38 protein-coding genes are annotated in these 53649 nt (G+C 35.0%); 27 read left to right on the top strand and 11 right to left on the bottom strand.

What is annotated here, in order from left to right; translation table 11 throughout:
- Positions 1–2757 (top strand): T9SS sorting signal type C domain-containing protein (locus J7574_RS01400; RefSeq protein WP_290963159.1); only part of this gene is annotated, 2757 nt, incomplete at its 5' end.
- Positions 2758–2802: 45 nt separating this feature from the next.
- On the opposite strand, the gene J7574_RS01395 is transcribed toward J7574_RS01400, so the two are convergent.
- The 3 genes from J7574_RS01395 to J7574_RS01385 all read right to left on the bottom strand — a co-directional run bounded on the left by J7574_RS01395 (position 2803) and on the right by J7574_RS01385 (position 5299).
- On the bottom strand, positions 2803–3672 hold the full coding sequence (locus J7574_RS01395) for a cupin-like domain-containing protein (RefSeq protein ID WP_290963158.1): 870 nt from the start codon (positions 3670–3672) through the stop codon (positions 2803–2805).
- 143 nt (positions 3673–3815) lie between these two features.
- Positions 3816–4253, bottom strand: coding sequence for a hypothetical protein (locus J7574_RS01390; RefSeq protein ID WP_290963157.1), 438 nt, complete (start codon positions 4251–4253; stop codon positions 3816–3818).
- A gap of 98 nt (positions 4254–4351) precedes the next feature.
- A complete protein-coding gene (locus J7574_RS01385; RefSeq protein ID WP_290963156.1) occupies positions 4352–5299 on the bottom strand; it encodes a bifunctional riboflavin kinase/FAD synthetase in 948 nt (315 codons plus the stop codon).
- Positions 5300–5491: 192 nt separating this feature from the next.
- On the opposite strand from J7574_RS01385, the gene J7574_RS01380 reads away from it, so the two are divergent.
- A complete protein-coding gene (locus J7574_RS01380; protein ID WP_290963155.1) occupies positions 5492–8164 on the top strand; it encodes a reprolysin-like metallopeptidase in 2673 nt (890 codons plus the stop codon).
- Between the two features lie 18 nt (positions 8165–8182).
- Here the strand turns inward: J7574_RS01380 and J7574_RS01375 are convergent, their stop codons facing one another.
- The gene (locus J7574_RS01375) at positions 8183–8863 is read right to left on the bottom strand and encodes a ComF family protein (protein ID WP_290963154.1); all 681 of its coding nucleotides are present in this window, start codon (positions 8861–8863) and stop codon (positions 8183–8185) included.
- Positions 8864–8961: 98 nt separating this feature from the next.
- On the opposite strand from J7574_RS01375, the gene J7574_RS01370 reads away from it, so the two are divergent.
- The 5 genes from J7574_RS01370 to J7574_RS01350 all read left to right on the top strand — a co-directional run bounded on the left by J7574_RS01370 (position 8962) and on the right by J7574_RS01350 (position 14856).
- On the top strand, positions 8962–10503 hold the full coding sequence (locus J7574_RS01370; protein WP_201999387.1) for a glycine--tRNA ligase: 1542 nt from the start codon (positions 8962–8964) through the stop codon (positions 10501–10503).
- Between the two features lie 269 nt (positions 10504–10772).
- Positions 10773–11582 carry a LytTR family DNA-binding domain-containing protein gene (locus J7574_RS01365; protein WP_290963153.1) on the top strand — a complete coding sequence of 270 codons (810 nt, stop codon included), beginning with the start codon at positions 10773–10775 and terminating at the stop codon, positions 11580–11582.
- Between the two features lie 175 nt (positions 11583–11757).
- The gene (locus J7574_RS01360; RefSeq protein WP_290963152.1) at positions 11758–12018 is read left to right on the top strand and encodes a hypothetical protein; all 261 of its coding nucleotides are present in this window, start codon (positions 11758–11760) and stop codon (positions 12016–12018) included.
- Positions 12019–12197: 179 nt separating this feature from the next.
- Complete coding sequence (locus tag J7574_RS01355) at positions 12198–14168, top strand: ATP-binding protein (protein ID WP_290963151.1); 1971 nt, start codon at positions 12198–12200, stop codon at positions 14166–14168.
- Positions 14158–14856, top strand: coding sequence for a response regulator (locus tag J7574_RS01350; RefSeq protein WP_290963150.1), 699 nt, complete (start codon positions 14158–14160; stop codon positions 14854–14856). The genes J7574_RS01355 and J7574_RS01350 overlap by 11 nt, the downstream gene beginning before the upstream one ends.
- 100 nt (positions 14857–14956) lie before the next feature.
- Here the strand turns inward: J7574_RS01350 and thiL are convergent, their stop codons facing one another.
- Positions 14957–16003 (bottom strand): thiamine-phosphate kinase, encoded by a 1047-nt coding sequence (gene thiL / locus J7574_RS01345; protein WP_290963149.1) that lies wholly within the window; start codon positions 16001–16003, stop codon positions 14957–14959.
- A 370-nt stretch (positions 16004–16373) separates the two neighbouring features.
- On the opposite strand from thiL, the gene J7574_RS01340 reads away from it, so the two are divergent.
- Together J7574_RS01340 and J7574_RS01335 are read left to right on the top strand one after the other, a co-directional pair.
- A complete protein-coding gene (locus J7574_RS01340; protein ID WP_290963148.1) occupies positions 16374–16853 on the top strand; it encodes a DinB family protein in 480 nt (159 codons plus the stop codon).
- Positions 16854–16900: 47 nt separating this feature from the next.
- Complete coding sequence (locus J7574_RS01335; RefSeq protein ID WP_290963147.1) at positions 16901–17398, top strand: DinB family protein; 498 nt, start codon at positions 16901–16903, stop codon at positions 17396–17398.
- A gap of 40 nt (positions 17399–17438) precedes the next feature.
- On the opposite strand, the gene J7574_RS01330 is transcribed toward J7574_RS01335, so the two are convergent.
- The 5 genes from J7574_RS01330 to J7574_RS01310 form a co-directional block, all read right to left on the bottom strand.
- On the bottom strand, positions 17439–18398 hold the full coding sequence (locus J7574_RS01330; RefSeq protein WP_290963146.1) for a YafY family protein: 960 nt from the start codon (positions 18396–18398) through the stop codon (positions 17439–17441).
- 128 nt (positions 18399–18526) lie between these two features.
- The gene (locus J7574_RS01325) at positions 18527–19141 is read right to left on the bottom strand and encodes an outer membrane beta-barrel protein (protein WP_290963144.1); all 615 of its coding nucleotides are present in this window, start codon (positions 19139–19141) and stop codon (positions 18527–18529) included.
- 227 nt (positions 19142–19368) lie between these two features.
- On the bottom strand, positions 19369–21165 hold the full coding sequence (gene lepA, locus J7574_RS01320; protein ID WP_290963143.1) for a translation elongation factor 4: 1797 nt from the start codon (positions 21163–21165) through the stop codon (positions 19369–19371).
- 163 nt (positions 21166–21328) lie between these two features.
- Positions 21329–22030 (bottom strand): NUDIX domain-containing protein, encoded by a 702-nt coding sequence (locus tag J7574_RS01315; RefSeq protein ID WP_290963141.1) that lies wholly within the window; start codon positions 22028–22030, stop codon positions 21329–21331.
- A gap of 35 nt (positions 22031–22065) precedes the next feature.
- Complete coding sequence (locus tag J7574_RS01310) at positions 22066–22782, bottom strand: NUDIX domain-containing protein (protein WP_290963139.1); 717 nt, start codon at positions 22780–22782, stop codon at positions 22066–22068.
- 613 nt (positions 22783–23395) lie between these two features.
- Here J7574_RS01310 and J7574_RS01305 point away from each other — a divergent pair.
- The 12 genes from J7574_RS01305 (at position 23396) to J7574_RS01250 (ending at position 47594) form a co-directional block, all read left to right on the top strand.
- Positions 23396–26524 carry a TonB-dependent receptor gene (locus J7574_RS01305; protein WP_290963137.1) on the top strand — a complete coding sequence of 1043 codons (3129 nt, stop codon included), beginning with the start codon at positions 23396–23398 and terminating at the stop codon, positions 26522–26524.
- An 11-nt stretch (positions 26525–26535) separates the two neighbouring features.
- Positions 26536–28110, top strand: a complete 1575-nt coding sequence (locus J7574_RS01300) for a RagB/SusD family nutrient uptake outer membrane protein (protein WP_290963135.1) — start codon at positions 26536–26538, stop codon at positions 28108–28110.
- Positions 28111–28132: 22 nt separating this feature from the next.
- Positions 28133–29005 carry a hypothetical protein gene (locus tag J7574_RS01295; protein WP_290963133.1) on the top strand — a complete coding sequence of 291 codons (873 nt, stop codon included), beginning with the start codon at positions 28133–28135 and terminating at the stop codon, positions 29003–29005.
- 134 nt (positions 29006–29139) lie between these two features.
- Positions 29140–31626: a glycoside hydrolase family 2 TIM barrel-domain containing protein gene (locus J7574_RS01290; protein ID WP_290963131.1), complete on the top strand. Its 2487-nt coding sequence runs from the start codon at positions 29140–29142 to the stop codon at positions 31624–31626.
- A 228-nt stretch (positions 31627–31854) separates the two neighbouring features.
- Positions 31855–34254: a TIM-barrel domain-containing protein gene (locus J7574_RS01285; protein WP_290963130.1), complete on the top strand. Its 2400-nt coding sequence runs from the start codon at positions 31855–31857 to the stop codon at positions 34252–34254.
- A gap of 231 nt (positions 34255–34485) precedes the next feature.
- Positions 34486–36492, top strand: a complete 2007-nt coding sequence (locus J7574_RS01280) for a glycoside hydrolase family 97 protein (RefSeq protein ID WP_290963128.1) — start codon at positions 34486–34488, stop codon at positions 36490–36492.
- 80 nt (positions 36493–36572) lie between these two features.
- Positions 36573–38729 carry a glycoside hydrolase family 3 C-terminal domain-containing protein gene (locus tag J7574_RS01275; RefSeq protein WP_290963126.1) on the top strand — a complete coding sequence of 719 codons (2157 nt, stop codon included), beginning with the start codon at positions 36573–36575 and terminating at the stop codon, positions 38727–38729.
- A gap of 23 nt (positions 38730–38752) precedes the next feature.
- A complete protein-coding gene (locus J7574_RS01270; RefSeq protein ID WP_290963124.1) occupies positions 38753–39577 on the top strand; it encodes a hypothetical protein in 825 nt (274 codons plus the stop codon).
- On the top strand, positions 39510–40337 hold the full coding sequence (locus tag J7574_RS01265) for a hypothetical protein (RefSeq protein ID WP_290963123.1): 828 nt from the start codon (positions 39510–39512) through the stop codon (positions 40335–40337). Before J7574_RS01270 ends, J7574_RS01265 begins: the two co-directional genes overlap by 68 nt.
- A 100-nt stretch (positions 40338–40437) precedes the next feature.
- On the top strand, positions 40438–42681 hold the full coding sequence (locus tag J7574_RS01260) for a glycoside hydrolase family 3 C-terminal domain-containing protein (RefSeq protein ID WP_290963121.1): 2244 nt from the start codon (positions 40438–40440) through the stop codon (positions 42679–42681).
- 270 nt (positions 42682–42951) lie between these two features.
- Entirely contained in the window at positions 42952–44898 is a 1947-nt protein-coding gene (locus J7574_RS01255; RefSeq protein WP_290963119.1) for a sialate O-acetylesterase, read from the top strand.
- Between the two features lie 287 nt (positions 44899–45185).
- Positions 45186–47594: a glycoside hydrolase family 95 protein gene (locus J7574_RS01250; protein WP_290963117.1), complete on the top strand. Its 2409-nt coding sequence runs from the start codon at positions 45186–45188 to the stop codon at positions 47592–47594.
- Positions 47595–47934: 340 nt separating this feature from the next.
- Here J7574_RS01250 and J7574_RS01245 read toward each other — a convergent pair whose 3' ends face one another.
- A complete protein-coding gene (locus J7574_RS01245; RefSeq protein WP_290963115.1) occupies positions 47935–48477 on the bottom strand; it encodes a CvpA family protein in 543 nt (180 codons plus the stop codon).
- A 342-nt stretch (positions 48478–48819) separates the two neighbouring features.
- Here J7574_RS01245 and J7574_RS01240 point away from each other — a divergent pair, with 342 nt between their 5' ends.
- From J7574_RS01240 to J7574_RS23150, 6 genes are all read left to right on the top strand, one after another.
- Positions 48820–49176, top strand: coding sequence for a hypothetical protein (locus tag J7574_RS01240; RefSeq protein ID WP_144216869.1), 357 nt, complete (start codon positions 48820–48822; stop codon positions 49174–49176).
- Between the two features lie 184 nt (positions 49177–49360).
- Positions 49361–49810: a hypothetical protein gene (locus J7574_RS01235; RefSeq protein WP_290963111.1), complete on the top strand. Its 450-nt coding sequence runs from the start codon at positions 49361–49363 to the stop codon at positions 49808–49810.
- A gap of 155 nt (positions 49811–49965) precedes the next feature.
- Positions 49966–50985, top strand: a complete 1020-nt coding sequence (locus tag J7574_RS01230; RefSeq protein ID WP_198855280.1) for a phenylalanine--tRNA ligase subunit alpha — start codon at positions 49966–49968, stop codon at positions 50983–50985.
- A gap of 90 nt (positions 50986–51075) precedes the next feature.
- Entirely contained in the window at positions 51076–51483 is a 408-nt protein-coding gene (locus tag J7574_RS01225; protein ID WP_012022855.1) for a hypothetical protein, read from the top strand.
- A gap of 133 nt (positions 51484–51616) precedes the next feature.
- Entirely contained in the window at positions 51617–52393 is a 777-nt protein-coding gene (locus tag J7574_RS01220) for an isocitrate lyase/phosphoenolpyruvate mutase family protein (protein WP_290963106.1), read from the top strand.
- A 6-nt stretch (positions 52394–52399) separates the two neighbouring features.
- Complete coding sequence (locus J7574_RS23150) at positions 52400–53446, top strand: bifunctional transcriptional activator/DNA repair enzyme AdaA (RefSeq protein WP_367272527.1); 1047 nt, start codon at positions 52400–52402, stop codon at positions 53444–53446.
- Positions 53447–53649 lie beyond the last annotated feature (203 nt).

Raw genomic sequence — 53649 nt, 5'->3', positions numbered from 1 at the left:
CTGCCTTATAGTGCAACCACTAATTCGCCAACGACCTACAGCATCACTTGGAATGCAAGTCCAGCGAATAGTTTTCTGGCAGTCACAAATGCGGCTTTGCCTGCAAGTCCGATTACTATAGCCATACCTGCCAATACCGCAGCAGGAACATACACGGGAACTCTGACGGTAAGCAATGCGAACGGATGCACATCTGCGGCGAATAATTTTACGGTAACTGTTAATGCGGTTCCCACAATCACAACGACAGGGAATCTAACTCCAGTTTGTCAAAATTTATCTGTGCAAACAGCTTCTTTACCATATTCTGCAACAACTGGTTCGCCGATTAGTTATTCAATAGATTGGGCAGTATTAAATGATCAAGGAACTACTACTTTTTCTTTCAATTCAGGAGGAGGAAACATCAACAATATTACTATTCCTGCAAATGCACCAGCAGGAACTTATAGCGGAGTAATGACTATTTTTACAACAAACGGCTGCCAAACGACACAATTAATTTCTTTAACTATTAATAGTGTTCCAACTATAAGTACTGCAGGAGTTTTTGCTCCAGTTTGTCAAAGTTCATCGGCTCAAACTACTACTTTAAGCTATAATTCAACAACTGGTTCTCCAACTAGTTATGCTATTGATTGGATTGCTTTAACAGATCAAGCATCCACACCATTTCCTTTTAGTTCAGGATCGGGAGATATTATTAATGTGAATGTTCCGGCAAATGCTTCTTCAGGAACCTATAATGGTGTAATGACAATTACAACTTCAAGCGGTTGTTCGGTAAATCAGAGCGTTTCCTTAACTGTAAATCCAGTTTCGGCTGCTCCAACAGCTTCTGTGACACAACAGCCAAGCTGCGTTAATAATACAGGTGTAATTACAGTTACTTCACCAGCACCAGGATCGGGATATACTTATAGTATAGATGGAGTAGATTTTAGCAATACTTCAGGAATATTTGCAGGATTATCTTTTGGGGTTTATAATGTACAAGTAAAGAATGTTGCAACGGGTTGTGAATCACCATCGACATCACTTCCAATAAATCCTTCAATTACTAAAGTATGGAATGGAAATGTTGATGCCAATTGGGGGAATGCAGCAAATTGGACACCAGCAGGAGTACCTATTGCTTCTGATTGTATAGATATTCCTGACGTAGGTGTTGATCCTATTATTTCTGGAACTGATTCAAACGTTTTTGCCAGTAGATTAACGATTCAGAATAATGGATCTCTAACTGTAAAAGAAACAAATTCGATAACTGTGACTAACGAAGTAAGTGTTCTTGGTAGTGGAATTTTGATTTTTGAAAACAGTTCAAGTTTAGTTCAAATTGCTGATGTAGATAATGTCGGTAATATAACATATAGAAGAAAAACATCGGTACGACGATTTGATCTGACTTATTGGTCTTCTCCAGTGACAAGAAATCCAGTTTTTACCTTACACGATTTTTCACCAAATACATTGGGAGACAAGTATTTTAAATTTACTGCCGCAGGGGGCTGGGCAACCGTTTATAATGGAGCAGAAGAAATGGTTAAGGGTCATGGTTATAGTATTAGGGGACCCCAATCTTTTGATACCGTAACACCTAGTGTTTTCAATGGTGAATTTGTTGGAGTGCCAAATAATGGAACAATCCAAGGGCCACCAGCAATTGCTGAAAAATTTTGCTTATTTGGAAATCCATATCCTTCGGCAATTTATGCAGATCAATTTATCCATGATAATGCAGCTAATTTTTATGGTACATTATTTTTCTGGACTCATAACACATCTCCTAAAATAACTGACCCAGGAGGTAACACTTATAAATATACCAATGATGATTATGCCATTTACAATTTATCGGGCGATACGACAGTTGGTAATCTAAGCGGTATTGGTGCACCTTCACCTGGAAATCAGACACCGTTAGCTGGTTATATTGCTGCAGGACAAGCTTTTTTTGCTAAATCAAAAACAGGACAAAATGGGGTTTTCACAAATTCAATGCGAGTACCTAGTCGTAATAGTCAGTTTTATAAAACTTCGGTTACTCCGGTTGTAGAAAAACATCGTGTATGGTTAAATTTAACAAATACAGAAGGAGCTTTTAAACAACTGCTTATTGGATATGTAACTGGCGCGACAAACTCTTTTGATTTTAATTACGATGCTATTACTTTGAATGCAAATCCGTATGTTGATTTTTATAGTATTAATGAGGGACAAAAATTAGTTATCCAAGGAAGAGCAGTTCCTTTTGTTGCAACAGATACAATTCCGTTAGGATATAAATCTACTATTCCAACAGGCAAATTTACAATTGCGATAGACCATACTGATGGAGATTTGACCAATCAGGATATTTATTTGCAAGACAATGTAACCAAAACTATTCATAACCTTAAAACAGGAAGTTACACATTTACGTCAGCACCGGGAACTTTTTTAAATCGTTTTGTTTTGCGCTATAAAAACGCGAATGAAGGAAAACCATTAGCTAATGAAGATTTTGAAAATCAAGATCAGAAAATTTTCGTTTCAGTAAAAGATAAAAACATTAAGCTGCAATCTATTTCTGAACTGGAGAATCTCGAAGAAACAGCTATTTATGATACTGGAGGAAAATTGTTATATCGCAAAAAACAAATTGGAAATAGGGAATGGGTTATACCAAATTTTCAGTCTGGGCCTCAAGTTTTATTGGTAAAAATAACTTTAGAAAACGGAAAAACAGTAATTAGAAAAATAGTCTTCAGATAAAATAAAAAAGCGGTTGAGAATTTTGAGACTCAACCGCTTTTTTATTCAATTAATGGTACGCTGTAAATTTTGATGCGTATTGGTAATTGCCTTTTCATTTTTATAGTCAATCCATTTTTGACCTTGAATTTTTCGCATCATGATATCAAAGTGACGCATAATAAAAACATTGTATGCTGCTTTGGATAAATTGACAATATTTTTTGGAAATGATCTCAAGCTCATAGAAAATCCTGGCGTTAGATATTTCATATAATGCCAATAGCCTTCTGGCATATAAAGCATTTCACCATGTTTCAGATTGGTAATGTAACCTTCAACATTCTTGAGTGCAGGAAACTTTTCATAATCTGGATTGTCAAAATCAATGTCTTCTCTCGAAATTAAAGCATGAGGCACTTTGTACATAAATTTTGATTGGTTTGGAGGGAAAATCATACATTGTTTTTCTCCGTGGAAATGAAAATGAAGAATATTAGAATAATCAATATCATAATGCATAAACACTTTCGAATTTTCTCCTCCAAAAAATAACATTGGCATTTGCTTCACTAATTTTAACCCAATATCAGGCCATAAGAAGTCATTTTTTAATGAAGGAACCTCTTTCATTAGATTGTAAAGAAAAATGCGGTAATTGGTAGGTTTTTCTTCTAATAAGTCGATATAATCGCTCATTTTCATTGTGGTATGCGCTTCGTTGAATCCGTCTTCATGATTTACAGGTCTGTCGTCGTACAAAGGCACGATCGAATCTCCTGCGATTTCTTTTATATAAGATAATTTCCATTTGCTATAAGCTGGCCAATCTTCGGTCAATTCTTCGATAACAACAGGAACTTGCTTTTTTACATATTGGGAAACAAAATCGTCTCTTGAGATTTTTTTTACCCTTTCAATTTGTTTTAATTCCATTTTTATAAATAAAAAAATTGCTTATAAGTTATAAGCAATTTAAAAATATTTGTTGAGAATTAAGATCTCTTTTCGCTAAATTTTTGATCTGATCGATGCCCAAAAGGTGCATTTAAAAAGTATTTTCTTAAGATTTCTGCAGATTAATCGGCTGCATATTTGTTGCTCCAGATTAGCATCATCATTAAAGTAACAATTACAGAAGAAGCAATTCCTTCAAATAATAGACAGATGCAATAAGTTGGAACTGATGGATTTCCTCCGAACATGAAAGTTTGAGACAAAGTTTTTACATAAGCATCTCCGCCTCGAGCATAACTATAAACCAATAAGCCAAATACACTCATGCATACACCAACTACAGAAGTAGTCATTGCAGAAATGGCATTAGATAGAAAATCAGTTTCACCTTCACGAAGATTCATTTGCATGGTCCTGTTAACCCCCCAGAATATAAAGAAAACGTTGAGTGTTCTCAAATAAAACAAATCTGCTAAACCTAGTACATTCATTAATAAAAAATAAATGCCAATTCCGAGGAAAATCAAAAACCCATTGGTAATTTCTTTAGGTAATTTCATAGTGGTTATTTTTTAGAAGTTAATAGTAAATGTTTGAGAAACAATGCTCTATCAAATTTACTAAAAAATTAGCTACGAAGATTTAAAAACAGTAAAAACTATGCTGTCAGGTTTTTTAAAGAAGAGTTTATAAAAGCCAAAGAATCAATTTTATCTTGATCAAGTTGGACTTTTAAAGCATCTACAGAACTAAATTTTTGTTCTTCGCGAATGTAATGCAGTAAAGAAACTTGAATATTCTGATCGTAAATGTCTTTATTGAAATTAAACAGATGAACTTCAATAGTTTGTTTCTCGCCATTCACAGTTGGATTAAAACCAATATTCATCATACCAAAAATAGTTTCTTCGTTTACAGTTGCTTTTACCACATAAACACCAATTTTTGGTATGAGCTTGTAGTCTTCTTCGATGTGAATATTTGCTGTAGGAAAACCAATTGTTCTTCCAAGCTGTTTTCCTTTTACAACTGTTCCATTCAAGAAATAGTTGTATCCTAAATATTCATTGGCCAAAGCCATGTTTCCTTCATTTAAAGCTTTTCTAATTTTAGTCGAACTAACGGAAACATCTTGAATTTCTTCGGCTGAAATTTGTTCTACTTCAAATCCGTATTCAATTCCAAAAGCAATCAAATCATCAATATTAGCAGTTCTATTTCTTCCAAAACGATGATCGTGACCAATAATAATTTTTTGAATCTGAAATTTCTCCACCAAAATAGTGCGAACAAATTCTTCGGCCGTTAATCTTGAAAAACTTTCATTAAAAGGATGAACAACTAAGTTTTCTATTCCAGTTGCTTCCAAAAGCTTTATTTTTTCATTAATAGTATTCAGCAATCTTATTTCCGATTTTTCTTGAAGAACCATTCGCGGATGCGGGAAAAAGGTAAGTACTAAACTTTCATATTTTCCGTTTTCAGTATGTTGCGTAATTCGCTCCAGAATTTTTTTATGACCGATATGCACACCATCAAAGGTGCCAAGAGTTAAGATAGTTTTCTTGATTGACTGGAAATCGTTTATAGAATGAAAGAGCTTCAAAACAAATTATTTAAGATGCTGCAAATTTATACTATTCTCTTTTAAATTTAATGCTCTGCTAAATCGAATTTTAACGTATAATCTATCTTTTTATAAAAATAAGCCAACTCGTCGATTAAAAAGCAATAATTGTCTTATAGATAATTTGATTTCTAATTAATTCAAGTAATTTTGATGTTATATTTTAAGAGTATGAAAAAACAACTACTTTGTATATTTTTAATTTTTTGTTTTGCCAATGTTGAGGCACAGGATGTTTTGTGGCAAAAAGTGACTTCGTCATCTCTTTTGAGAAAAGCTAATGGAGAAAGTTCCAATAAATTATATTACAGGCTTAATGCCAATCTTCTTGGTTCAAAATTGGCTTCGGTAACAAGTAAAACTGCAAAAAGTGCAGCATCAGAAATTACAATTCCAAATACTGATGGAAATCTAGAGCGTTTTGCGGTTTGGGAAGCGTCTAATTTTGACCCAGAATTACAGGCAAAATATCCAGAAATAAGATCTTATGAAGGTCGCGGAATAGACGATAAAAATGCTCGAATACATTTTAGTGTTGCTCCAATGGGAATGCAGACAATGGTTTTTAGAACAGCAAAACCAACAGAATATATTGAGCAAAATCCTGAGAATAAATCGGAGTATGTTGTATTTAAATCGGCAGACAACGCAGACTCAAAAATGCTTTTGAATTGTAAAACAACCAATTTATTTCTTGAGAATAAAACTTCAATTACAGCAAAAACAGCTTCTAATGCTAAACAGTTTAAAACACTTCGATTGGCATTGTCTTGTACAGGAGAATATACCACTTATTTTGGCGGAACAAAAGCAGGGGCTTTGGCTGGAATGAATGCCACTTTAACTAGAGTAAATGGTATTTTTGAGAGAGATCTTGCAGTAAGATTGATTTTAATAGCCAATAATGATGCGGTTGTATATACAGATGCCGCTACAGATCCTTATTCTGTGGCATCAGTAGGTGCGGCAGATGGCGGACCTTGGGCAAAGGAAGTGCAAACTACGTTAACGAACGTTATAGGTGAAGCAAATTATGATATTGGTCATTTGTTTGGCGCTTCTGGCGGAGGAGGAAACGCAGGATGCATTGGTTGTGTTTGTGTGAGTCCAACATCTAGTCAGCCTATAGGAAAAGGAAGTGCTTTTACATCTCCAGCTGACGGAAAACCTCAAGGCGATAATTTTGACGTTGATTTTGTCGCTCATGAAATGGGACATCAGCTTGGTGGCTCACATATTTATTCATACACAAATGAGGGATTAGGAACTTGTTACGAACCTGGAAGTGGTTCTACTATTATGGGATATGCGGGAGTAACAAAGGGATATAATATTCAAGATCACTCCGATGCTTATTTTTCTTATGCGAGTATTAATCAAATACAGAATAATCTAGAGGGAAAAACTTGTCCAGTATCAACGCCTATTGTTGATAATAATCCTCCAGTTATAAATGCGGGTTCAGATTATACAATTCCAATTAGCACACCATTTATTCTAACAGGAACAGGTTCAGATCCTGAAGGAAATTCTATAACGTATACATGGGAACAATACGATAGCGCAACAACAGCTTTTGCAGGAAATAGTTTTACCTATGCCACAAAACCAGATGGGCCAATGTTTAGATCCTTCTTGCCAACAACTTCGCCTGTTCGTTATATGCCAGCCTTAAGCTCGGTGCTAAATAATCAGCTGACTACAAGTTGGGAATCTGTTTCTTCTATTGCAAAAACAATGAATTTTACGCTTACAGGAAGAGATAATGCTACACAAGGAATTCCGCAAACCAATACAGATGCAATGGTGGTAACTGTTACTGCCGCAGCAGGACCGTTTGCAGTAACTTCGCAAGCAGACGATAATTTAGGGTGGGCAAAAGGTTCTGCACAAACGATTAATTGGAGTGTAAATAATACTAATATACTTCCAGGGTCATCCAATGTGAATATTAAATTATCTCTTGATGGCGGCGCAACATTTCCAATTGTTTTAGCAAGTAATACACCAAACGATGGTACAGAAACCATATTGATTCCGTCAGAAATTGAGGCGTCTACAAACTGTAGGCTTCTGGTTGAACCTGTTGGCAATATTTACTATGCTATAAATAGTAAACCATTTGCTTTGGGTTATACGGTTTCAACATCTTGTTCTTCTTATGATTTTCCAGGTGGTTATTCAATAGGAACAAGCACTTCTTTTATTAATAAAACGGTAAACGTGTCTTCTACAGGAACTATTTCAGATGTAAATGTTTCTGTTAATGTTACCCATGAACGCTTTCAAGATCTTGAAATCCAAATTGTAAGTCCGAGCGGCACTGTTGTATCTTTATTTAATAAAAGTTGTGGCTCAACAAATTCAACACTTGCACTTCAGTTTGATGACAGTGGATCTGCATTAAATTGTGGCACAACGACCAGTCAGATTGTAATTCCTGCTAGTGCCTTAAGCGCGTTTAACGGAGAAAATCCTCAAGGCAACTGGGGTTTTAAAGTTCGTGATGCTGTTGTTGGAATGTTTGGAACTATAAATTCTGCTTCGGTAAATATTTGCAGTAAGACATTTACATTAGGAAATTCAGATTTTGATAACGCAAGCTTTGTTGCCTATCCAAACCCGAATAAAGGAAGTTTTACTGTACAATTTGATAGAGATTCAGTAAGCGAGATTAAAGTGTATGTGAATGATATTACAGGGAAATACGTTTACGAAAGAACTTTTCAAGGATCAGGTTATTTTATTCAAGATATTCAATTGCCAGATGTTCCATCAGGTCTTTATTTTGTAACAGTTACTGATGGAGATAGGAAAGAAGTCAAAAAGATTTTGGTAAATTAATTTTAAAGTGCTTAAACTTTAATGTGCCATAGCCATACAAATCATACTGATTTTTGCTCCAGGAATTTTTAATAAAGCTCTGGAGCAAGCTTCAATTGTGGCGCCAGTTGTAAGTACATCGTCAACAATTAAGAAATGTTTGTTATGATCGGATTCGGTAAATTGGGCATCAAAAATGTTTTCGATATTTTCAGATCTTCCTAAAAGATTCTTTTTAGATTGTGTTTTAGAATAAATTTTTCGAATTAAAATATTTTCCTCAAAAGGAATTTCAAAACCAGAGGCAATCGCTTTTCCAAAAGTAGTTACTTGATTATAGCCTCGTTCCTTAAATTTTCTTTTATGGAGAGGAACTGGAATTATGGCATCAAAAGGAATTTCAAATTGAAGTTCTTTTAAATCCTCGACATACCAGCTTCCTAAGACAGTACCAATTTCTTGATGACCTTTGTATTTTAAATTATGAATTAATTCCTGAACGATTCCTTTTTTATTAAAATACAAAAATGCCGAGGCGAATTGAATATCAATCTTGCCGTAAAATTTTTTAATAGCTTCGTTTTTTGGATCTAAATGATAGTAAGTTAGAGGCATTTCATGTCTACAGATAGTACAGAAAACAGTTTCGTTTTGAAGTAAAAGAGCTCTGCATCCGCTACAGACTTTCGGGAAAAACAGATTTATTAGATAATTAATCACAAAAAGAGAGATTTTATTTACAAAAGTAACAAAATCGGCACTTCAAACTTCATAATTTTTCTTTTTTATATAGGTACTTTTTATATTTTTGCATCACTATGGCAAAACAAGAAGATATATTTAAGAATGTGGTTTCGCACGCAAAAGAGTACGGATTTATTTTTCCGTCAAGCGAAGTTTATGATGGTTTAAGTGCAGTGTATGATTATGCACAAAACGGCGTTGAATTAAAAAAGAATATCCGTGAATATTGGTGGAAATCAATGGTTCAGATGAATGAAAATATCGTCGGCCTTGATGCTGCAATATTGATGCATCCAACAACTTGGAAAGCTTCTGGTCACGTTGATGCATTCAATGATCCATTAATTGATAATAAAGATTCTAAAAAAAGATATAGAGCAGATGTTTTGGTTGAAGATTTTGCTGAAAAAATTCACCAAAAAGCGCAAAAAGAAATTGAGAAAGCAAAAGCTCGTTTTGGAGATGCATTCAACGAACAAGAATTTGTAACTACAAACGCTCGTGTAATTGAATATTTAGCTAAAGAAAAAGAAATTAGAGAGCGTTTAGGACGTTCTTTAGGGGCTGGAGATTTAGCTGATGTTAAAGCTTTGATCGAAGAATTAGAAATTGCTGATCCTGAAACAGGCTCTAAAAACTGGACAGAAGTAAAACAATTCAACTTGATGTTCGGAACAAAATTAGGTGCATCTGCAGAAAATGCTATGGATTTATATTTGCGTCCAGAAACAGCTCAAGGTATTTTTGTTAACTTCTTAAATGTTCAGAAATCAGGTCGTATGAAAGTTCCTTTCGGAATTGCTCAAACGGGTAAAGCGTTCAGAAATGAGATTGTAGCAAGACAATTTATTTTCCGTATGCGTGAGTTCGAACAAATGGAAATGCAATTTTTTGTACGTCCAGGAGAAGAAATGAAATCATACGAATACTGGAAAGAAACGCGTTTAAAATGGCATTTATCTTTAGGATTAGGAAAAGAAAATTACCGTTTTCACGATCACGAGAAATTGGCTCACTATGCAAACGCAGCAGCTGATATCGAATTTAATTTCCCATTCGGATTTAAAGAATTGGAAGGAATTCACTCTCGTACAGATTTCGATTTAAAAGCACACGAAGAGTATTCTGGAAGAAAATTACAATATTTCGATCCTGAATTAAACGAAAACTATGTTCCTTACGTAGTAGAAACTTCTGTAGGTTTAGATCGTATGTTCTTGGCTGTTTTTGCAACTTCATTAAAAGAAGAAACATTAGAAGACGGTTCTACAAGAACAGTTTTAAAATTGCCAGCAGTTTTAGCGCCAACTAAAGCAGCAGTATTGCCATTGGTTAAAAAAGATGGCTTGCCAGAAGTTTCGAGAAAAATCATCGAAGATTTGAAATGGGATTTCAATGTGGCTTATGATGAAAAAGATGCTGTAGGACGTCGTTACAGAAGACAAGATGCTCTTGGAACGCCTTTCTGTATTACAGTAGATCATCAAACACTTGAAGATGAAACGGTAACAATTCGTCATAGAGATACAATGAAACAAGATCGCGTAAAAATTACTGAATTAAGAGGTATTATCGAAAACGAAGTTTCGATGAAAAACTGGTTAATGAAAATGTAATCTTTACAAGTTATACAATAGATCCCAAATTCCGTTAAGGAGTTTGGGATTTTTATTTTTTAAAATAGGTATTTTATCGGCTTTTTTTGCATTTCATCCTTATGTATTAACATTCGGCTCTAATGTGTTAACAATGAGTTTTTTGAGATATTTAAATCCGTAATTTTAAATTTATAATATCAACAAGAGTAATTTTTTCTTCATTACCGCAAATTAAATGTAATTTTTTGATTATGATTGTGTAGTGAGAAAACCAACAAAAACCAAAATTGAAAAAGTATTCGTATATTATAATTGATGATGACGCTGAGAGTATTTTGAGAACCCAAACAACCGCTTCAGGTTTTTCAGAATTATCTTTTATGGCATCGGCATCAAATTTTCAAGACGGTTTAGATTTGGTTTTAGAACATAAACCCGCTTTGATTTTTCTCGAAATCGAACCTAAAAACCTGTCAAGTCATTTATCACTGGCTTTTATAAGCGAGCTTCATCGCTTTTTTCAGCAGATTCCTAAGATTATCGTTACCACCAAACAAAAAGACAAAGCTTTTGAAGCCATTCAATACGGCGTTTTCGATTATCTATTAAAGCCTGTTGCACCAAACGATCTCTTAAAAACAGTTTTGAAACTCAATAGAGCCAATTTAGAGGCTCAAATGAGTTCGTTTAGAAAAGAACCGATTTCTGTTATGGTAGATGCAGAAACCATTCCGCAAAATATTCAGAAACCATTAACGATCTGTATAAAATCGTATGGCGATTACCGGTATTTGAATGCTGATGATATCTGCTATTTTCAGGCCGATAATAACTCGACGGATATTTATTTGAATACGGGTGAAATGATTACGGCATTTAAAACGTTAAAGCATTTTGAAGGAGTTTTGACCTATCCTTTTATTCGAATTCATAACAGTTATGTCATTAATCGAAATTACATTTCAAGGATTCATAGCGGAAACTCAATCTGTTACATAAAAAACTCTACCAAAAAGATTCCTTTTTCTAAAACCTACAAAGCAAATGTTGAGCAGATTATTGCCGATTTTGCAGCAGGAAATTATCTAGAAGTCTAAAAATTAGATATTTACATCAATTTGCTATCCATTGACTATCAATTGGGTATGATTGACTATAAACTCTATTTTTTGTATAAACTTTTTTTCATACTGGTGTTAGTTTTACACTCTGATTCGCACGCAAACAGCGAATCATCTCCAAAAATTAATACAAACATTAACACCTCAGGTCATGAAAAAAACAGCTTTAACAATCGGATTATTTTCTTTAATAGTAGTAGCAACTTCTTTTGTAGCTCCAGAAGTTTCTAATAAATTATCAGCTTCAATGACGGAGATTAATCCTCCTGTTTTAGGTGGCGGTGCTACAAATGGGGGAAGACAAAAAGTTGATTTTGCCTCATTAGAAAATAAAGCAAAAATAAATTCTAAGCATTTAAGTAGCTTTGCCGCAGATAGTCAATTTAAAAGAGTAACTGTAAAATTAGATTAAGAAAAATAGATATAGACAAAAAAAAGGCTGTCCAAAAAAGGGCAGCCTTTTTTTTGTGTCTATAGTTTTACTATTTTTGGTAAAACTCTTAAGCGATATTGAAAAAAAATTGCATAATATTATTCCTTTTTTGCTTTGTTTTGAGTTGTGTCAATAACAAAGATTCTAAAAATATAGACTTGCAAAAAGATAGTCTTGCTATTTACCTATCTAAGGCTAAGGATGTGAATCTGTCCTTGGAATATAAAAAAAACTACAATAAGAAAGCCCTTGAAATAATTTTAGATCAAAAAGATGATTCTATCAATAAAGTAAATCTTTTTAAAGTTGCTAACAGATATTATAACATGAGTGGCTGGAAGGAATATTTTCTGACTACCAAACTAATTTTGGAAAGATCTATAAATTCTAAGGACTCTGTTAATATGGCAAAAGCTTATAGTTATTTGGGAGACTACTATGTTTCTAAATCAATATCTGACAGTGCTTTTTTGAACTATTTCAAAGCAGAAAAAATATATTTAAAAATAAACGATAAAATTAATTTAGCGAAGATATTTTTGAATAAAGGAAATCTTCAGTTTAACGGGGGAGATTATTTTGAAAGTGAAATTAGTGTTTTTAAAGCATTACGAATTTTAAAACAGGAGAAAAATGTAAATGATTTGCTTTACGATTGTTATAATTTATTAGGACTTCTATATAACGAACGTGAAGAATACCAAAAGGCGTTTGAGTTTCATTATAATGCTTTAAATATATTAGATGATAAATCCATTCCTACAGAATTTCAATTGAAAGCAACATCTCTAAATAATATTGGTTATGTTAACTTAAAAAAAGGGAATTACAGGAATGCAAAAATTTATTTTCAAAAAGCATTAGATGAAGAGAATTTATATAGAGAGAATAAGGAGTTGTATGCCATTATTTTAGATAATTTGGCCTATTCTAAATTTAGATTAAGAGAAACGGGAAATCTATTTGTTGAGTTTGATAATGCACTAAAAATACGAGATACACTTGGGCTTAAATCGGGAGTCGTGTTAAGTAAATTACATTTGTCTGAATATTTTGCTTACAAAAAAGATACTCTCGTTGCCATTGAATATTGTAATCAGGCTTTGATTTTGTCAAGAAAATCTAACCAAATAGCTAACACATTAGATGTACTTAAACAAATAGCGCTTATTGATCCAGAAAATGCATCAAAATATTCTCGAGAATATATTAAGCTTAATGACCAAATGCTAAAGGCCGAACGCAAAATGGGAGAAAAATTCTCTCGCATCGAGTACGAAACCAACGAAATAAAGGATCAAAATTCCAGTCTTGAGGAAAAGAATAAAACCTTGATTTATGTATTTAGCATTTGTACATTGATCGGACTGTTCTTTTATGTTTACAAAACACAGCAAGCCAAAAACCGCGAACTTATTTTTAAGCAGCAGCAGCAGATTGCCAATGAAGATATTTACAATTTGATGATTTCGCAACAGAATGAAATTGAGCTAACACGAATAAAAGAAAAGAAAAGAGTAGCACAAGAATTGCATGATGGCGTTTTGGGCCGCATGTTTGGTATTAGAATAAGTTTGGACAGTTTGGAAAAATTAGACGAAGACGAAGCGATTTCTAAAAGAAAAAAGTATTTGACCGAACTGAAAAATGTTGAGCAGGATATTCGAGAAATTTCACATGACCTAAATAGAGAAAAATCAGAATTAATTAATAATTTTGTTTCGATTTTGAATAAACTGTTTGAAGATCAGAGAAATACGTATAGCTCGAAATTAATTACGTCTTTCGATCCTGAGATTAAATGGGATTTGATAAGTAATATTGAAAAAATCAATTTGTATAGAATTGTTCAAGAAGGACTCCAAAATTGTAATAAATATGCGAATGCTGATATTATTAAAGTAGAGTTTAAAAACGAAGGCAATAATTTGGTTTTAATCATCGAAGATGACGGAATTGGATTTAATACCAAAAGAACCAAAAACGGAATTGGTCTGCAAAACATAGAATATAGAGCAAAAGAATGTAAGGGTACAGTTACTATAAAATCTGCCAAGGGAGAAGGAACCACTCTCACAATAAACATCCCAATAGACCCAAACTCTAACCTGCATAATAATGACATTTGATTTAAAAGCCTCAGTTCCACAATTAATTAAGAAGAATGTTTTAATAGTAGACGACCATCCGTTTATTATTGAAGGATACAAAAATGCCATAACTCGATATAATCCAAAAAAATATGAGTTTTTAATTTCGCAGGCACACGATTGCAGATCGGGCTACGATATCATAGAAAACGAAAATACACCAGATTTTGATATTGCTTTTTTAGACATCAGTATGCCTGCTTACGAAGAAAAAGAGATTTTTTCTGGAGAAGACCTTGCTAAATTGCTTTTGAAAAAAATGCCTTCATGCAAGATTGTTCTTCTTACCATGTATACAGAATTGCTAAAAATAAAAACCATTATAAGAACAATTCAACCCAACGGATTGATTATCAAAAATGATCTTACTTTTGATGAATTGCTTTTGGCTTTTGACATGGTAATGAAAAATGAAAAATATTACAGCCAGTCGGTTCTAAAAATGCTGAATCAATCAACGCACAATGCAATAGAGATTGACCAGTACGATAAACAGCTATTGGTTCATCTGGCAAAAGGAACTTCAATTCATGAAATGCTGCAAAACATTCCGATTTCCTTAAATGCGATCGAAAAACGAAAAAAACATTTAAAAGAATTACTGAAAATAAGAAGCGGTTCTGATTTAGATTTGGTAAAAGAAGCAAAAAGCAAGGGACTCTTTTAGTATAAAATTCCAAAAAATAAAAACCAATAAAAAATTCCAAATTCCAAAGCTTTAATAGCGTTCTTGGAATTTGGAATTTTTTATTTGGAATTTCTTTCCCTTATTCAGTCAAAGCATCCCATCCGCGTGCTTTTAAAGCAATTTTTGTGTTGGCGCGGGTTACAAGGTGTATTCCTTCATTTTCTTCCGTCATATGTCCGATAATAGAGAAATTCGGATTTCCTTTTATCTTGTCAAAATCATTGATGTCAATTGTAAATAAAAGTTCGTAATCTTCGCCGCCATTTATAGCAACGGTTGTACTGTCGATATTAAATTCTTCGCAAGTAGAAATAAACTGCGGATCTAGCGGCAATTTATCTTCATACAAATTGCATCCTACTTTAGATTGTTTGCAGATATGAATAATTTCAGAAGACAATCCGTCTGAAATATCAATCATAGCCGTTGGTTTAATTTCTAAAGCATGAAGCAAAGTTCGAACATCTTTTCGCGCTTCAGGTTTTAGTTGGCGTTCTACCAAATAAGTATAAGGATCTAAATCGGGCTGATTGTTTGGGTTAACTTGGAAAACTTGTTTTTCGCGTTCCAAAACCTGCAATCCCATATAAGCCGCACCAAGATCTCCAGTTACCACTAGTAAATCGGTTTGTTTGGCCCCGTTTCTGTAAACCAACTCATTTTCATCAGCTTCTCCAATTGCGGTAATGCTAATAATCAAGCCTTTTTGAGATGAGGTTGTGTCTCCGCCAATAACATCAACTTTGTATTCTTTTGCAGCAAGCGTAATTCCTGCAAACAATTCTTCTAAAGCCTCAAGCGGAAAACGATTTGAAACGGCAACCGAAACTGTAATTTGTGTCGGTTTTGCATTCATGGCACAAATGTCAGAAACATTTACTACAACTGCTTTGTAGCCTAAATGCTTCAATGGCATGTAGGCCAAATCAAAATGAACACCTTCAATTAATAAATCGGTCGAAACTACTGCTTTTTTGTCTTTAAAATCAAGAACAGCAGCATCGTCGCCAATACTTTTTAAAGTAGACTCTTGAGTAACATCAAAGTTTTTGGTTAAATGATCAATTAAACCGAATTCGCCTAATTGCGCTATACTAGTTCTCTGCTGATTTTTATCTTCAATCATTTCTGTAAAGTTCCAAAGTTATTAAGGTGCAAAGGTACAAAGGATTTTTTTAAAGATGCTAAGATTCTGAGATGCTAAGGTTCTAAGTTTTTTTATGCCATGTTTATTCTGTACGGACGCACTGCAATAGGCATAAAAAATATTTGAATAAAATTGTGTGTATTATAAATTGTAGAGGGGCACTGCAGTGCGTCTAACGCCCTGTATATCCTCATTGTTTTGTACATGCTTTGTGTAGACGCACAGCAGTGCGTCTCTACGTTTGTCAGCAGCAAAAAATAATTTAAAAATTATTTTTTTGCTGCTGACAAACTGTTGTCACCGGCCCATTCTACTTTTGAAGTATTAAAAATATTTAAACTTTAAAACCATGAAAACATTAGAAGCACAAGTTATTACTTCAGAAGATTTATTGAAACATTGGCAAGGGCACAGAGCACTTACGCGTCGTTTAATTGAACTTTTTCCAGAGAAAGATTTTTTTGAGTTTTCAATTGGCGGTATGAGGCCTTTCTCAAAATTAGTGGATGAGCTTTTGGCAATTGCAGTTCCAGGTTTAAAAGGAATTGTAACAAAAGAAACGGCACCATTTTCAGAAGGAGCAGAGAAACTGATTTTTAAAGCACAATATCTTGAAAAATGGGATGAAGCTACAGAAGAAATCAATAAATATTGGGAACAATTATCTGTAGAGGATTTTGGTGAGACTTTTAACCTTTTTGGGCAATATGAATTTCCTGTAATTCAGAATATCTTGTATTTTATTGATAATGAAGTGCATCACCGTGGACAAGCTTATGTGTATTTAAGAGCTTTAAATATCCAACCGCCATTTTTCTGGGAAAGATAATTGATAATTTTTTACTATCTTAATATCACATTCTAAAAACCAAGACTATGAGTTTAAAAAGAATAATGTCCAATTATGCAGATTATAATTTATGGGTAAATCAGCAATTTGTAAATTGGCTTTCGCCGAAATCAGATGAATTGCTTTATGCAGAAATGCCTTCGAGTTTTTCTACTATTATGAAAACACTCGATCATATCTGGTCTACTGAAGAATATTGGTTTTCTGTCATTTCCGAATCTTCATTGTCTGAAAAGAAGGAGGAAAGCGAATTATCAAAAGAAGAAATATTTGCTGGATTATTAAATTCGTCTACAAAATTGAAACATCTTATAAACTCCTTATCGGAAGAAGATTTGATGAAAGAAGTTAAAATCGTTAATTCATGGTTTGAGTGCGAATTGCCAATTTCTGAATATTTAATTCAGGTTATCAATCATGGTACCTATCATCGTGGTCAAATTGTAACGATGGGAAGAAATATCGGAATTACAGATGCTTCAAACACCGATTATAATTTTTATAATGTTATAAAACAGAAATAAATAAAGAACTCCTGAGGATAATTTTTCTCAGGAGTTTTTTTTATAAAAGCCTTTTTCGATTGATTTCTAATAATTCTAAAACTCTCGTTTTTAAAGATTCGGGTTCGAGAATTTCAGCATAATCGCCAAACATTAAAAACCAACGAGGAAAACCATTTTCTATATCTCGGCATAGAAAAGTCATTTCTAATTTATCACCGATTTCTTTTTCAGAAACAAAACCATGATATTTTCTATCGAAAGCTAGATATCGGGCTATTTTCTTTTCTACCAAAAGACGGACTTTTACAGTCGGAATTGTTTCTGTTTTGGTCAAATAAGTTTCCAGAGAATCATGTTCGATTGTAAAATCTAAATCTGTTTTTTTTAGGTTTTGAATTCTGTCGGCCCTAAACTGTCTGTAATCTTTTCTCAAGTGACAGAAACCAAGAAAATACCAATTGTTATTATCATGAAAAACGCCAACTGGCTCCAAATTACGCTCAGTTAATTCATCTTTTCCAAAGGTTTTATAAGAAAGTAAAATCTGTTTCTTCTCTGCAATTCCTTCAAAAAGAACAGCCAAAGTATTGGGCGAATTTTCATTAAACATGGGTTCTGCTTCCTGCATGACAATTCTCGATTCGATGTTCGAAAGGTAATCTTTATCATTGCTTCTTAAAACCGATTTCAGTTTGTACATCGCCGATGCATAATGTGTTCCCAAAGAAGGATCGGTAAATTTCTGCATCAGTTTTTCTGCGGCAATAAAACTGCTCACTTCTTCGCGCGTAAACATAACTGGTGGAAGACGATATCCGTCCATTAAAGCATAACCAACTCCAGCTTCACTATAAATAGGAACACCAGAAGCTTCCAAAGTTCTAATGTCTCGATAGATAGTTCTTAAACTGCACTCAAAACGATCGGCTAATTCTTGTGCCTTTACAATCTTTTTAGATTGCAATTGAATAAGAATGGCAACAATACGGTCAAATCGTTTTGGAGTTTCGTCAAGCATTTTTTTAAGATTCTAAAGTTCTGAGTTACTAAGAGAGTCAAAGATACAAATGTAAAGACTAAGAGAAATAAAAAAAGCTGTTCCAAATTGAAACAGCTTTTCGATTATTAAATCGCAAAAAAAAAAAATTAAAATCTATACAGAAGTCCGAATTGTGGCTGGTCGAAGATATTTTCAAACAAGTTAATGTTTAACTGGAAAGTATCAGATGACGGGCCATTCTCTGGCGAAACGCTGTTGTAAGCCAACACATTTGCTAGAACAAAAGTCACAGCAATATTTTTGGTTACAAAATAATTCAATCCAACATTAAGATCGGCGGTTATACTATTGCTAGTGTCACTTACCGTTGGACTTTCGTATTTATTTCTTCCATAACCTAAACCAACTTCAGCGTAAGTTTTAAAACGTTTTTTGTCTAATTCTAAAAAATAATAGCGAGCAAATGCACCAACTCCAAACACATTTGTTTTTTCATCGGTTGCTTCTATTTTATTGCTTGAATAATTTAGTTTAGCTCCAACTGCAAATTTATCATTTAACAAATAGCCAAACTTTGGGCTAAAGCCATAATAGTCTGCGTCGCCACCTGTACTAATTTTGATTGAACCTTCAAGAAACATATCGCCTTTCTCAAAAGTTACGCCTTTTGCAGAGTTCATTTCAGAGTCAACTTGGTCTTGCTGAGCATTTGCGAAACAAAATGCGAAAAGGGCTAAAATAACAGAAAATTTGGTTTTCATAGTCTTATAATGTTAAAGTTGTAAGATTAAAAATACATTTTCTGCTATAAAAAGACGCGTAGTTTATTTGATTGAGTTAAAAAACGATTTTTTGGGTTAACAATTCAGTGTTTTTGTAAGTTTTAACGTTGTAATTTATGAACTCGAAACAAACAAAAAACCCGACAACATAAGTCATCGGGTTTAGTCTATATTCTTTGTTCTTTCTTCTATTCTCTAAAAAAAAACTAGTCGTTCAATTTCAAAACGGCCATAAATGCTTCTTGCGGAATCTCAACGTTTCCTACTTGACGCATACGTTTTTTACCTTTTTTCTGTTTTTCAAGCAATTTACGCTTACGCGAAATATCTCCACCATAACATTTTGCGGTAACGTCTTTACGAAGTGCTTTAATTGTTTCACGAGCGATAATCTTAGCTCCAATTGCAGCCTGAATCGGAATATCAAATTGCTGTCTTGGAATAAGTTCACGTAATTTTTCGGTCATTTTTTTACCGATATTATACGCATTGTCTTCGTGGATCAATGCAGAAAGCGCATCAACAGTTTGAGCATTCAAAAGAACGTCCAACTTAACTAATTTTGAAGTTCTCATTCCGATTGGAGAGTAATCGAAAGAAGCGTAACCTTTAGAAACGGTTTTTAAACGATCATAAAAATCGAATACAATTTCAGCCAAAGGCATATCAAAATTCAACTCAACTCTTTCTGTTGTCAAGTAGGTTTGGTTGGTAATCAAACCACGTTTTTCGATACACAAACTCATAACGTTTCCAACGAAATCAGATTTTGTAATGATGGTAGCTTTAATAAAAGGCTCTTCAACTCTGTCTAGTTTTGAAGGCTCTGGTAAATCTGAAGGGTTATTTACAACGATTGCCGTTTCTGGGTGTTTCTTAGTGTAAGCTAAGTAAGAAACGTTAGGAACCGTAGTAATTACAGTCATATCAAACTCACGCTCTAAACGTTCCTGAATAATCTCCATGTGAAGCATTCCTAAGAATCCGCAACGGAAACCAAAACCTAATGCCGCAGAACTTTCAGGAGTAAAAACTAATGAAGCGTCGTTCAATTGTAATTTTTCCATTGACGAACGTAAGTCTTCGTAATCTTCTGTGTCAACAGGATAAATACCGGCGAATACCATTGGTTTTACATCCTCAAAACCAGTAATCATATTGGTTGTTGGTACTTTTGCATCTGTAATAGTATCACCAACTTTTACTTCACGCGCTTCTTTAATTCCAGAAATCAAATAACCAACGTCTCCTGCAGAAACGACATTTTTAGGAACTTGATTTAATTTTAAAGTTCCGATTTCGTCTGCAAAATATTCGTTGTCTGTAGCCATGAATTTAATTTTCTGGCCTTTTTTGATTTCACCGTTTACAACTCTAAAGATTACCTCGATTCCACGGAATGGATTGTAAACTGAGTCAAAAATCAAAGCTTGCAATGGTTCTTCTGGATTTCCTTTTGGAGCAGGGATTTTTTCGATAATGGCAGCCAAAATATTTTCAACACCAAAACCAGTTTTTCCAGAGGCATGAATAATATCTTCTAATTTACAACCTAATAAATCGATAATATCATCACTTACTTCTTCTGGATTAGCACTTGGTAAATCGACTTTGTTTAAAACAGGAATAATTTCCAAGTCATTTTCAAGAGCTAAATATAAGTTTGAAATCGTTTGTGCTTGAATACTTTGAGCAGCATCAACAATCAAAAGCGCACCTTCGCAGGCAGCGATCGATCTTGAAACCTCGTATGAAAAGTCAACGTGCCCAGGAGTATCAATCAAGTTTAAGATATATTCTTCGCCTTTGTATGTGTATTCCATCTGGATGGCATGACTCTTAATGGTAATTCCACGCTCGCGCTCCAAGTCCATGTTGTCAAGCAACTGTGCTTTTTCTTCACGGGCTGTAACGGTTTGTGTCGCACTTAGTAATCGGTCTGCTAATGTACTTTTACCGTGGTCAATGTGTGCAATAATGCAAAAATTACGTATCTTCTTCATTTGTATATATCAGTTCTCTAAAACGAGTTTAAGTATTTTTGGGTGTAAAAACAAGCTAAAGCAATTGCTTTAAAGCATGTTATTAAGGCGCAAAGATAGCGCAAAGTTTTGGATTCTGGAATCTAGATGTAGGATAGTTGAGCGGAAAGAATTAAAAATAGCATTAAAATTCGAAATTAAACCCTTTTTGTGTTAATTTCTTATACATTTCGGGGTCAAATTTGTAAAGTTTGGCCGCTCTGTGCGATACATCTTTTTGCTTTTCGTCTAATGCGGTAAGCAGTTTCATGTGCAGAAATTTTCTTCTAAAATTCGATTTGTCCAATTCGATTCCTAAAATTTCTTCGTACAAATGCATTAATTGCAATAAAGTGAATTTTTCTGGAAGAAGGTTAAAACCAATTGGCGCTTGGCGAACGCGGTTTCTTAATTGCAATAAGCTGAAATCAAGAATTTCGTTATGGTCAAAAATCAGTTCAGGGATGTCTTTTATTTTATACCATTTTGCTTCTATAACCCGTAAACTGGCTTTAATGTTGTAATCTTCTCTATTTACTAAAGTATAATAACCAATTGTAACCACACGTCTTTCCAGCACACGCTGCGGATTTGTAAATGCTTTCAGCTGTTCGAGATAAATATCTTCTAGTCCGGTAAGTTCTTGCAAAATACGCTGTGCGGCATCATCGGCACTTTCATCGACTTGAAGCCATCCGCCAAGTAATCCCCATTTGCCTTTACTTTCGCCTTGAGCGTGCTGAACCAAGAGAACTTCGAGGCTCTCTTTGTTAAATCCGAAGAAAACACAGTCAATCGTTATTCCGTCAACGGCTGGTTTGTGATGGTTAGAAGTAATTTCAGTCAATTTAGTATTATCGTGTATTTAATTTATTATCGAGATCAGAATTCAAAATTAAATCCTTTTTCAGTTAATTTCTCATAAATTTCAGGATCAAACTTATACAATTGGGCGGCGCGATGAGAAACGTCTTGCTGTTTTTCGTTTAAGGCAACCAAAAGTTTCATGTGCAAAATTTTTCGTCTGAAATTGGGCTTGTCCATTTCGATTCCTAAAATTTCTTCGTACAGCTGCATCAATTGCAGTAAAGTGAATTTTTCTGGAAGCAGATTAAATCCAATTGGTGTTTGGCGAACTCTACTTCTTAGGTGTTTTAGGCTGTAATCTAAAATTTCATTATGATCATAAATCAAATCTGGAATGTTATTGATTTTATACCATTGTGCATCAGAGGCTGTAAAACCTGCTTTAATATTATAATCTTCTCTTTTTACGAGGGCATAATATCCAATTGTAATAACACGTCGCAGCGGAAAACGATCTGGATCTCCAAATGCTTTCAGCTGTTCTAGATAAATATTGTCAAGTCCCGTAAGTTCGTTCAATAAACGATGGGCGGCATTATCAGTACTCTCTTTTTTATAAATCCATCCACCTGGAAGTCCCCATTTTCCTTTACTGATTCCTTCAGCATGCTGTATCAAAAGCACTTCAAGACTGCCTTTGTCAAAACCAAAAATGACACAGTCAATCGTGATGGCATTCATCGGGCTGTTTTCATTTTTTAGAGCAGTTTTGTCTTCTACATTTTCAACCATACGTGAGATAAATTTTGACAAATTAAATAAATAAAATCATTATTAACCTTTTTAAAGCCCTTATATTTTTTTTAGCAAAACAAAATTTTGGCAATCAGTCGTTTAAAAGTCCATAAAAAAAGTGTGCCTATTAGACGAAATCTTAAACGACTGATTGTCAATTTTATAAAACGCTGGTTTTATTTCAATTTTTGTTTCGATTCTTGTTTAAATTTTATGGCATTAATAAAAAGAAGTTAGGATTAATCAGAATCGAAAAAAAATAACCCTAATATTTTGTTAATATAGAAAATTTGTTTTACACTTGTAGTCAAATTTACCATAAGATAGATTCAAATTGACTATAAGTAAAAAAAGAACAAAACTACACTTGACTTAAACTACCACAAATGTTTTTTTTTGAAATTGATTTTAATCGCTTTTTTGATGAGATTATCATCATCAGATTTTGCCCAAAGAATCGATTTTGATGTTGCTTATAGTCTGCAAGCACTAAATGTTAGGAATGAGATTCAGGCCCTCATTTCTGGCATGACCTGCTTGGGAAGTTTTTCCGGAGTTTTCTTAGGGTAAAAAAACACTAACTATAACTTAAACTTAATCAATTCTTATTATGAAAAGCAAAAATTGTATTAAAACAACAAAGCTTCCATATTTTATGGCGGTGCTGCTTAGCGTATTTATGATGCAGTTTGGATTTGCTCAAGAGTCCAAAACTGTAAGTGGGACCATTACCTCTTCTGAAGACGGATTTGGGGTTCCGGGAGCAACTGTACTTGTACAGGGAACAAAATCGAGTACGGTTACCGATTTTGATGGAAAATATAAAGTAGAGGCTAAAACAGGCGATGTTTTAGTGATCACTTTTGTGGGTTTTAAAACAGAGAAAATTACGGTTGGAAATCAAAAAACAGTAAATGTAGCTTTACAGCCAGAAGCTGCAGAACTTAAAGAAATCGTAGTAATTGGATATGGCTCACAAAAGAAAACTCTTGTAACTAATGCTGTTACGCAGGTTAGCGGAGAGAGCCTTGCTAAAACAAATACGACAAATGCTCTACAAGCACTTCAAGGACAGGCAGCTGGTCTTCAGGTTACATCAACTTCAGGACAGCCTGGGGAAGGTTTAAATGTGGTGATCAGAGGAGCTGGTTCTACAGGGGGAACTTCTCCTTTGTATGTTGTAGATGGAATATTGACAGGTGATATTTCTTATTTAAGCAACTCTGATATTGAATCTATTTCTGTTTTAAAAGATGCTGCTTCGGCTGCAATATATGGATCTCAGGCTTCAAACGGGGTTATTTTGGTAACAACAAAAAAAGGAAAACGTGGAGCGAGTGGTCAAATTACATTTGATCAATATTATGGTGTGCAATCTGTAGCAAGAAAAATGGATATGCTAAATGCAACAGAATATGCTACGATATTAAACGAAGCAGCTGTAAATTCTGGGAAAGCTCCTTATTTTACAAGTGCTCAAATTTCTCAGTTAGGCGCAGGAACAAACTGGATAGATAAAGTGATCACTGATAATGCCGCTACTAAAAATTTCGCTTTTGGTGCATCAGGAGGTTCTGAAACGTCGGTTTACTCCACTTCATTATCTTATTTAGGGCAAGAAGGAGTTGTAGGAGGAGCAGATTTGTCTAACTATGAGCGTTATAATTTTAGATTTAATTCAGAACATAAGCTTTACAAAGATGTTGTAACATTGGGAGAAAACTTAAGTTTTGCATACATTAATAAAAACGGAATTGGTGTTGGAAATCAATACAACAATTCCCTGAGAGGTGCTTTTCAGGCTTCTCCATTAATGCCAATGTATGATGCCAATGGGAATTATTACGATACTACAAGTAATGCAGAACCTTGGTTGGCAGGTCAGGCAAATCCATACGCATTGATGGTTTACAATAATCAAAATGAAAGCAACAACCAAAAATTGCTTGGAAATGTGTATTTGCAAATTGAACCAATTAAGAACTTAACGTTCAAAACAACATTAGGCCTTGACTATTATGCAGGAGAAGGACACTCTTATTCTCCTATATATCATTTGTCAATTTATGCAAATAATACGACTAACTCAGTTAACCAGAGTATGAACAAAGGAAAAACACTTACTTGGGATAACTTATTGACATATAAATTTAATGTGGCCAGTAATCATCATTTCGAAGCCATGGCGGGTACATCATCTATTAATTATGACGGAACTTCAATTGGTGCAACTAATGCAGATATCATTTTTAATGATTTGCAGCATGCCTGGTTAGATAATGCTACCAATAAAGACGGAGCCAAAATGTCAATGAATGGTCAAAGAAGTGAGACCAAAAGAATGTCTTATTATGGAAGGTTAAACTACAATTACAAAGAAAAGTATTTGATAAATGCCACTTATAGAATAGACGGATCTTCTGTTTTTTCTCCAGAAAACCAATGGGGTTATTTCCCATCAATATCTGGAGGTTGGGTAGTGTCAAATGAAGAATTCTTGAAAGATAAATCAGCACTTAGCTTTTTAAAATTAAGAGCAAGCTGGGGACAAGTTGGAAATCAAAATGCAAGGCCTTTCCAATATTTGTCAACTATAAAATCAAATAATACCAATTATACTTTTGGTGACAAAGAAGGTGTTCTTACTCCTGGAGCTTATCCTGACAGATTATCTAATTTGGATTTAAAATGGGAAACATCAGAACAGATCGATCTTGGTTTTGATGCCAGATTTTTAGACAACGCGCTTAGTGTAACTTTTGATGCGTACAAAAAAACAAATAAAGACTGGTTGATTTTGGCTCCAGTATTAGCAACAGCGGGTGCCGATGCTCCATATATTAATGGTGGTGATGTAGTTAACCGAGGATTAGAGCTTTCATTGCAATATCAAAATAAAATAGGCGACTTTAATTATAGCATTAGTGCAAACGGTGCCTATAATGAAAATAAAGTGGGACAAATACCTACTTCAGATGGTATTATCCATGGTTTAACTAATGAACTTTATGCTAATGCTGGTGAATTTTATAGAGCAGAAAACGGACAGCCATTAGGTTATTTCTGGGGGTATAAAACAGCGGGTGTTTTTCAAAACCAAGCTCAAATTGACAATTATAAGTCAGCAAGCGGTGTTGTATTGCAACCTAATGCAACTCCAGGAGATGTTATCTATGTGAATACTAACGGAGATGATAAAATAAACGCCGATGATAAAACCAAAATAGGGAAACCAAATCCTGACTTTACTTATGGATTCTCCTTATCTGCAAATTATAAAGCTTTTGATTTCTATCTTAATGCAAATGGTGTAGCAGGAAATGAAATTGTACAATCTTATAGAGATCAATCTGGAGCTTATGGCAATTATAATTCTTCAATCTTAGATCGTTGGCACGGAGAAGGAACTTCAAACACTACTCCAAAAGTAACAGAGGACAACAGAAACTTTACGCAATTTTCAGATTTATACCTACAGAATGGAGATTTCTTAAGAATTAGCACGGTTACATTAGGATTTGATTTGGCAAAAATGAAACAATCAAAACCATTCTTTGCAAGCCAGTTTAGACTTTACTTCTCAGTATTGAATCTTTACACTTTTACTAAATATAATGGTATGGATCCCGAAATTGGATTTGGTTCTTCAAATAATGATCAGAAATTTTCTTCAGGTGTGGATATAGGATACTACCCAAGACCAAGAACATTTATGATGGGATTGAATATTAAACTTTAATAATTAAAAAAATGAAAAATATCTATTTATATATTTTCTGTTTGAGTTTATTATCTCTTGGTTCTTGCAGTTTAGATACAGAACCATTGACTCAAAAGACAGACACGAATTTTTATAAAACTACAGATGATGCTTTTTCAGCATTGGTAGGTTGTTATGACGGTTTACAAGTTGCAACTGGCGCTGGCGGTAGAGGAATTCCTGTAATGAGTGAAGTAATGTCTGATGACTGTTTTGGCGGAGGTGGTGCTTCTGATGGTTACGATTTGGCAGCTGTAGATGAGTTTGATATTGCCCGTTCTCCTGCAGATGTAGATTTATATAACAGCAACTGGATTGCTTATTATAAAGCGATTTATCGTTGTAATGTTTTCTTGTCTAAGATGGATCAGATTGATTGGAAAGGTGATACAGTTCTAAGAAATACTTATGAATCGGAGACTAAATTTATCAGAGCATATATTTATTTTGAAATGGTGCGTTTATGGGGCAACATCCCATTATTAACGGCACCGTCTTCTGCAAATATTCCGCAGGCAAATCCAGATGAGGTTTATAAAGTTATAGCAGAAGATTTAGTATTTGCTGCAAACAATTTGCCTGCAGTTGGGTATAGTGCTACAACAAGTGGACATGTTACTAAATGGGCAGCAAAATCTTTATTGGGCCGTGTGTTTTTATATTATACAGGATACTACGGAAAAACTGATTTGGTAGGAGTGGTTACAAAAGCCCAAGCTTTAGCACATTTAGAAGATGTTATTGCTGGAAGCGGGCATGGTTTAGTGGATGATTTTTCTGCTTTATGGCCAGCAGCATCAGTTGATAAATATGCAGGAGAAGATAATAGAGAAACAGTATTTGGTATAAAATACACCTATACTAGTGATTACAATGGAAATACTGATGGTAATGCTTGGTTAGTAATGTTCGGAATGAGAGAGTTCTCCTCTTACCCTTACGGACATGGATGGGGAGTTACTGTAAATTCAAAATTATGGAATATTTACGATGCTAATGATACAAGACGAGATGCAAGTATAATTGGAATCGCTGAAGAAAATATTCCATTTGACAAATTGAACAGTCAAAGAGAGTATACTGGATATTATAATAAAAAATATACTCCGATGGTTGATGAAAACGGATTAGAACTTCCTATTAAATTGGGTAGTAAATTCTGGGATATAAGTCAATTTCAAGATTATGTGGTTATAAGATATGCAGACGTATTATTAATGGCTGCCGAATTAGAAAGCGGAAATGCTCAGGCTTATTTCGATCAAGTGAGACAAAGAGCTTACAAAGCCAATTTTACACCATTACCAGTAAGTAAAGAAAACATATTGAAAGAAAGACATTTAGAATTTGCTCTAGAAGGTGTTAGATATTGGGACTTATTGCGTCAAGGAATTGGAACAGCTTCTTCAACTATCGCAGAAACTACAACTTTGCTAAGCGGCGGTGTGGCTGGAACAAAAACAATCTCGGCGGCTAAAATTCAAGCTACAAAAGGATTGCAGCAAATTCCTAATACACAAATAACATTATCTGGTGGAGTTTTAAAACAAAATGCTGGTTGGTAATATTAACTAAAAAATGAAAAAAATGAAAAAGACTAAATTAGTAATTACATCATTTTTGATGTTAGTGGTACTATTTCTTATACCTTCTTGTTCTCCAGAATCCTATTCTTTAGATGGTATAATGGATAAATCGGATGTAAAGTTTGAGGTTACTCAGGATCTTGTAGCAAAACCAGGTGGAAACGTAGTAAAACTAAAGAATTTGACTCCAGGCATTATTCCTTATTTTAGTTATACAGATAGTAAAGGCAATGCATTAGGGCACAGTAATTCGAACGAAACTACTATTTCACTGCCATTCTCAGGCACTTACAACATTAGCCTTACTGCCTTTGGACAAGGAGGTTCAGTAAGTTCGACAAAAACAGTAACCGTTACAGAAAATGATACGAGTTTATTTAGTGATCCAAGATGGAATTTACTAACTAATGGAGTTGAAGGCAAAACATGGGTATTGTACATGACTGCACCTCTTGAGTTTATCGGAAAACCAGAATCTTATCAGAATATTGCCGTTAGTGGTCATGGTTGGTGGCCAAATTTATCTGATATTTCTTGGGCAGGTCTGGAAAATAAAGATTGGGGAGAAATTACATTTGATCTTAATGGAGGTTATAATGTTACGGTAAAGCAAACTAATTCAGCGCTAGGAAATACTACACAGCAAACTAAAATCGGAACGTTCAATTTTAGCCTTACAGCAGGTTCAACAAATGATAGGCTTGGTTTTAACGGAGGAACAGAAATGCTACATCCAATGGTTGCAAGCTATTATAGTTCTGCTTTTAGTTTTACTAATGTGCAAATTGTAGAACTTACCGAAACAACCTTAGCTTTTATAGCGATCAGGGCAGATGGTGATTACTTAATTTATCACTTGGTGGCAAAACAATAATAGTTTAATTTAGTAAGTCTCAGCTTTTTAAAATAGTAACTATTTTTTAAAACTGAGACTTACTACTTGTTTTAAGCGGTGGAGAAAATATAATTTTAGTTCTAACTTAATTTTTCAAACAAAAAACAATGCTCATGAATAAAAGAAAAAGTTTTAGGAACAGATTGTCCTTACTAATGTTAGTAGGAATCACAGTATTCAGTTCTTGTAACAAAAAACAAGATGCATTTGTAAGCCGAAAAGTTTCTTTTAATGCCAACTGGAGCTTTCATCTTAATGATAGTATAGTCGATAAAGATACTATCGGAGTTTCAACAAAATGGAGAACTTTAGACGTTCCTCACGATTGGAGTATTGAAGGAAAATTTGATGAAAAAAGTCCTGCGGGTTATGGAGGAGGATCTCTTAGCGGAGGTTTAGGCTGGTACAAAAAAATATTTAAAGTCGCTGTAGAAGACAGTACAAAAATAACTTCAATCACTTTTGATGGCGTTTACAGAAACAGCGAAGTCTGGATAAACGGCCATTATTTAGGAAAACGTCCAAACGGATATATTGGTTTTCAATATGAAATTTCTCCATACTTAAATTACGGAGATAAAAACAACGAAATAATTGTTAAGGTTGACAATTCAAAACAACCTAATTCACGCTGGTATTCGGGTTCAGGAATTTTTAGAAATGTTTGGATCGAAACAACAGATAAACTTCACGTTGGACAATGGGGAACGTATATTACAACTCCAAAAGTTACGGCTGAAAAAGCTTCGGTGGATATTGAAACGACGATTAAAAATCAATATGCTGAAAGTAAAAAAGCAACGGTAACCACAACTATTTTTAAAGAAGACAAAAAAGTAACATCGGTTACTCAAGATATAACAATCAACGCCAATGGAAATCAAATCTTGAAGCAATCGGCTGAGGTTGAAAATCCTGCATTATGGTCAGATGAAAAACCAGAATTGTATACGGCAGTTTCCGAAATTTCGCTTGACGATAAAATCATTGATCAATACGAAACTACTTTCGGAATCAGAGATTTTAAATTCGATTTGAACAAAGGTTTTATTTTGAATGGCAAACAAGTCAAAATAAAAGGAGTTTGTATGCACCACGATTTAGGTCCGTTAGGTGCTGCAATCAACACTCGTGCGATAGAACGCCAATTGGAAATTCTAAAAGAAATGGGTGTAAACGGAATCAGAACTTCTCACAATGCTCCCGCTCCAGAACTTTTACAGCTTTGCGACAAAATGGGTTTCATTGTAATGGATGAAGCTTTTGATATGTGGAAAACGAATAAGACAAAATACGATTATGCCAATGATTGGGAAAAATGGCATAAAAAAGATTTAACAGATCAGTTGCTTCGTGACCGTAATCATGCCAGTATTTTTATTTGGAGCATTGGAAATGAAATTCCAGATCAGTGGAGTGAAACCGGAGTACAAATTGCAAAAGAATTAGCTGGAATTGTACGCCAATATGATAAAACACGCCCGCTTACTGCAGCGATGAATCCGCCAGTAAATATGAATATGAACGAGGTAACGTTGCAATTTGAGAAGAAAAATGTTCAAATTAATCCAATTGCAGCTTCTGGAGTTTTAGATTTAATAGGATACAATTATGCGCATCAAACCTATTCGCATCATCAGGAAAATTTTCCTAAAACACCTTTTATCGCAACTGAAACTACTTCAGGTTTGCAGACAAGAGGATACTATGACGCTGTTTCCGACACGATTAAAAAATGGCCAGTAAGATGGGATCTTAAATTTACAGAAGGAAATCCTGGAAACACCGTTTCGGCTTACGATCAAGTGCAGGCGCCTTGGGGATCAACGCACGAAGCCACATGGAAAGTGGTTAAAAAATACGATTTCCTATCTGGAATGTACATCTGGACAGGTTTCGATTATATCGGAGAACCAACACCGTACGAATGGCCATCGGTAAGTTCCTATTTCGGAATTGTCGATTTAGCCGGTTTCCCGAAAGACGTATATTATATGTACCAAAGCGAATGGACTAACAAAACGGTTCTTCACATTTTTCCGCATTGGAACTGGAAAGCCGGACAAACAGTTGACGTTTGGGCATATTACAATAATGCAGATGAGGTAGAACTTTTCGTAAACGGAAAATCTGTTGGGAAAAGAGCTAAAAAGGGAGACGATTTGCATGTAATGTGGCGAATTCCATTTGAAGCAGGAACGCTAAAAGCAGTTTCTCGCAAAGGCGGAAAAGTGGTTTTAGAAAAAGAAATCAAAACCGCTGGAAATCCTTCGCAATTAAAATTAACGGCTGACAGAAGTACCATCAAAGCAGACAAAAATGATTTGTCTTTTGTAACCGTAGATATTTTGGATGCGAACGGAATTTTAGCACCAAACGCAAACAATGAAATCAACTTCTCATTAAATGGAAACGGAAAAATTGTAGGTGTTTGCAGCGGAGATCCAGTAAGCCATGAATCTTACAAAGGAACAAAACATACCGCTTTGGCAGGAAAATGTTTGGTTATTGTTCAATCTGGAGACAAATCTGGAAGATTGGAATTGACCGCAAATGCAAACGGATTGAAATCATCAACAATCGTAATTACAACAGAGTAAGTTTTCTAATTTTTGAAATTTTAAAAATAACCACATACTAAAAATATTTATACTCTCGCAGATTTAGCAGATCAAGCAGATTTATTTTTCCAAATCTTTTTAAAAAGATAGCCACAGATTAAAGAATTAAAAAGATTAAATCTGCTCAATCTGCAGAATCTGCGAGAGAAAAGAAAAATAAAAATCCTTTCTAATCATTTTAATCTGTGGCAAAAAAATAACTAACTAATGAAAAAATCACATTTAAAAACCTTGTTTTCGATTTGCGCTTTCGGACTTCTTACAGTTCCAAATGCTTCAGCACAAATCCAAAATGCAGACGTATTAAACGCACCTATAGACATCAGTAAAGATTTTCAGAATTACCTGAACACTTTTTATTTTGCAGATGAACTAGTTTCTTTTGATCCTGCAACAGCAAAAGGAACCGTAAAATATTTGCGATACAATTATAAAACGCGTCAGGCTTTCAACAACATGATGATGAAACCTGATGTAGAGAAACCAAACGAATTCCCGACAACAGAATATGCAGAATCTCCTGTATTGCCATTCGAAATTCAGTTTGTTTCAGACAGAACTCTTCGTATTAAAGCGACTTCTGGTCCACAATTTAATCCGCAGGCAACATCGTTAATGTTGGTTGACGGAGTGGCGCCGAATCATCCAGAATTATGGAAATATTCAAAAATTGAAGGCGGTCACAGTTACACAAGCAAACATGGAAAAGTCGAAATTTTGACAAAACCTTGGCACATAAAAATCTACGATGAAAAAGGAAAACTGCTAACAAGCACGCTTCACGATACTGATTTTAAAAACACCTATACGCCAACACTTCCGTTTTCTTATGTTCGCAGAAACAGCGATTATTCAAGAAGTATGGGCGCTGCGTTCAGCTTAGAACCAGACGAAAAAATATTTGGTTGTGGAGAATCATTCACACAATTCAACAAACGCGGTCAAAAAGTAGTTTTATGGGCGGATGATGCAAACGGAATCCAAAATGAGACGATGTACAAACCAATTCCGTTTTACATGAGCAGCCGTGGTTACGGAGTTTTCATGCACCATTCAACACCAATTACAGTTGACTTTGGAAGATATTTTGGAAGTGCAAACGAAATGTATATTGGAGACGATGAAGCCGATTTGTTTTTCTTCATCGGAGAACCAAAAGACATTTTAGATCAATACACCAATTTGACTGGAAAAGCTGCCATGCCGCCGCTTTGGTCATTTGGTTTCTGGATGAGCCGTATTACCTATTTCTCAGAAAAAGAAGGCCGTGATGTTGCTAGGGATTTACGTAAATACAAAATTCCAACCGATGTAATTCACTTCGATACAGGTTGGTTTGATGTAGATTGGCGAAATAATTACGAGTTTGCAAAATCTCGTTTTCCAGACGCTACAAAAATGATGTCTGATTTGAAAGAAGACGGTTTTCATGTATGTCTTTGGCAATTGCCCTATTTCACACCAAAGAATACTTTGTTTCCAGAAATTATGGACAAGAACTTGGCGGTAAGAGATAGAAAAGGAAATCTGCCTTATGAAGATGCAGTTCTAGATTTCTCAAACCCAGAAACGATTTCTTGGTACCAAGCAAAATTGAAAAAATTATTTGATCAAGGTGTTTCTGTTTTCAAAGTAGATTTTGGAGAAGCTGCACCGCCAGACGGAATTTACCATTCTGGAAGAACAGGTTTCTATGAGCACAATTTATATCCGCTAAGATACAACAAAGCAGTTGCCGAAATCACGCAGAAAGAAAAAGGATATACTTTAATCTGGGCAAGAAGTACTTGGGCAGGATCTCAGCGTTATCCGTTGCATTGGGGTGGAGATGCCGAAACTTCAAACGGAGCAATGTCGGCAGAATTGCGCGGCGGACTTTCATTAGGTCTAAGCGGATTCAGTTTCTGGAGTCACGATGTTGGAGGATTTGCAACTAAATCTCCTGAAAACATTTACAGAAGATGGACGCCATTCGGAATGTTTACATCTCACGTAAGAAGCCACGGAGAACCTCCTCGCGAACCTTGGTTGTACAGCAAAGATTTCTTGGAAGGATTTAGAAAAGCAGATAATATGCGTTACGAATTAATGCCATATATCTACGCGCAAGCAAAAGAAAGTTCTCAAAAAGGATTGCCAATGATGCGTGCATTATTTGTAGAATATCCAAACGATCCAGGGGCTTGGTTAGTGGATAATCAATATTTATTCGGATCAAGTATGTTGGTTGCACCGCTTTTTGAAGAGGTTGAAGAAAGAGACGTTTACCTTCCAGAAGGAACTTGGATCGATTATCAAACTAAAAAAGTCTATCAATCTGGCTGGCATAAAATCAAAGCGGGCGAAGTGCCAATCGTAGTTTTAGTAAAAGACGGAACTGCTTTGCCACACATCGGTTTAGCGCAATCTACAAAAGATATGGATTGGAGCAAACTGACTTTAAAAGTATTCGCTAGCGATAAAACAACTTCGGCTTCAGCCAAAGTTTATTTACCAAACGGAGATACTGTACAAGAAATAAAAGTGACCAAAAACGGAAACAGTTTTGATGTAACAACAAATCCATTAAACGGAAAAACCACTTTCAAAACAGAGTGGGCAAAATAAAAGTTAGTACGCCACGACCCGAGCGATAGCGAACGGGCAAAGCAATTGCACGAATTTCCACGAATTTAATTTGTGATAATTTGTGGAATTTGTGGCAAAAAAATATAGCCACAGATTAAAGGATTAGAAAAGATTAAAGTAAAATCTGCTCAATCTGCAAAATCTGCGAGAGAGAAAAAAAATCCTTTCCAATCCTTTTAATCAGTGGCAAAAAAAATATAATACAAAAACATGAAAAATTATCTAATTCTCCCTGCTGTACTGTTTTCAATTGCCGTTGGATACAGTCAGAAAACTAAAAACACCTACGAACTGGCATCGCCAAACGGACAAAACAAAATCAAATTTGAGCTGGTAAAAAACGCTCCAAAATATGCAGTTTCTCACGGAAAAACCGAAGTGATTTCTCCTTCAGAAATGGGATTTGTATTGAAAGGAAACGAAGATTTGAGCACCAACTTTGAAATCAAAGGAGCAAAAACTTCTACGTTTGATGAAACTTGGGAACAAGTTTGGGGAGAAAAGAAAAACATTAGAAATCACTACAATCAATTGATAGTCGATTTACAGCAAAAAACAGGAAACAAAAGAAAATTACAAATTCAGTTCCGTGCTTTTGATGATGGAGTAGCTTTTAGATATGTTTATCCAAAACAAAATGTAAAAGACAGTATTTTCATCATGGATGAAAAAACGACTTTCAACTTAAAAGAAGACGGAAAAGCATGGTGGATTCCTGCCAACAGAGAAAACCGCGACGAATATTTGTTTAAAGAAGCTCCAGTAAGTACATTGGATACGGTTTTAACTCCACTAACAATCGAAAGCAAAAGCGGATTGGCTTTAAGTTTTCACGAAGCAAACTTGTACGATTTTGCCAGTATGACTTTGGTCAACACAAAAGGAACAGAATTAAAATCAGATTTGGTGCCGTGGGCTGATGGAGTAAAAGTTCGCGTGAAAGATTCATTTACTTCTTCTTGGAGAACCATTCAGATTGGAGAGAATCCGGGAGAATTAATTACTTCGTATTTGGTTTTAAACCTAAACGAGCCAAACAAACTAAAGAATACAAACAGCTATTTCAAACCCTACAAATATTTAGGAATTTGGTGGGGAATGCACATCGGAAAATATACTTTCTGGGAGAGCGACAAACAAGGCGCAACTACAAAACACGCTGAAGAATATATTGATTTTACAGCAAAAGAAGGTTTCCACCATTTATTGATCGAAGGATGGAATAAAGGTTGGACGCCAGGCTGGTATGAAAACCGCATGCACATGTTCAGTTTCACGAAAAGTGCTGACAATTTCGACTTAGAAAAAGTGGTTGAATACGGAAAGAAAAAGAACATAGAGTTAATCGGATATCACGAAACAGGTTCGAACTTAATTAACTACTTAAAAGAAGTTGATGAAGGTTTTGCTTTATACAAAAAACTAGGAATTCACACCGTAAAAATTGGCCACGTTGGTTCTAAACTGAATATGAAACAAATGCACTTCGGACAATTTGGAGTGAATTATTTCAGATACATTTTAGAAAAAGCAGCACAATACGATTTAGCGGTTTTATACCACGAATCTATTAAAGATACAGGCGAAAGAAGAACCTATCCAAACATGGTTTCGAGAGAAGCAGCTCGTGGACAAGAATACAACGCTTGGAGTGAAGGAAATCCGCCAAATCACTTAAGCATTATTCCGTTTACAAGATTGCTTTCTGGGCCAATGGATTTCACACCAGGAATTTTTGATGTTGAGGTAAAACAAGGTTACCCAGGAAAAAGAATTCAAGGAACAGTGGGGCAGCAGTTGGCATTGTATGTTACGATTTACTCTCCAATTCAAATGTTAGCCGATCTTCCTGAAAACTACGAAGGAAAACCAGCTTTACAATTCTTAAAAGACGTTCCGACCGATTGGGAAGACACGAAAATCTTAGAAGGAAAAATTGGTGAATACATCACAACAGCAAGAAAAGATAGAAATAGCGCAGATTGGTATCTAGGAACTTTGACCAATGAAAATCCAAGAAATGTAAATGTTTCATTGTCATTCTTAGATCCAAATGCAACTTACGAAGCGCAGATTTATGTGGATGCCGAAGGAACAGATCAAAAACACAATCCAGAGGCAGTGGCTATCTCTAAGAAAACAGTAAAATCTACAGATTCTCTAAAATTGAATTTAGGAGGAGCTGGCGGTGGAGCAGTGAGATTTAAAAAATTGTAATTATTAATTTCTAAAACCCGACAGGTTTTTAAAACCTGTCGGGTTTATAAACACAATAAAAATTAGTCCTTCTTTCAAAAATGAAAAACAGTATTCTTTATATCTTTTTTCTTTTATCTGCTAATTTGATGTTATCGCAGCAAAAGCAATATCCTTTTCGGAACCCGAATTTAGATACTGAAAAGCGTATTGATAATTTGCTGTCTTTGATGACGCTAGATGAAAAAGTGCAAGCTTTAAGCACAAATCCGTCAGTAAAAAGATTAGGACTTATAGGTACAGGTCACGTTGAAGGATTGCATGGTTTGGCTTTGGGCGGACCAGGAGAATGGGGAGGAAAAAACAAAAAGCCACTACCAACAACCACTTTTCCTCAAGCGTATGGTTTGGGAGAAACCTGGGACGTTGAGCTACTTCAAAAAGTGGCAAATGTAGAAGGTTATGAAACGCGTTTTGCTTTACAAAAATACAATCGCGGCGGATTGGTCGTTCGTGCTCCAAATGCCGATATTGCAAGAGATCCGCGTTGGGGACGCACCGAAGAAAGTTACGGAGAAGATGCATTTTTTAACGGAACTATGACCGTAGCTTTTGTAAAAGGCTTACAAGGGAATAATCCGAAATATTGGCAAACGGCTTCGTTGATGAAACATTTTTTGGCAAACAGCAATGAAGACGGGAGAACCTATACATCATCTGATTTTGATGAAAGACTTTGGAGAGAATATTATGCACTTCCTTTTCAAATGGGAGTTGTTCAAGGCGGTTCGCGCGCTTATATGGCTGCCTACAATAAAGTAAACGGAATTCCGGCAATGGTGCATCCGATGTTAAAAAATATTACCCAAAAAGAATGGGGTCAGAACGGAATTATTTGTACCGATGGAGGCGCTTTTAAACTGCTGCTTTCAGATCATAAATATTATGCAGATAAATATCTAGGCGCGGCTGCTGCTGTAAAAGCGGGAATCAACCAATTTTTGGATGAATTTGTGGACGGTGTTTATGGTGCGCTTTCTAATGGATATTTAAAAGAAAAAGATCTTGATGAAGTGTTGCGCGGGAATTACCGAGTGATGATAAAACTTGGAATGCTCGATGCTTCAAATGAAAATCCATATTCGAAAATTGGAAAAGACAAAGATACGATTGATCCTTGGAAAACAGAAGCGCATAAGAAAATCGCTTTAGAGGCCACTCAAAAATCTATTGTTTTATTGAAAAATGAAAATGGATTTCTGCCTTTGCAAAAAGAAAAGATAAAAACACTCGCCGTAATTGGACCTCGTGCCGATGAAGTGCTTTTGGATTGGTACAGCGGAACGCCTCCGTATGTGATTACACCTTTGGAAGGAATAAAAAAGAAGCTAGGGAGTAATGTCGAAGTTCTAGTCGCAAAAAATAACATTGACGGAAAAGCGGCAACCATTGCAAAAAAAGCAGATGTTGTAATTGTAGTTGTTGGAAATCATCCTGTTTGTAATGCTGGATGGGCAAATTGTCCCGTTCCAAGTGAAGGAAAAGAAGCGGTTGACCGCCAATCTCTGACTTTAGAACAAGAAGATCTGATTAAGGTAGTTTATCAAGCAAATCCGAAAACGGTGGTCGCATTAATCAGCAGTTTTCCTTATGCAATCAATTGGACTCAGGAAAATGTTCCAGCAATTGTACACATGGCGCAAAACAGTCAGGAAACAGGAACGGCATTGGCAGATGTTTTGTTTGGCGATTACAATCCAGCAGGACGTTTAACGCAAACTTGGGTAAAAGATATTGCCGATCTTCCAGAATTATTGGATTACAATATCAGAAATGGAAGAACCTATATGTACTCCAAAAAGAAACCATTATATGCTTTTGGCCACGGATTGAGTTATACGACTTTCAAATACAATTCGGTTGAATTGAGTTCTGAAACTATTTCGAAAAATGAAGAATTAAAAGTCACGGTTTCCATTACAAATACGGGAAATAAAGATGGAGATGAAGTAATTCAGCTTTACGTAAAACAATTAGAATCGAAAGTAGAACGACCAGAAAAAGAACTGAAAGCATTTAAAAGAGTTTTCTTTAAAGCTGGAGAAACCAAAAATGTTGATTTGGTTCTAAAAGCAAAAGATTTAGAATATTGGAATACAGCAAAACAAACTTTTGAACTTGAAAAAAATACAATCGAAATTCAGTTAGGAAGTGCTTCGGATAACATACTTCTGAAAAAGAAAATTGCAGCGAAATAATTGTAAAAGAATAAAATTTAAACATGAAAAAAAGTCTAATTATACTATTTGTTTTTGTTGGCTTAGCGAGCTTTAAATCATTCGCGCAAGCAACAAACACAAATTCTCAAAACCGAATTATAAAAGTAGATTTCAATAAATCTGCTGGTAAATTAAACACCATGTTCAAAGAATGCATCGGTGCAGGAAGAGCAAATGAAGGACTTCGTGCCGATTGGCAGCAGCAATTGGCATTGGTAAAAAAAGAATGTGATTTTAAATACATCCGTTTTCATGGTCTATTGTCTGATGATATGGCAGTTTACCGCGAAGACGAAAAAGGAAATCCAGAATACAATTACCAATACGTTGACGTTTTGTTCGACTTTATTGTAAGCCTGAAAATGAAACCTTTTGTAGAATTAGGTTTTATGCCGAATGCTTTGGCAAGCGGAAAAGAAACTGTTTTTTGGTGGAAAGGAAATGTAACCCCTCCAAAAGATTATAAAAAATGGGAAGATTTAGTTAAAAATCTTACGGCGCATTTTAAAGAACGCTACGGAGATGAAGAAGTAAAAACATGGTATTTTGAAGTGTGGAACGAACCGAATTTAACACCAGGATTTTGGACAGGAACTCAAGAAGAATATTATAAATTATACGATTACGCAGCTCGCGGTATAAAAGCTGTAAACCCAGCTTATAAAGTTGGCGGACCAGCAACTGCAGGAGCGGCTTGGGTTCCAGAAACGATTGCTTTTTGCACTAAAAATAATCTTCCAATCGATTTTATTTCGACACATGCTTACAGTAAAACATGGCTATTTGGACGAATTTGGAACTTCGGGAACAATATTGAGCAAAGATGAATTTAGTGTAAGCGGAGAAGTGATTAACTCACGCAAACAGATTGCAGAATCGGCGAAACCAAATTTGGAACTGCATTATACAGAATGGAGTTCTTCATACACGCCAGCAGATCCAATTCACGACAGCTATCATTCGGCAGCTTATATTTTGCAGAAATTAAAACAAGTTGGTAATGCCGCAAACTCAATGTCGTATTGGGTTTTTACTGATATATTTGAAGAACCGGGGCCAAGATTTACGCCTTTTCACGGCGGTTTCGGATTATTGAATACGCAGGGAATTAAAAAACCTGCCTATTTCTCTTATTATTTACTGAATAAATTGGGAGAAACAGAACTTCAAAATTCAGATAAAGCTTCTTGGACTTCTAAAAATGCAAAAGGCGATGTCCAGGTTTTATTATGGGATTTTACCAATACACATCCGGGCGATAAAGAACGGAATCAGACTTATTACATTAAAGATCTTCCATCAAAAGAAAAAGGAAAAGTCAAAATTGAAGTTGATGGAATGCAAAAAGGAAAATATGTACTAGAAATATATAAAGTTGGCTATAAAGTAAACGACGTTTATGCAGATTATTTGGCCTTGAATAAACCAAGTCAGTTAACACGTGATCAGGTAAATGCCATGAAAAAGAAAAATAACGGAGCGCCAATTTCAACAGAAAAAATTACAATTGATGCAAAAGGAATTTTTAGCAAAGAATTCAAAATCAATGAAAATGATGTTGTTTTTATAAATTTGATAAAACAATAAATTAAAAACAGAAACCACAAACATAAAAATAGTATTAACTGGATTTTAAAGATGTGTGAGAAATCAAAAATCTTTAAGTCTAAAAAACACCTAACTATCTATGAAAAACAAAATGATATACCTTTCGGCAGCTTTGGTTTTTGCATTTTTTGCTTCTTGTAAAAATGATGCGAAGACTGCGGTTTCAACTTCAAGTTCGACGGAGACTGAAGAATATGTTGGAAAAGAAATAAGCACAGACCACGATGCAGAAATCGACAAACTGATTTCGCAAATGACATTGGAAGAAAAAGTCGGAATGCTTCATGGTAACAGCATGTTTGCCAATGCAGGTGTAAAACGTTTAGGAATTCCAGAATTAAAAATGGCTGACGGTCCGTTGGGAGTTCGTGAAGAAATTTCGCGTGACAATTGGGCTCCAGCTGGATGGACAAACGATTTTGCCACTTATTATCCAGCAGGTGGTGCTTTGGCAGCAACGTGGAATGCTGAAATGGCACATACTTTTGGAACTAGTTTAGGAGAAGAATTGCGTGCAAGAGATAAAGACATGCTGCTTTCACCAGCAATCAATATGGTGAGAACACCGCTTGGAGGAAGAACGTACGAATACATGTCAGAAGATCCGTTTTTGAATAAAAAAATCGCCGTGCCATTGGTTGTTGGTTTGCAGGAAAAAGATGTAATGGCGTGCGTAAAACATTATGCGGCAAACAACCAAGAAACCAATCGTGATTTTGTAGATGTACAAATTGACGAGCGTACACTTCGCGAAATTTATCTTCCAGCTTTCGAAGCTACTGTAAAAGAAGCAAAAGCATACAGCATCATGGGAGCTTACAACAAATTTAGAGGTGAATATTTATGTGAAAACGATTATATGCTGAACAAAATTCTTCGTGACGAATGGGGATTTAAAGGTATAGTCGTTTCAGATTGGGCTGCGGTGCATTCTACAGCAAAAACATTGAAAAATGGTTTAGATATTGAAATGGGAACTCCAAAACCATTCAACGAATTTTTCTTAGCAGACAAACTAATCGCAGCAGTTAAATCTGGAGAAATTTCAGAAAAAGAAATTGATCTTCACGTAAAACGTATTTTAAGAGTTTTATTTCAAGTAAAAGCAATGGGCGGAGGCGAGCGCGCTAAAGGAAGCATCGCGACAGAAGCACATTACCAAGATGCTTACAAAATTGCAGCCGAAGCAATTGTATTGTTGAAAAATGAAAACAATGCGCTTCCACTAAAATTAGACGGAGTAAAATCTATCGCGGTAATCGGAAACAACGCAACCAAGAAAAATGCTTTGGGCGGATTTGGAGCTGGTGTTAAAACAAAAAGAGAAGTTACACCTCTTGAAGGGCTTAAAAATAGACTTCCTTCTTCAATCAAAATCAATTATGCAGAAGGATATTTAGAGCGTTACGACAAAAAGAATAGAGGGAATTTAGGAAATATTACGGCAAACGGTCCAGTTACAATCGATCAGTTGGATCCTACAAAAGTAAAAGAAGCAGTTGAAGCAGCTAAAAACTCTGATGTAGCCATCATTTTTGCGGGTTCAAACCGTGATTACGAAACTGAAGCTTCAGACCGTAGAGATTTGCACTTGCCATTTGGACAAGAAGAGTTAATCAAACAAGTTCTAGCTGTAAATCCAAAAACAATTGTAGTTATGGTTGCGGGTGCGCCATTCGATATTAACGAAGTAAGCCAAAAAACTTCTGCTTTGGTTTGGAGCTGGTTTAACGGTTCTGAAGGAGGAAATGCTTTAGCAGATGTGATTTTAGGAAAAGTAAATCCATCAGGAAAATTACCTTGGACAATGCCTAAACAGCTTAAAGATTCTCCTGCACATGCTACAAACAGTTTCCCTGGAGACAAAACAGTAAATTATGCAGAAGGAATTTTAATCGGATACCGTTGGTTTGACACTAAAAATGTTGCGCCATTATATCCTTTCGGTTACGGATTATCATATACGACTTTTGCTTTAGAAAATGCAAAAGCAAGCAAAGATTCTTATGCTCAAACAGAGGTAATCGAAGTTTCGGTTGACGTTAAAAACATAGGAAAAGTAGACGGAAAAGAAGTTATTCAGTTATATACTTCAAAATCGGATTCTAAAATTAGCCGTGCTGCTCAGGAATTAAAAGGATTCAAAAAAGTGGATGTAAAAGCTGGAAGTTCAGAAACAGTAACGATTAAAGTTCCTGTAAAAGAATTGGCTTATTATGATGTTGCTGCTAAAAAATGGACGGTGGAACCAGGAAAATATACTATCAAAGTAGGAACTTCTTCAAGAGACATCAAAAAAGAAATTTCAGTAACAATTAAGTAGTCTTTTTTAACCATATAAGTAATTTAAGTTCATTTAATCAAGCTTCAAATTAATCTCGCAAAGACGCTGAGACGCAAAGTTTGAATGAACTTAAATTCCTTATATGGTTATTTTTTTAAGCCTTCGATACACATATTAATCGACGGATTAAAGTAAAAAAATGTTATGAAATCCTATAAGTGATATAAGTAAATTTAAGTGCAACGAGAATTAAAAACTTAAAATATCTTATATCACTTATATGGTTCAAAAAAAATAAAATTAGAATAAATGAAAAAGTTAATAGTTTTTATTTTATTGATAATTAGCGCAATATCTAGCGCTAATGTACGAATGCCTATACTATTTTCTGACGGAATTGTGCTGCAAAGAGACAAGCAAATTCCGATTTGGGGTTTTGCAGATGCCAATGAAAGTGTAGAAATTCATTTCAACAAACAAATCAAGAAAACCACAGCCGATAAAAACGGAAAATGGACGGTAAATTTAGCTGCTGAAAAAGCCGGCGGACCATTCGAATTGGTTGTAATCGGAAAAAATAAAATCACCATCAAAAATGTTTTGGTTGGAGAAGTTTGGATTTGCAGCGGACAATCGAATATGGAATTTCAAGTTTCCAAAACTATCAATGCTGAAAAAGAAATTGCAGACGCCAATTATTCAATGATTCGTCATTTTGGTGTAGCGCAGGATTTAAGTGGAACTCCAAAAGACGATTTAAAACAAGGGAAATGGCAAGTAGCAAACAAAGAAAATGTAGGCAATTTTACAGCAGTTGGTTATTATTTCGCTAGAAAATTATATTCAGAATTAAAAATTCCAATTGGAATCATCAATACTTCTTGGGGCGGAACTAATGTAGAAACTTGGACAAGCCGTGAAGCTTTCGAAAAAAGCAACGAATTCAAATCGATGATTGCCAATGTGCCAACGGTTGATATCAATGCCATTTTCGAAAATTATAAAAAATCAGTTTTAGACAATTTGAAAAAGGTACAAGGATTTGATGTTTCGATGGAAAATGAAGATCAGTTTAAAAATCCAAACTTCCAAGACAAAAGCTGGCCAGAAATCAAAGTGCCTTCACTTTGGGAAAATCAGCAAATCGGAAATATCGACGGAATTGTCTGGATGCGAAAAACCATTGTTTTAACAGCTGAGCAAGCCAAAAAACAAGCCGTTTTGCATTTAGCAAAAGTAGATGACGAAGACAAAACCTATGTAAATGGAGTTGAAGTTGGAACTAATAATCTTTGGGATAAAAAAAGGATTTACGAAATTCCTGCAAATGTTCTAAAAGAAGGAACAAATGTAATTGCCGTTAGAATTACAGATTACAGCGGTGGCGGTGGAATCTACGGCGATCCAGAAGATCTAAAAATCGATTTTAAAGATTCAAAACTTCCGTTGGAAGGACTTTGGAAATTCAATGTTATCAAAGTAAGAATCGAAGTTTCGCCAAACAGTTATCCTTCACTATTGTATAATGCTATGGTAAATCCACTGGTTCCTTACGCGATTCAAGGTGTTCTTTGGTATCAAGGAGAGGCGAATGTTTGGAGAGCAAAACAGTACAAAAAAGCATTTCCGTTACTGATCAACGATTGGAGAACAAAATTCAAACAAGGCAATTTTCCGTTTTATTTTGTGCAATTATCAACTTTCGACGAATTTGGCGGCAACAGTCAAAAAGGAAGCCGTTGGGCAGAACTTCGCGAAGCACAATCTGAAACTTTAAAACTACCAAACACAGGAATGGCAGTGACAACTGACATTGGAAATGCAAAAGACATTCACCCAACCAACAAACAAGACATTGGTTTGCGTTTGGCGGCGATCGCAATGAACAATATTTACGGTAAAAAACAAGTTCACAGCGGGCCAACGTATAAATCTCAAGAAATAAAAGGAAACCAAATTATCCTTACTTTCGATAACGTAGGCAGCGGATTATCAACGCCAAATAACGATGAATTAAAAGGCTTCGAAATCGCAGGCGCAGACAAAGTTTTTCATTCCGCGAAAGCGATAATCAAAGACAACAAAGTAATCGTTTCTAGCGATCAGGTTCAAAATCCAGTTGCAGTGCATTACGGTTGGGCAGACGACGATACGGCGATCAATCTTTTCAATAAAGAAAAATTCCCTGCATCGCCTTTCAGAACCGACAATTGGGAAATGATTACGGCAAACGAGAAATATAGTGTAAGTAAATAATATTTGGGCGTGACCGTATCCCGATAAGTGGGCAGACAATCTTAGCGCTTATTCGCCCACTTATCAGGATACGGTCGGGCTATCCGCGCTACTTTGGTAGCTAGCTCCTATCCCTCACGCGAACAAAGTATTAATTAACGTTTCGCTTGTCATTCCGAGGAACGAGGAATCACACTCGAAATTCCGCAAAGAAAATCATCAATCTTTGTAGATTTACGAGTGTGATTCCTCGTTCCTCGGAATGACAAAATAAGAGACGATAAAATAAAAATCAAAAACATAATCCCATGAATCCAACCTTCATCAAAAAAACATTTTTCATCTTACTTCTCACATTTTACGCCAAAAACATTTCAGCACAATCCAAAAATGTTTTGTGGTCCAAACAGCCCGCAGAATTTTTTGAGGAAAGTTTAGTTTTAGGAAACGGAAAAATGGGCGCAACTGTATTTGGCGGAGTGAATTCAGATAAAATTTATTTGAATGATATTACGCTTTGGTCGGGCGAACCTGTAAACGCCAATATGAGTCCAGAAGCTTATAAAAATATTCCGGCTATTCGCGATGCATTAAAAAACGAAAATTATAAACTAGCAGAGGAACTGAACAAAAAGGTTGAAGGGAAAAACTCGGAATCGTATGCTCCTTTGGGAACATTAGAAATCAACAATTCAGAGAAAGGGAAAGCGACCAATTATTACAGAGAATTGGATCTTGCCAACGCAACATCAAAAGTTACGTATGAAATGGACGGCGTAAAATATACGCGCGAATATTTTGTTTCGGCTCCAGATCAAATCATGGTCATTAAATTGACGAGTAGTGAAAAAGGTGCGTTAAACTTCGATATTAGTTTAAAAAGTTTATTAAAATCGGAAGTTTCAGTTCGAAACAATGTTTTGGTAATGAACGGTACAGCACCAATTCATGAAAATGCGGGATATAAAGTTCAAGACAAATATTTGCAGATTCCAGAAAGAGGAACAAGATTTACAACTTTACTGCAAGTAAAAAAAGTAGACGGACAGCTCACCAGTTCGAGAGCAACATTAACCATAAAAAATGCATCGGAAGTATATATTTATGTTTCGACCGCAACCAGTTTTAACGGCTTTGACAAAAATCCAGCTACCGAAGGTGTAGACGATGTATCAATTGCTTTGCAAAACCTGAATAAAGCTTATGCTAAACCATTCGAGAAATTAAAAGAAAATCACATTGCCGATTATCAAAATTTCTTCAATCGTGTGGACTTGAATCTGGGTAAAACAACCGCTCCAGATTTACCAACGGACGAACGTTTATTGCGTTATGCAGATGGAAAAGAAGATAAAAATCTGGAAATTTTGTATTTCAATTTCGGGCGATATTTGCTAATCAGTTCTTCACGAACTTTGGGTGTTCCTGCCAATTTACAAGGACTTTGGAATCCGTACGTAAATCCGCCTTGGAGCAGTAATTATACGATGAATATTAATCTGGAAGAAAATTATTGGCTGGCAGAAAACACCAATCTTTCAGAAATGCACCAATCTCTTTTGAGCTTTATAAAAAAACTTTCGGTAAACGGAAAAATTACAGCAAAGACTTTTTATGGAGTAAACGAAGGTTGGGCAGCGGCACATAATTCAGACATTTGGGCAATGACCAATCCTGTTGGACAATTTGGAAAAGAAGAACCAATGTGGGCATGCTGGCCAATGGCAGGCGCCTGGTTGATCACACACATTTGGGAGCACTATACTTTTACTCAAGACCAAAATTATTTAAAAAAAGAAGGTTATCCGTTAATGAAAGGTGCGGCAGAATTTTGTTTGGGCTGGTTGGTAACCGATAAAAATGGCAATTTAATTACGTCGCCTTCAACTTCGCCAGAAAATCAATATAGATTAGCAGATGGTTTTGTTGGCGCAACAATGTATGGAGGAACTGCCGATTTGGCTATGATTCGTGAATGTTTTGATAAAACGATAAAAGCTTCAAAAGTGCTGAATACGGATGCCGCTTTCAGAGATAAATTAGAAAAAGCATTGGCGAAACTTCATCCGTATCAAATTGGTAAAAAAGGAAATTTACAGGAATGGTATTTTGATTGGGACGATAATGATCCAAAGCACCGTCATCAATCGCATTTATTTGGACTTTTTCCTGGCAATCATATCACGCCTTTGAAAACACCAGATTTGGCAGAAGCTTCTAAGAAAACTCTAGAGATAAAAGGAGATGAAACCACAGGTTGGTCAAAAGGCTGGAGAATCAACCTTTGGGCAAGACTTTGGGACGGAAATCGCGCTTACAAAATGTACCGCGAATTATTGCGTTACGTTGATCCAGACGGAAAAAAAACAGACAAACCCAGAAGAGGAGGAGGAACGTATCCGAATTTATTCGACGCACATCCGCCATTTCAAATTGATGGAAATTTTGGAGGAGCCGCAGCCGTTACAGAAATGTTAATTCAGTCAGACGAAAACGAAATCCGTTTGCTTCCTGCTTTGCCAGATGCTTGGGAAGAAGGTTCTGTAAAAGGAATTTGCGCTAGAGGCGGTTTCGAAATTGAGATGGAATGGAGTAATAAAAAACCGCAAAAAGTAATTATCTCTTCAAAAAATGGAGGAAAAACAACTTTGATTTTCGGTGATAAAAAACAGGAAATTGTTTTGAAAAAAGGAGAGAAGAAAGGGGTTAATTTTTAATAACAATATTCGTTTTTAGAATAAGCTCCGGAGGAGCGAAATATTTATAGAAAACAGACATCCACAACAAAACAGCTCCAGCGGAGCGACATATAAATTTATAACTAATATGTCGCTCCGCTGGAGCTTTTCTGTATATGCGGAAATGATATCTATAAATATTTTGCCTCTCTGAGGCTTTTTTATATTTAATTGAAATTGTTTTTTGAAAACGAATGTCATCCTGAGCGAAGTCGAAGGACACTCCAATTGGGCTGTAGCTTCGACTTCGCTCAGCTTGACAAACAATACATAAAACCCGACAGGTTTTTAAAACCTGTCGGGTTTATTATTTGCATTATTATTTTTCAGAATTCTCTTTTTCTTCAGGTTTCTCAGAATGGTCTTTTTTAAAACTTTCGTACCATTTCTCGATTGAGGGATAAACAAAAGCAGCGACTTTTTTCACTGGATTGTAAAAAATAGACTTATCCAAAGTTTCTTGTTTGACAAAAGTGTTGTTGAAATTGATTTTTTCGAACAAAGCAATAAAAATACTCAGAATCAGAATGGTTTTTAAGACTCTGAAAAATCCACCACCCAATTTATTCATCCAACCTAACATGGCAAAATCGGCAATTCCAGTTAGAATTTTGGCCAAGAAATAAACACCAATTACAACCAGAATAAAAGTTAAGATAAAAGCCGTGATCTGAATATTAGTCGGATTCCAAGAAACATGTTTTGAAATCATTCCCGTCATTAAAGAAGAAAATTTAATCGCAAGATAAATGCCTAACAACAGCGAAATAAAAGAAGCAACTTCTACAAAAAGTCCGTTTTTAATGCCTTTGTATAAACTGTAGCACAAAAGCGCACCGACGATAATATCAAAAAAACTCATTTTTAGGTTTGGTGTTTAATGAGGCGCAAAGATAGATCTTTTTTTGAGTGGCAAAGGTTCAGAGAAACAAAGTGACAAAGGTTTTATGCTTACTCTATTATTAAATATTTAAAAACGAATAGTAGAATATATTCTGTTTATGTGAAAAAGGTGTTTCACTGTTTTAACAACATACTTGTATATAGAAACTTGTTTTTTTAACCTATGATTCTATGTGTTTAATTTTTTTAAAACTATGTATCTTTGCAACTCTAATTTTAGATTTAGATTGCGATTCTGCCCCCTCAGAATTATATTTTTATATCAGCAATCTAAAATCTACAATCAAAAATCATAAATTAAATGTCTAGAGATACACAATTAAAAGAGCGATGGGAAAAGCTCGTCGATATACTTTCCAATCAATTTTCGCAAGGCGAAGATTTAGATTTGGATTCTATAATTTACCTAATCGGAGTTCAGGAATACGGAAAAGTGCACCGCGAGTACAAGAAAGACGAAAAACTGAATTTAATGCACATTGCAATCTGTCGATTGCTTGAACCATACGGATTTTATGAATTCGAATATTTCGACGAAGAAGGTTGGCCACATTATAAAATAAAAGAGCAATTGCCTCCGTTAAAGGCAGGTGAACAGTCGGTTTTAATGAAAGAAGCGATTGTAAATTATTTTTTAGAAAGAAAACTTATTGAATAGATTTTTTTGGTGTTCAGTATTCAGGTTTTTAGTGCTCAGTGCTGTAAACTGTGACTAAGTAAGCGGAAACTGAACACTAAAAACCTGAATACTGACTACTGAAAAAATGTGTAGATACGCAATGACAGCTTATAAACCTCATTATGCTTGTTTTAATTGTCGAAAGACATTTAAAAGAAGATTGATGGGAGATATAAAAAAAGGAGAAAAATCGGTTTTTGAAGCCAAATGTCCTGAGTGTGGAGAATTAATGGCTAATATGGGACTGGATTTTGAATCGCCAAAAAAAGACGATTTAAAGAAATGGGAACATCTGAAAAGTTTATATTCCGTTGGCATTACTTTTCATTCCTGTGGTTGCGGCGGTCCAGGTTATATTCCGAATTCGAAAGAAAAGCTAATTGAACATTTCGAAGAGATAAAAAAAACGTATTTTAAGAATATGGAATTTTGGCGCAATAGAGTTGAGCCTGAGACTAAAAAAGAAATAGAACGTGATGCAAATAAAAACTGGTATGAATTAGGAAGGGTTTCTTCTAATTATAAAAAAGAAGCAGTTCTAAATCAGGAAGGTTTAGATTATTGGCATGAAAAGATTAAAAAAATAGAAGAAAAACTAAGTCTTATAAAATAGTTGTAAAGAGATTTAGATACAAATAATTTTTACAGATTTAAGGAGCTGTATGCTGGTTTAAAGATTCTGTTTTACAGTTCTGAAGGAAACTTTGAACTTTTGACATTAAACTTTAAACAAAATACTTAAATTTGTATTCTCAGAACTGAATGAAAATGATAGATAAGATAAAACAACATATAGAGGAAGCCAAAGCCTTTAATGAAAAAAACAAAGAATCTTTAGAACAATTTCGTATTAAATATTTAGGAAGTAAAGGTTTATTGAAAGAACTTTTTACTGAGTTTAAAAATATTCCAAACGACCAAAAAAAGGACTTTGGACAAGTTATAAATACTTTAAAAGCTGTTGCTGAAGAAAAAGTAAGAGTTATTCAGGAAGAACTTGAGAGCAAAGAAGAATCAAAAGGTATTTTTGGAGATTTAACGCGTGCGGCAGAACCAGTAATAATTGGTTCTCGTCATCCGATTTCTATCGTAAAAAATCAGATTATAGATATTTTTGCTAATATCGGATTTAACGTTTCTGAAGGTCCAGAAATTGAAGACGATTGGCATAACTTTACAGCATTGAACTTGCCAGAATATCACCCAGCGCGTGATATGCAGGATACGTTTTTCATTCAGACCAATCCAGATGTGCTGTTGCGTACGCATACATCATCTGTTCAGGTACGTTATATGGAAAATCACAAACCGCCAATCCGTACGATTTCACCGGGACGCGTTTTCCGTAACGAAGCAATTTCATCTCGTTCGCACTGTATTTTCCATCAAGTGGAAGGATTGTACATTGATAAAGATGTTTCTTTTGCCGATTTGAAACAAACGTTACTTTATTTCACAAAAGAAATGTTCGGAAAATCTAAGATTCGTCTTCGTCCGTCTTATTTCCCATTTACAGAGCCAAGTGCTGAGATTGATATCTATTGGGGATTAAAAACAGAAACCGATTACAGAATTACAAAAGGAACGGGCTGGTTAGAAATTGGAGGTTGCGGAATGGTAGATCCAAACGTTTTGAAAAACTGTGACATCAACCCAGACGAATACAACGGATTTGCTTTCGGAATGGGAGTAGAGCGTATTGCAATGCTTTTATACCAAATTGGAGATATCCGTATGTTCTACGAAAATGATGTTCGTTTCTTAGAGCAATTTAAAGCAAATATATAATTTAAGTCATAAAGTCGTAAAGTCGAAAGTTGAAAGTCTCAGAGTAGGCTTTTGACTTTCGACTTTATGACTTTCAAACTTTCGACTAATATGAAAAAAGATATAATTATTCCAGAAGTTGAAAACGTGTTTCTAGCTGCAGTGCAGGAATGGAGCGACGATTTTATGGAAAAAGTGTGGTATGCTTATTTGGTTAACGATAGCGATTTTAACTTAGACAGCGTAATGGTCGTTTCAAAAGCATTTGGAACAATTGATGGCGAGATGAAAAAAACGTCTATTTTGCGTCACGCTTTTGTTGAGGTTCCTTCTGTTTCTGTTGTGAAGATAGAATTGGTAGAAAAGAGCCTTTTAGCGCTTAATAATGAGTTTATGGTAACTTTCTTCATCGGAAACACTTTGTACGATAAGAAGTTCATTTTTAAAGCCAATTCGCTTGACGAAAACAAAACAGAAGAAGTGCCGATTTTGTTTGTTGAAGGTGTGATGGTGAAATAAGAAAAGCCAATAAATTATATTAAATCACGATCAATTACGATCGTGATTTTTTATTTAAAAAATAGTTGTCAATTTTTCGGTTGCAGAAGGCTTTATATCAAAAGTACTTTTGTCTAAACTAAAAGAAGAAATTATGACAATAAGATTTGAAGAATTCAGAAAACTGCACAATAACCAAACCCCATTGCTGCTTGCAAATGTTTGGAATGTCCAGAGTGCATTGCAATATGAAAAATTAGGTTTTAAAGCTCTTGGAACTTCAAGCGCTGCAATTGCTTCTGATTTAGGATATGAAGATGGAGAAAACATGCCGTTTGAAGATTATTTTTTTATGATCCAAAGAATTAAATCGGCTTTAAAAATTCCGTTAAATGTAGATCTAGAAGCTGGTTATGGAAATAGTGCTGAAGAAATATTAGCCAATATTTCAAAATTGTATGAAATTGGAATAGTCGGTATTAATATTGAAGATTCGGTTGTTATTAACTCTAAAAGAGAAATAACAGAAACGAAATCTTTTACCACAAAACTGAGAGCAATTGTAGAAAACCTAAAAAAGAGAAACATTGATATGTTTGTAAATGTGCGTTCTGATGTATTTCTTTTGGATTTGCCGAATAAAATTGAAGAATCTAAGTACAGATTAAAACAATATGAAATGGCTGGGGTTGATGGTGTTTTTCTTCCATGCATTACGAACGAAGATGATATAAAGGAAATTACTGAAACGATAAAACTGCCTCTAAATTTGATGTGTATGCCTAATCTTCCTAATTTTGAAAAGTTAAGAGAATTGGGAGTAAAGCGTATTAGTATGGGAAATTTTGCAAATGCTTTTCTAAACAAACAATTAGAAAAAGTTACTTTACAAGTACTTGAAAGTAATAGTTTTTCTCCCATTTTTGAATAATTGATTATGGAGCTTACAGATGATATAATGTACAAAGCAGCAGTAAATAAAGATACTTCTTTTGAAGGAGTCTTTTTTACTGCGGTTAAAACAACGGGTATATTTTGCCGGCCGACTTGTACTGCGAGAAAGCCAAAAAAAGAAAATGTAGAATTTTTTACCAGTTCAAAAGAAGCGATTTTAAAAGGTTACAGACCTTGTAAAGTTTGTTTTCCGCTAGAAAAATATAATGAAACACCCGATTTTATAAAGGAGATTTTAAAAGAGCTTTCAGAAAATCCGTCTTTAAAATTCAAAGATGCTGATTTAATTCAACGCGGAATTGAACCCAGTAAAATAAGACGCTGGTTTTTAAAAAATCATAAGATTACATTTCAAGCCTATCAGAGAATGTTTCGCATTAATAGCGCTTTCAAAAAGATAAAAGAAGGTGAAAGTATCACTTCAACAGCTTTTGACACGGGTTACGAATCTTTAAGCGGTTTTAACGATTCTTTCAAATCGATATTTGGCGTTTCTCCTAAAAATAGCAAAGCACAAAATATAATTGATCTTAAAAGAATAGAAACTCCGCTTGGAACAATGTATGTCTGCGCGGTAAAAGAAGGAATTTGCCTGCTTGAATTTACAGACAGAAAAATGCTGGAAACAGAATTTAAGGCATTAGCTAAAACGTTGAATGCTACTATTATTCAAGGAGATAATGGACATTTTGAAATTTTAGAAAAACAATTGAGAGAATATTTTGAAGGAAAAAGAAAGGATTTTACAGTACCGCTTTTCTCTCCAGGATCTGATTTTCAAAATAAGGTCTGGACTGCATTGCAAAATATACCTTATGGCGCTGTACGATCTTATAAAGAACAGTCTAGTGCCATTAATAAACCAGAAGCAATTAGAGCTGTGGCAAATGCAAACGGTGCAAACAGAATTTCAATACTTATACCGTGCCATCGTGTTGTTGGTTCAAATGGAGAACTCACGGGATATGGAGGAGGTTTATGGCGGAAGAAATGGCTTTTGGAGCTGGAGAAGAAGAATGTTGAGAATTAGAAGAAAGAGGCAAGAGGAAAGACTCGATGCTTTTGAGAAAATAGAAGAAAGAGGCAAGAGAAAAGACGAGACTTAAATAGAATAAAGAAGAAAGAGCCAAGACTGAAATTTCAGTTTGGCTCTTTTTTTTTCGACACAAAGAAAAAAGTCTTTCCTCTTGCGTCTTTCTTCTATTTGGTCTAAAAAGATTAATCCAAAGACTC

Source organism: Flavobacterium sp. (genome assembly GCF_017744675.1).
Lineage (GTDB): Bacteria > Bacteroidota > Bacteroidia > Flavobacteriales > Flavobacteriaceae > Flavobacterium.
Note: the sequence above shows the minus strand (reverse complement) of the source record. Positions and strands in the feature narration are given on the sequence as shown.

What these genes read in the sequence shown, in the direction of transcription:
- J7574_RS01330 (WP_290963146.1), bottom strand. Translation starts at nt 18,398, where the DNA reads ATGCTTGACGAAACTCCAAAACGATTTGACCGTATTGTTGCCATTCTT.
- J7574_RS01255 (WP_290963119.1), top strand. Translation starts at nt 42,952, where the DNA reads ATGAAAAAGTTAATAGTTTTTATTTTATTGATAATTAGCGCAATATCT.
- J7574_RS01305 (WP_290963137.1), top strand. Translation starts at nt 23,396, where the DNA reads ATGAAAAGCAAAAATTGTATTAAAACAACAAAGCTTCCATATTTTATG.
- J7574_RS01290 (WP_290963131.1), top strand. Translation starts at nt 29,140, where the DNA reads ATGAATAAAAGAAAAAGTTTTAGGAACAGATTGTCCTTACTAATGTTA.
- J7574_RS01325 (WP_290963144.1), bottom strand. Translation starts at nt 19,141, where the DNA reads ATGAAAACCAAATTTTCTGTTATTTTAGCCCTTTTCGCATTTTGTTTC.
- J7574_RS01245 (WP_290963115.1), bottom strand. Translation starts at nt 48,477, where the DNA reads ATGAGTTTTTTTGATATTATCGTCGGTGCGCTTTTGTGCTACAGTTTA.
- J7574_RS01225 (WP_012022855.1), top strand. Translation starts at nt 51,076, where the DNA reads ATGAAAAAAGATATAATTATTCCAGAAGTTGAAAACGTGTTTCTAGCT.
- J7574_RS01310 (WP_290963139.1), bottom strand. Translation starts at nt 22,782, where the DNA reads ATGGTTGAAAATGTAGAAGACAAAACTGCTCTAAAAAATGAAAACAGC.
- J7574_RS01370 (WP_201999387.1), top strand. Translation starts at nt 8,962, where the DNA reads ATGGCAAAACAAGAAGATATATTTAAGAATGTGGTTTCGCACGCAAAA.
- J7574_RS01360 (WP_290963152.1), top strand. Translation starts at nt 11,758, where the DNA reads ATGAAAAAAACAGCTTTAACAATCGGATTATTTTCTTTAATAGTAGTA.
- J7574_RS01390 (WP_290963157.1), bottom strand. Translation starts at nt 4,253, where the DNA reads ATGAAATTACCTAAAGAAATTACCAATGGGTTTTTGATTTTCCTCGGA.
- J7574_RS01285 (WP_290963130.1), top strand. Translation starts at nt 31,855, where the DNA reads ATGAAAAAATCACATTTAAAAACCTTGTTTTCGATTTGCGCTTTCGGA.
- J7574_RS01340 (WP_290963148.1), top strand. Translation starts at nt 16,374, where the DNA reads ATGAAAACATTAGAAGCACAAGTTATTACTTCAGAAGATTTATTGAAA.
- J7574_RS01335 (WP_290963147.1), top strand. Translation starts at nt 16,901, where the DNA reads ATGAGTTTAAAAAGAATAATGTCCAATTATGCAGATTATAATTTATGG.
- J7574_RS01265 (WP_290963123.1), top strand. Translation starts at nt 39,510, where the DNA reads ATGCTTACAGTAAAACATGGCTATTTGGACGAATTTGGAACTTCGGGA.
- lepA (WP_290963143.1), bottom strand. Translation starts at nt 21,165, where the DNA reads ATGAAGAAGATACGTAATTTTTGCATTATTGCACACATTGACCACGGT.
- J7574_RS01260 (WP_290963121.1), top strand. Translation starts at nt 40,438, where the DNA reads ATGAAAAACAAAATGATATACCTTTCGGCAGCTTTGGTTTTTGCATTT.
- thiL (WP_290963149.1), bottom strand. Translation starts at nt 16,003, where the DNA reads ATGATTGAAGATAAAAATCAGCAGAGAACTAGTATAGCGCAATTAGGC.
- J7574_RS01250 (WP_290963117.1), top strand. Translation starts at nt 45,186, where the DNA reads ATGAATCCAACCTTCATCAAAAAAACATTTTTCATCTTACTTCTCACA.
- J7574_RS01380 (WP_290963155.1), top strand. Translation starts at nt 5,492, where the DNA reads ATGAAAAAACAACTACTTTGTATATTTTTAATTTTTTGTTTTGCCAAT.
- J7574_RS01230 (WP_198855280.1), top strand. Translation starts at nt 49,966, where the DNA reads ATGATAGATAAGATAAAACAACATATAGAGGAAGCCAAAGCCTTTAAT.
- J7574_RS01235 (WP_290963111.1), top strand. Translation starts at nt 49,361, where the DNA reads ATGGGAGATATAAAAAAAGGAGAAAAATCGGTTTTTGAAGCCAAATGT.
- J7574_RS01275 (WP_290963126.1), top strand. Translation starts at nt 36,573, where the DNA reads ATGAAAAACAGTATTCTTTATATCTTTTTTCTTTTATCTGCTAATTTG.
- J7574_RS01270 (WP_290963124.1), top strand. Translation starts at nt 38,753, where the DNA reads ATGAAAAAAAGTCTAATTATACTATTTGTTTTTGTTGGCTTAGCGAGC.
- J7574_RS23150 (WP_367272527.1), top strand. Translation starts at nt 52,400, where the DNA reads ATGGAGCTTACAGATGATATAATGTACAAAGCAGCAGTAAATAAAGAT.
- J7574_RS01395 (WP_290963158.1), bottom strand. Translation starts at nt 3,672, where the DNA reads ATGGAATTAAAACAAATTGAAAGGGTAAAAAAAATCTCAAGAGACGAT.
- J7574_RS01240 (WP_144216869.1), top strand. Translation starts at nt 48,820, where the DNA reads ATGTCTAGAGATACACAATTAAAAGAGCGATGGGAAAAGCTCGTCGAT.
- J7574_RS01280 (WP_290963128.1), top strand. Translation starts at nt 34,486, where the DNA reads ATGAAAAATTATCTAATTCTCCCTGCTGTACTGTTTTCAATTGCCGTT.
- J7574_RS01300 (WP_290963135.1), top strand. Translation starts at nt 26,536, where the DNA reads ATGAAAAATATCTATTTATATATTTTCTGTTTGAGTTTATTATCTCTT.
- J7574_RS01295 (WP_290963133.1), top strand. Translation starts at nt 28,133, where the DNA reads ATGAAAAAGACTAAATTAGTAATTACATCATTTTTGATGTTAGTGGTA.
- J7574_RS01350 (WP_290963150.1), top strand. Translation starts at nt 14,158, where the DNA reads ATGACATTTGATTTAAAAGCCTCAGTTCCACAATTAATTAAGAAGAAT.
- J7574_RS01220 (WP_290963106.1), top strand. Translation starts at nt 51,617, where the DNA reads ATGACAATAAGATTTGAAGAATTCAGAAAACTGCACAATAACCAAACC.